50 protein-coding genes (1 of these 50 running past the window's edge) are annotated in these 56732 nt (G+C 70.1%); 18 read left to right on the forward strand and 32 right to left on the reverse strand.

The annotated features are described in order from the left end of the window. Window positions 1-1646: PAS domain-containing protein (locus tag ACIBX3_RS32740; protein ID WP_397123757.1), on the reverse strand; the 1646-nt coding region annotated here is incomplete at its 3' end. Between the two features lie 298 nt (window positions 1647-1944). On the opposite strand from ACIBX3_RS32740, the gene ACIBX3_RS32745 reads away from it, so the two are divergent. Both ACIBX3_RS32745 and ACIBX3_RS32750 read left to right on the forward strand, forming a co-directional pair. Further along, window positions 1945-2769 (forward strand): SAM-dependent methyltransferase, encoded by an 825-nt coding sequence (locus tag ACIBX3_RS32745; protein ID WP_397123759.1) that lies wholly within the window; start codon window positions 1945-1947, stop codon window positions 2767-2769. Window positions 2770-2804: 35 nt separating this feature from the next. After that, window positions 2805-2996 (forward strand): ferredoxin, encoded by a 192-nt coding sequence (locus ACIBX3_RS32750; RefSeq protein ID WP_397123761.1) that lies wholly within the window; start codon window positions 2805-2807, stop codon window positions 2994-2996. Window positions 2997-3113: 117 nt separating this feature from the next. On the opposite strand, the gene ACIBX3_RS32755 is transcribed toward ACIBX3_RS32750, so the two are convergent. The 3 genes from ACIBX3_RS32755 to ACIBX3_RS32765 all read right to left on the reverse strand — a co-directional run bounded on the left by ACIBX3_RS32755 (window position 3114) and on the right by ACIBX3_RS32765 (window position 5776). Further along, window positions 3114-3833 (reverse strand): carbonic anhydrase, encoded by a 720-nt coding sequence (locus ACIBX3_RS32755; protein WP_397123763.1) that lies wholly within the window; start codon window positions 3831-3833, stop codon window positions 3114-3116. Between the two features lie 171 nt (window positions 3834-4004). Continuing rightward, entirely contained in the window at window positions 4005-5378 is a 1374-nt protein-coding gene (locus ACIBX3_RS32760) for a sensor histidine kinase (protein WP_397123765.1), read from the reverse strand. Between the two features lie 110 nt (window positions 5379-5488). Continuing rightward, window positions 5489-5776: a helix-turn-helix domain-containing protein gene (locus ACIBX3_RS32765; protein WP_397123767.1), complete on the reverse strand. Its 288-nt coding sequence runs from the start codon at window positions 5774-5776 to the stop codon at window positions 5489-5491. Between the two features lie 118 nt (window positions 5777-5894). On the opposite strand from ACIBX3_RS32765, the gene ACIBX3_RS32770 reads away from it, so the two are divergent. Next, entirely contained in the window at window positions 5895-6110 is a 216-nt protein-coding gene (locus tag ACIBX3_RS32770; protein WP_397123769.1) for a hypothetical protein, read from the forward strand. A 31-nt stretch (window positions 6111-6141) separates the two neighbouring features. On the opposite strand, the gene ACIBX3_RS32775 is transcribed toward ACIBX3_RS32770, so the two are convergent. Next, a complete protein-coding gene (locus ACIBX3_RS32775; protein ID WP_397123771.1) occupies window positions 6142-6918 on the reverse strand; it encodes an SDR family oxidoreductase in 777 nt (258 codons plus the stop codon). Window positions 6919-7130: 212 nt separating this feature from the next. Here ACIBX3_RS32775 and ACIBX3_RS32780 point away from each other — a divergent pair, with 212 nt between their 5' ends. After that, a complete protein-coding gene (locus ACIBX3_RS32780; protein ID WP_397123773.1) occupies window positions 7131-7622 on the forward strand; it encodes a carboxymuconolactone decarboxylase family protein in 492 nt (163 codons plus the stop codon). Window positions 7623-7990: 368 nt separating this feature from the next. Continuing rightward, window positions 7991-8449 carry a LysR family transcriptional regulator substrate-binding protein gene (locus tag ACIBX3_RS32785; RefSeq protein WP_397123774.1) on the forward strand — a complete coding sequence of 153 codons (459 nt, stop codon included), beginning with the start codon at window positions 7991-7993 and terminating at the stop codon, window positions 8447-8449. Window positions 8450-8475: 26 nt separating this feature from the next. On the opposite strand, the gene ACIBX3_RS32790 is transcribed toward ACIBX3_RS32785, so the two are convergent. The 7 genes from ACIBX3_RS32790 to ACIBX3_RS32820 form a co-directional block, all read right to left on the reverse strand. Beyond that, the gene (locus ACIBX3_RS32790) at window positions 8476-9285 is read right to left on the reverse strand and encodes an alpha/beta fold hydrolase (RefSeq protein WP_397123776.1); all 810 of its coding nucleotides are present in this window, start codon (window positions 9283-9285) and stop codon (window positions 8476-8478) included. Window positions 9286-9313: 28 nt separating this feature from the next. Further along, window positions 9314-10942, reverse strand: a complete 1629-nt coding sequence (locus ACIBX3_RS32795) for a GMC family oxidoreductase (RefSeq protein ID WP_397123778.1) — start codon at window positions 10940-10942, stop codon at window positions 9314-9316. 22 nt (window positions 10943-10964) lie between these two features. Then, on the reverse strand, window positions 10965-11387 hold the full coding sequence (locus ACIBX3_RS32800) for a gluconate 2-dehydrogenase subunit 3 family protein (RefSeq protein WP_397123780.1): 423 nt from the start codon (window positions 11385-11387) through the stop codon (window positions 10965-10967). Between the two features lie 38 nt (window positions 11388-11425). Further along, window positions 11426-13057: a (2,3-dihydroxybenzoyl)adenylate synthase gene (locus tag ACIBX3_RS32805; RefSeq protein ID WP_397123782.1), complete on the reverse strand. Its 1632-nt coding sequence runs from the start codon at window positions 13055-13057 to the stop codon at window positions 11426-11428. Next, on the reverse strand, window positions 13050-15098 hold the full coding sequence (locus tag ACIBX3_RS32810) for an acetate--CoA ligase family protein (RefSeq protein WP_397123784.1): 2049 nt from the start codon (window positions 15096-15098) through the stop codon (window positions 13050-13052). Before ACIBX3_RS32810 ends, ACIBX3_RS32805 begins: the two co-directional genes overlap by 8 nt. Continuing rightward, window positions 15095-16648, reverse strand: a complete 1554-nt coding sequence (locus ACIBX3_RS32815) for an FAD-dependent monooxygenase (RefSeq protein WP_397123786.1) — start codon at window positions 16646-16648, stop codon at window positions 15095-15097. Before ACIBX3_RS32815 ends, ACIBX3_RS32810 begins: the two co-directional genes overlap by 4 nt. 97 nt (window positions 16649-16745) lie before the next feature. Further along, window positions 16746-17555 (reverse strand): PaaX family transcriptional regulator C-terminal domain-containing protein, encoded by an 810-nt coding sequence (locus ACIBX3_RS32820; protein ID WP_397123788.1) that lies wholly within the window; start codon window positions 17553-17555, stop codon window positions 16746-16748. A gap of 117 nt (window positions 17556-17672) precedes the next feature. On the opposite strand from ACIBX3_RS32820, the gene ACIBX3_RS32825 reads away from it, so the two are divergent. Together ACIBX3_RS32825 and ACIBX3_RS32830 are read left to right on the forward strand one after the other, a co-directional pair. Then, window positions 17673-18398, forward strand: a complete 726-nt coding sequence (locus ACIBX3_RS32825; protein ID WP_397123790.1) for an alpha/beta fold hydrolase — start codon at window positions 17673-17675, stop codon at window positions 18396-18398. A gap of 262 nt (window positions 18399-18660) precedes the next feature. Then, on the forward strand, window positions 18661-19419 hold the full coding sequence (locus tag ACIBX3_RS32830; RefSeq protein ID WP_397123792.1) for an SAM-dependent methyltransferase: 759 nt from the start codon (window positions 18661-18663) through the stop codon (window positions 19417-19419). Window positions 19420-19540: 121 nt separating this feature from the next. Here ACIBX3_RS32830 and ACIBX3_RS32835 read toward each other — a convergent pair whose 3' ends face one another. Continuing rightward, complete coding sequence (locus ACIBX3_RS32835; protein WP_397123794.1) at window positions 19541-20524, reverse strand: polysaccharide lyase family 1 protein; 984 nt, start codon at window positions 20522-20524, stop codon at window positions 19541-19543. Between the two features lie 408 nt (window positions 20525-20932). After that, entirely contained in the window at window positions 20933-22294 is a 1362-nt protein-coding gene (locus ACIBX3_RS32840; RefSeq protein ID WP_397123796.1) for an OFA family MFS transporter, read from the reverse strand. A gap of 239 nt (window positions 22295-22533) precedes the next feature. Between ACIBX3_RS32840 and ACIBX3_RS32845 the strand changes: the two genes are divergently transcribed. Then, window positions 22534-23937, forward strand: a complete 1404-nt coding sequence (locus ACIBX3_RS32845) for a S28 family serine protease (RefSeq protein WP_397123799.1) — start codon at window positions 22534-22536, stop codon at window positions 23935-23937. Window positions 23938-24014: 77 nt separating this feature from the next. Here ACIBX3_RS32845 and ACIBX3_RS32850 read toward each other — a convergent pair whose 3' ends face one another. The 8 genes from ACIBX3_RS32850 to ACIBX3_RS32885 all read right to left on the reverse strand — a co-directional run bounded on the left by ACIBX3_RS32850 (window position 24015) and on the right by ACIBX3_RS32885 (window position 33318). Continuing rightward, window positions 24015-26360 (reverse strand): discoidin domain-containing protein, encoded by a 2346-nt coding sequence (locus ACIBX3_RS32850; RefSeq protein WP_397123801.1) that lies wholly within the window; start codon window positions 26358-26360, stop codon window positions 24015-24017. Then, complete coding sequence (locus tag ACIBX3_RS32855) at window positions 26357-27364, reverse strand: hypothetical protein (protein WP_397123803.1); 1008 nt, start codon at window positions 27362-27364, stop codon at window positions 26357-26359. Before ACIBX3_RS32855 ends, ACIBX3_RS32850 begins: the two co-directional genes overlap by 4 nt. Then, complete coding sequence (locus ACIBX3_RS32860) at window positions 27361-28833, reverse strand: alpha-L-fucosidase (RefSeq protein WP_397123805.1); 1473 nt, start codon at window positions 28831-28833, stop codon at window positions 27361-27363. The genes ACIBX3_RS32855 and ACIBX3_RS32860 overlap by 4 nt, the downstream gene beginning before the upstream one ends. An 8-nt stretch (window positions 28834-28841) precedes the next feature. Continuing rightward, on the reverse strand, window positions 28842-29021 hold the full coding sequence (locus ACIBX3_RS32865; RefSeq protein WP_397123807.1) for a DUF6903 family protein: 180 nt from the start codon (window positions 29019-29021) through the stop codon (window positions 28842-28844). A gap of 17 nt (window positions 29022-29038) precedes the next feature. Continuing rightward, window positions 29039-29929: a carbohydrate ABC transporter permease gene (locus ACIBX3_RS32870; RefSeq protein WP_397123809.1), complete on the reverse strand. Its 891-nt coding sequence runs from the start codon at window positions 29927-29929 to the stop codon at window positions 29039-29041. Window positions 29930-29940: 11 nt separating this feature from the next. Continuing rightward, complete coding sequence (locus ACIBX3_RS32875; protein ID WP_397124264.1) at window positions 29941-30870, reverse strand: carbohydrate ABC transporter permease; 930 nt, start codon at window positions 30868-30870, stop codon at window positions 29941-29943. Window position 30871: 1 nt separating this feature from the next. Then, window positions 30872-32203: a carbohydrate ABC transporter substrate-binding protein gene (locus tag ACIBX3_RS32880; protein ID WP_397123811.1), complete on the reverse strand. Its 1332-nt coding sequence runs from the start codon at window positions 32201-32203 to the stop codon at window positions 30872-30874. 131 nt (window positions 32204-32334) lie between these two features. Continuing rightward, window positions 32335-33318: a LacI family DNA-binding transcriptional regulator gene (locus ACIBX3_RS32885; protein WP_397123813.1), complete on the reverse strand. Its 984-nt coding sequence runs from the start codon at window positions 33316-33318 to the stop codon at window positions 32335-32337. Window positions 33319-33446: 128 nt separating this feature from the next. On the opposite strand from ACIBX3_RS32885, the gene ACIBX3_RS32890 reads away from it, so the two are divergent. Next, window positions 33447-35312 (forward strand): glycoside hydrolase family 35 protein, encoded by a 1866-nt coding sequence (locus ACIBX3_RS32890; RefSeq protein ID WP_397123815.1) that lies wholly within the window; start codon window positions 33447-33449, stop codon window positions 35310-35312. 70 nt (window positions 35313-35382) lie between these two features. On the opposite strand, the gene ACIBX3_RS32895 is transcribed toward ACIBX3_RS32890, so the two are convergent. Both ACIBX3_RS32895 and ACIBX3_RS32900 read right to left on the reverse strand, forming a co-directional pair. Next, complete coding sequence (locus tag ACIBX3_RS32895; RefSeq protein ID WP_397123817.1) at window positions 35383-35685, reverse strand: beta-N-acetylglucosaminidase domain-containing protein; 303 nt, start codon at window positions 35683-35685, stop codon at window positions 35383-35385. Continuing rightward, window positions 35589-35807 (reverse strand): hypothetical protein, encoded by a 219-nt coding sequence (locus ACIBX3_RS32900; RefSeq protein ID WP_397123819.1) that lies wholly within the window; start codon window positions 35805-35807, stop codon window positions 35589-35591. Before ACIBX3_RS32900 ends, ACIBX3_RS32895 begins: the two co-directional genes overlap by 97 nt. A gap of 125 nt (window positions 35808-35932) precedes the next feature. Between ACIBX3_RS32900 and ACIBX3_RS32905 the strand changes: the two genes are divergently transcribed. After that, a complete protein-coding gene (locus tag ACIBX3_RS32905; protein WP_397123821.1) occupies window positions 35933-36334 on the forward strand; it encodes a hypothetical protein in 402 nt (133 codons plus the stop codon). A 168-nt stretch (window positions 36335-36502) separates the two neighbouring features. Here the strand turns inward: ACIBX3_RS32905 and ACIBX3_RS32910 are convergent, their stop codons facing one another. The 3 genes from ACIBX3_RS32910 to ACIBX3_RS32920 form a co-directional block, all read right to left on the reverse strand. Continuing rightward, on the reverse strand, window positions 36503-37489 hold the full coding sequence (locus ACIBX3_RS32910; RefSeq protein WP_397123823.1) for a glycoside hydrolase family 11 protein: 987 nt from the start codon (window positions 37487-37489) through the stop codon (window positions 36503-36505). 246 nt (window positions 37490-37735) lie between these two features. Further along, window positions 37736-38743 (reverse strand): aldo/keto reductase, encoded by a 1008-nt coding sequence (locus ACIBX3_RS32915; protein ID WP_397123825.1) that lies wholly within the window; start codon window positions 38741-38743, stop codon window positions 37736-37738. A 167-nt stretch (window positions 38744-38910) separates the two neighbouring features. Then, a complete protein-coding gene (locus ACIBX3_RS32920; protein ID WP_397123827.1) occupies window positions 38911-40263 on the reverse strand; it encodes an alpha-L-fucosidase in 1353 nt (450 codons plus the stop codon). Between the two features lie 276 nt (window positions 40264-40539). Here ACIBX3_RS32920 and ACIBX3_RS32925 point away from each other — a divergent pair, with 276 nt between their 5' ends. Next, window positions 40540-42186, forward strand: a complete 1647-nt coding sequence (locus tag ACIBX3_RS32925; RefSeq protein WP_397123829.1) for a RecQ family ATP-dependent DNA helicase — start codon at window positions 40540-40542, stop codon at window positions 42184-42186. 64 nt (window positions 42187-42250) lie between these two features. Here ACIBX3_RS32925 and ACIBX3_RS32930 read toward each other — a convergent pair whose 3' ends face one another. Next, on the reverse strand, window positions 42251-43204 hold the full coding sequence (locus tag ACIBX3_RS32930) for a helix-turn-helix domain-containing protein (RefSeq protein ID WP_397123831.1): 954 nt from the start codon (window positions 43202-43204) through the stop codon (window positions 42251-42253). A 154-nt stretch (window positions 43205-43358) separates the two neighbouring features. On the opposite strand from ACIBX3_RS32930, the gene ACIBX3_RS32935 reads away from it, so the two are divergent. From ACIBX3_RS32935 to ACIBX3_RS32955, 5 genes are read left to right on the forward strand one after another with little or no spacing between them, the layout of a single operon-like run. Further along, window positions 43359-44234: a branched-chain amino acid ABC transporter permease gene (locus tag ACIBX3_RS32935; RefSeq protein ID WP_397123833.1), complete on the forward strand. Its 876-nt coding sequence runs from the start codon at window positions 43359-43361 to the stop codon at window positions 44232-44234. Next, complete coding sequence (locus ACIBX3_RS32940) at window positions 44195-45403, forward strand: ABC transporter substrate-binding protein (RefSeq protein WP_397123835.1); 1209 nt, start codon at window positions 44195-44197, stop codon at window positions 45401-45403. Before ACIBX3_RS32935 ends, ACIBX3_RS32940 begins: the two co-directional genes overlap by 40 nt. Next, entirely contained in the window at window positions 45400-47175 is a 1776-nt protein-coding gene (locus ACIBX3_RS32945) for an ATP-binding cassette domain-containing protein (protein ID WP_397123837.1), read from the forward strand. Before ACIBX3_RS32940 ends, ACIBX3_RS32945 begins: the two co-directional genes overlap by 4 nt. Then, window positions 47175-47858, forward strand: a complete 684-nt coding sequence (locus ACIBX3_RS32950; protein WP_397123842.1) for an ATP-binding cassette domain-containing protein — start codon at window positions 47175-47177, stop codon at window positions 47856-47858. Before ACIBX3_RS32945 ends, ACIBX3_RS32950 begins: the two co-directional genes overlap by 1 nt. 18 nt (window positions 47859-47876) lie before the next feature. Next, entirely contained in the window at window positions 47877-49292 is a 1416-nt protein-coding gene (locus tag ACIBX3_RS32955) for an amidase (protein WP_397123844.1), read from the forward strand. A 93-nt stretch (window positions 49293-49385) separates the two neighbouring features. Here ACIBX3_RS32955 and ACIBX3_RS32960 read toward each other — a convergent pair whose 3' ends face one another. Then, window positions 49386-50774 carry an SPFH domain-containing protein gene (locus tag ACIBX3_RS32960; RefSeq protein ID WP_397123846.1) on the reverse strand — a complete coding sequence of 463 codons (1389 nt, stop codon included), beginning with the start codon at window positions 50772-50774 and terminating at the stop codon, window positions 49386-49388. Between the two features lie 484 nt (window positions 50775-51258). On the opposite strand from ACIBX3_RS32960, the gene ACIBX3_RS32965 reads away from it, so the two are divergent. Further along, window positions 51259-51936, forward strand: coding sequence for a YqjF family protein (locus tag ACIBX3_RS32965; RefSeq protein ID WP_397123848.1), 678 nt, complete (start codon window positions 51259-51261; stop codon window positions 51934-51936). On the opposite strand, the gene ACIBX3_RS32970 is transcribed toward ACIBX3_RS32965, so the two are convergent. Together ACIBX3_RS32970 and ctaD are read right to left on the reverse strand one after the other, a co-directional pair. After that, window positions 51824-52315, reverse strand: coding sequence for a DUF3040 domain-containing protein (locus tag ACIBX3_RS32970; protein WP_397123850.1), 492 nt, complete (start codon window positions 52313-52315; stop codon window positions 51824-51826). The genes ACIBX3_RS32965 and ACIBX3_RS32970 overlap by 113 nt on opposite strands. Window positions 52316-52382: 67 nt before the next feature. Then, a complete protein-coding gene (gene ctaD, locus ACIBX3_RS32975; RefSeq protein WP_397123852.1) occupies window positions 52383-54083 on the reverse strand; it encodes a cytochrome c oxidase subunit I in 1701 nt (566 codons plus the stop codon). A gap of 329 nt (window positions 54084-54412) precedes the next feature. Between ctaD and ACIBX3_RS32980 the strand changes: the two genes are divergently transcribed. Further along, the gene (locus ACIBX3_RS32980) at window positions 54413-56050 is read left to right on the forward strand and encodes a cytochrome bc complex cytochrome b subunit (protein WP_397123854.1); all 1638 of its coding nucleotides are present in this window, start codon (window positions 54413-54415) and stop codon (window positions 56048-56050) included. A gap of 82 nt (window positions 56051-56132) precedes the next feature. Here ACIBX3_RS32980 and ACIBX3_RS32985 read toward each other — a convergent pair whose 3' ends face one another. Further along, on the reverse strand, window positions 56133-56732 hold the 3' portion of the coding sequence (locus ACIBX3_RS32985) for a hypothetical protein (protein WP_397123856.1). Its footprint extends 354 nt past the window's final position; only the last 600 of its 954 coding nucleotides appear in the window; its start codon lies beyond the right edge, outside the window; its stop codon occupies window positions 56133-56135.

Here is a 56732-nt window from a genome sequence, read left to right on the forward strand (position 1 = left end):
TCCATGTCCTTGCCGGCGGGCAGGTAGCGGGCCGCGGCGGTGACCGCGGGCAGGCTGGGCAGCTCACGCGGGAGCAGCCCGCGTTGCAGTTCCTGGGCGCGGGTGTGCTCCCGGTCGTAGAGGCGCGCGCGTTCCATGGCCTGGGCGACCAGCCCGCTGAGCGCGGTGAGCAGGTTGCGCTCCTCCCCGGTGAACTGACGCGGCTCGGCGAAGGAGACGACGCAGCTGCCCACCGGGCGTCCCGAGGCGATCAGCGGCAGGAAGGCCCACGCCTTCTTGCCTCCCGCCTCCGGGAAGTCGGCTGTCCCGGGGTAGCGCTCGATGTACTCCTCGGCCGAGGTGATGAACAGCGGGCTACGATCGCGCAGGACCTGCGCGATCGGGAGCCGTCCGAGGGCCGGGATTCCGCGGCCCGGGATGAGGCTCACCCGGTCGACGAACTCCTTCGAGTACCCGGTGAATCCGACCGGCCGCAGATGGTCGCCCTCCAGGAAGGTGAGCATCAGCCCGGCGGCCCCGAACGCCGGCAGGATGTGAGCGGCGGACGCGTCCACGACGTCGCTGACGGTGACCGCCTCGGCCAGAGCCCTGGTCAACTGACTGATACGGGAGGTCCGCTCCCGCTCCACGGCGGCACGTGCGGCGGTGTGCGGACGCGGTTCGGGGACCGTCTCCAAGGCTTCGTGGGTCTTGGTGACGTCCCACAGGATGCCGGCCATGCGGGCCGGCTCACCGTTCTCATCGAGCACCAGCCGGCCGCGGGTCCGTACCCAGCGGCATGTCCCGTTCGGGCGGATCGCCCGATACTCGGTGCTGTACATCCGCCCCGTGCGGATCGCCTCATCGATGTCGGCCAGCACCCACGGCAGATCCTCAGGGTGGACGATGCCCGTCCAGGTCTCGATCCGTCCGTCGAAGGTTTCCGGATCGACGCCGAGTATGGAGAGCATCGCGTCGTTCCAGACGACATCGCCGGTCCGGATGTCCCAGTCCCACGTGCCGACCGCCTGCAGATCCTGCCGCAGATGCGAGCCGGTGGACTGTTCTTGCCAGCCCGTGAGCCCAGAATCGAGGGGCGGCGCGGAGGACCTGCTCAGGCGCTCGCCGGTCCATCGGCCCAGTGTGCCGAGAAAGGCCTGTTGCCCGGCCGAGGGCTCGTGTGCGGAGGCCGTCAGGACCGACAGCGCGCCGATCGGCCCGCCGGGGCCGAGCAGCGGGACGGCCACCATCGCCGTGTCGACCGGCCAGGACCAGGACGCGGGTACGGAGCCGTCCGGCCGCCCGGTCGCCGTCGCGTCCTGTCCGGATGCCTTCGCGACGGCGTTCGCCAAAGACGCCCGTACCAGCACACCGTCCCGGAACGCGCGCGCCGGGGCGAGCGGGCCGTTCCCGTCGATGCGCTCCCAGACCTGGGTGAAGACCGGGGGCAGCCCGCAGGTCGTGACCAGGCGCAGCCCGCCGCCGTGGCCGGGGCTGCCGAGATGCACTGTGCCGCCCAGCCCGGCAAGATCGGCCACCGCCTGCTGGATCGCGAACCGCAGGAGCTCGATCCCCCACAGATCGTCGCCGACCACCGCCAGCAGCCGTTTCCGCTCCTCGGAAACCTGGTCCGCCCGCATGGTCTGCGGTCCTCGCTGTTCGCCCATCCCACCCCCTGCCCTTTCACACGTCGCCAGGGGTCTTATGAGCCCTGGCGCTGGGACGCGTCTGCGATATTGATCCGGGAAGAATCTGCATATATGGGGTGTATGTACCGAGTATAACTACCCGCAGGTCTCCCATTTCATCGCTCTGATCACGCGATGAGCAGGGGTTTCACGGTTCGGGTCCGGCGTGGATCGGCGGTGGCGCCGCGTCGTTTCCGGCGGAAGCGGAATCGAATCTCGGCGTGGCTGGCAGTTATCGGGCATAATCAGGCAGCATCCGACCTATGGAGGGGTACGCGTGAGTGACGAGGCCAGGCGGCTCGCCGGCGTCGATGCCAGCACACCCAACCTTGCCCGGATGCACGACTACTTCATCGGCGGCAAGGACAATTTCGCCGTCGACCGGGAGGCGGCGGAGGCGGTGCTGGCCGTCGCACCGGAGGTCCGGGTCATGGCGCAGGAGCACCAGGCGTTCCACGTGCGCGTGATGCGTTTCCTCGCGGAGCAGGGCATCACGCAGTTCATCAACCTGGGCTCCGGGCTGCCCACCGAGCTCAACACGCACGAGCTGGCCCGGTCCCTCGTGCCCGACGCGCACGTGGTGTACGTCGACAACGACCCGGTGGTGCTCACCCACGGCAGGGCGATCCTCGCCAGGGGGCCGCGTACGGCCGTCGTCGAAGGCGACGTCATGCACCCGGCCGAGCTGCTCGCCGATCCCGATCTGCGGCGGATCATCGACCTCGATCGGCCGGTGGCGCTGCTGCTGTTCGGCATCCTCCAGTACATCCCGGACGACAACGACCCGTTCCGGCGGGTGGCCGAGCTCCGTGACGCGTTGCCGGTCGGCAGTCATGTCGTCATCTCGCACGTCGTCTTCGACTCCCGTCCGGAGGCTGCGCAGCCGATCGTCGACATCTACCGGAACATCCTGGGCACCCAGAAGGGCGGTGCCCGTAAGCGGGAGGACGTCCTGCCTTTCTTCGACGGGCTCGAACTGGTCGAGCCCGGCCTGGTGTACGTCCGCGAGTGGCGGCCCGACAGCCCGTTCCTGTCCGAGAGGCCGGACAAGGCCTGGGTGATGGTGGGCGTCGGCCGCAAGGACGAGCCGACGAGCGCCTGAGGCGAATCGCCGCACACGGAGCGGAGGACCCCGCGATGAAAGTACGCATCGATCCTGAACGCTGCCAGGGACACGGCCGCTGCTACGACCTCGCCCCCGACCTGTTCAGCGAGGACGACGAGGGCTACGGACAGGTCGCCGGCGACGGCATCGTTCCGCCGGACAAGGAGCGCGCGGCCCGACTGGCGGTGTCCAACTGCCCCGAACGCGCGATCGACCTGCTCTAGCCGACGGCGGTGCCGCGCGTTGACGAGGCCGCCGAGGAGACGCCGGCTCGCGGCCCCCGCCCGCCGGGAAATGATCATCCCGGCTGGGCTGGGTCGACCGCGTGGTACCAAGGCGGGTCAGGCGAGGCGGGTGACCTCGCCGGTGTCGATCGAGTAGTACGCGCCGATCACCTTGAGCTTGCCCTTGGCGATGCGGGGAGCGAACAGCTTGTCCTTCTTGAGCTGGTTCACCACGTCGACGGTGTTGATGCGGATCATCTTGTCGACGTCGCCGTCCGACCGCTTGTAGGCCGAACGCAGGGAGGAGGCGATCGTGCTCAGCTCGCCGGGCAGCTTCTTGTGATCGTGCAGCGATTCCGCGGCGGCCGTGACGGCCCCGCAGCGCTGGTGGCCGAGCACGACGACGAGTGGGGTGCCCAGCTCTGCCGGCCCGTACTCCGCGGCGCCCGTGACCAGCGGGTCGATGGTCTGGCCGGCGGTCCGGACCACGAACAGGTCACCAAGGCCGGCGTCGAAGACCAGCTCGGGCGCCACCCGCGAGTCGATGCACGAGAAGACGACCGCGAACGGGTCCTGCTTCTGCGCCACCGCCGCTCGCCGGGCGGCGTCCTGGTGGGGGTGGGTGACGGTGCCGTCGACCCAGCGGCGGTTGCCTTCGCGCAGGGTGGCCCACGCCTGGCCGGGGGTGGAGGGACGCTGGTCGGGAGCGGTCCCGCCCGACGGCTGGTCGGTCTGGGCGAAGACGGCGGTGCCCGCGGATGCCGTCCCGGCGAGGAGGCCTCCGACGACGAGGCCGGCGCGCAGGAGTCCTCGCCGGTCGACCATGTGATTTTGCATGGCCGGAGTATGCGCCGCTTACCTGCTGAAGCGCTAGAAAATGTAACGCTCATCACATGTAACGTCGCACACTGTCATGCCGGGCAAGATTCTCTGATGTCAGTCCGCGCGTGGTCTTCCGGGGTACGCGGCAGCGCGCCGCGGGTCTCTCCCGGAGCGGGCCGATCGCCCTCACGCCGCAGGGCCGTTCGGGCCCGGGATCCGGAGCACGAAACGGGCGCCGGTGTTGGAGTCCTCGATGGTCAGCGTGCCGTGGTGGGCCATCGCGATCTCGCGGGCGATCGGCAGGCCGAGTCCGGTGCCGCCGGCGTCGCGGTTGCGCGAGTCGTCCAGGCGGGTGAAGCGCTGGAAGACGATGTCGCGCTGATCGCGTGCTATGCCCGCGCCGTCGTCGAGGACCTCGAGCACGGCCTGTCCGTTCTGCCTCCGCACCGTCACGATGATCCGCGTCTCGGCGTGCCGCTCGGCGTTGTCCAGCAGGTTCGTCAGCAGACGGGCCAGCTGCAACCGGTCGCCCATGACCACCACGCCTCCTTGCAGGCTGGTGACGACGCGCTTGGTTCGTGGCCTGGCGGTCTCCGTGACGACCAGCTCGCCCAGGTTCACCGGCTCGCGAGGGCTCGGGGCGCCCGCGTCCAGCCTGGTCAGCGTGAGCAGGTCGGCGACGATGGCCTGGAGCCGGTCCAGGCTGGCCAGCACCTCGGAGCCCGTCTCCTGCCAGTCGGTGTCCTCGGGGTGGAGCATGGCGTCCTCCACCTGGGCGCGCATCGCGGTGATCGGGCTGCGCAGGTCGTGTGAGGCGTCGCCGGTGAACCTGCGCTGCTGCTCCATCGCGGCCTCCTGCTGCTCCAGCGCCGTCTCCAGGCGTTCCAGTGTCTGGTTGGCGGTCTCGGCCAGGGCTCTGATCTCGTCGTCGGTCTCCGGTACGGGGACGCGCATCCCGCCGCCGCCCACGGTGATCTCGGCCAGCCTCTTCGTGATGCTGCTGACAGGCGCGAGCGTCCTGTCCACGACGCGTGACACTCCGAACCAGGTCAGCGCGACCAGCGCCGCCGTCATGCAGATCTCGAATGTGATCACTTGCGGGCTGACGTACCACGGCACCGTCGGGTCGAAGGCGTAGATGATCCAGGTGCCGTCCGGCTGGTACGCGCGCAAGGAGGACACGATCTGGCACCGACCGGGGAACGCGGGCAGGTCGCAGAGCTCCGCGACGTCGTTGGCCTGGTTCGGGTGGGGGATGGCCGTCGTCTGGCGGGGCTTGCCGGCCAGGCTCGGCGTCCAGGAGACCGCACGCCCGGCCGGGTCGACCACCTGCATGCCGTCGAGCCCGCTCGGGTCCAGCACGCGGGGCAACCGGTTCCGCTTGACCATGAGAAGCACGCGCAGGGCCTTGCTGGACACCTCGAGCGCCCGGATGTCGGCGGCCTTGTCGCGGATGCCGTACAACACGAAGGTGCTGACGACGATGTTCAGCAGCAGCATGGCGATGCCGGCGAGCAGGGCCAGCCGCGTCCGCAGCGACCGGCGCAACCGTGTTTTCACCCCGTCTCCCTCCGGCGATCAGAAGATCACGGCTGTCGCGCTCGCCGCCAACTTAGGGAGATTCCTCGATAAATACGGTTACGCAGTATTGAAGGCGTCCAATCTTCGCTTCATTGCCGGTTCCCGGGGTCGGCGGTGCCGGAGACCGTCCACATGATGGCCGCCGGATGCGCTCCATGATCGGCGGCCGGCACGGCCCGCCCGGCCACGCACGCCAAAGCGATCTGCTCGACCATTCCGAAATTCGGTGGAATGGATTCGCCGGAGCAGTAACGATGAAGGGTCGACTTGCTCGCATCGACCTGCCGGCCGATCCATTCGAAACTGTGGCCGCTGCGCTCTTCAGCCGCCGTGGCAACCGGGGCCAGGTTTTCGGAATGCGACGTTCCGGCCACCATCTTCCCCAAGCTTTCCCCGCGCGTCCCCGCATGCTGCATCGGGCGGGTGAACGCGTCCCGGGATAATGCGTCCCCCCTGCTCAGGGCTGGGTTTTCTGCCCAGGTTTCCCGTATTGGGGTGGACGCGTCGCCGTGGGATCAATGGTTTTCCAGGCTTGCACACACCATCGAGGAAACCGGCCGTGAGGCCGCCGGCACGTGCGCGGTGGCCGCGATTCTGGTCGGTATCACAATGAATGCGGAGGTCGCGCACGCCGGCGACCGTAAATGCAATTCTGCCACGCAGGTGCTGCTGTGCGGTGGCGTGACGAGGGACGCGGCCTGGGTGCCGTGACGTGCCGGCGGCTACCGGGTCCCCGGTCCGGTCACGTGAACAACTGGCCGCCGTTGACGTCGATGGTGGCGCCGGTGACGGCCTTGGCGTGGTGGGAGGCGAGGTAGACGACGGCGCGGGCCACGTCCTCCTCGGTGGCGATACGGCGCAGCGCCATCGCCGAGACGTCGCGCGCGCGGATGTCCTCGAACGCCACGCCTTCCGCCGCGGCCCGGGTGCGCATCCACTCATCCAGCACCTCACTGGCGATCCAGCCGGGTGCGACGCAGTTCACCCGCACCCCGTACGGCCCGAGTTCGTCGGCGAGGCAGTGGGACAGCAGGTGCGCGGCGGCCTTGCCCGCGGCGTAGTCGCTGCGTCCCGCGTAGCCCTCGCGGGACGACATGGAGGTGATGTTGACGATCGAGCCGGAGCGCTGAGCCACCATGTGCGGCGCGATGAACCTGCAGGCCAGCAACGTGCCGTAGCCGCCGGTCTCGACGGCCTTGCGCCAGGTCTCCAGATCGCCGGCGGACATGTCGAGCACGTTCCTGCGGTGAGATCCGGGAAAGGCGGCGTTGACCAGCACGTCCACCCGGCCGAACCGCTCGATCACGCTGTCGGCGAGCCGCCGTACGTCGTCGATCCTCGTCACGTCGGCGGGTACGGCCAGCACGCCGGGCACCTCGGCGGCGGTCTTCTCCACGGTGGCCGCGGTGCGGGCGGCCACGACGACCCTGGCGCCCTCCTCGCTCAGGATCCCCGCCAGGGTCCGTCCCAGGCCGGGACCCGCCCCGGTGACGATCGCGACCTTGCCATCCAGCAGCACGCACCGACCTTACCAAGCGTTTGCTCGCTATTCATCGGTCGAACCGGGCTGGACGGCGCCGCGTATCCCATGCAGTACGGAGGGCGCGGGCTGATTCCGGCGGCGCGCTCTCTCGAGCGAAGCGGGGGGAGGGGAACATATCGTCGCCGTTTTCCCCGCCATGGTCGTCGCTGCGCCCGTCCTTTTTCAACGAGCGAGATGAGAATCACGACATGTCTGTAGCCACGATTGCCACGCGGATTGAGATCAAGAATGTGACCCCGGATGTCTCCAGCGCGATGAGCGCCCTCCACGAGGCCGCCTTGGCCGCGGCGCGGGCGGCGGACATCGAGCCGGAGCTGCTCCAGCTGATCAAGATCCGCGCGTCCCAGATCAACGGCTGCTCTCTCTCACTGGACCAGAACACCCAGGACGCGCGGGCGATGGGGGAAAGCGAGCAGCGCATCCGCGAAGTGCGGGCCTGGCGGAACAGCAAGTTGTTCACCTACAGGGAGCGGGCCGCGTTGTCGCTGACCGAGGCGATCACCCTGGTCTTCGCCGGCCAGGTTCCGAACGAGGTGTACGCCGAGGCGGAGCGCCTGTTCGAGGAGACTCAGCTCGCGGCGTTGATCTGGGCCGCGACGGTGATCAACGCGCACAACCGCATCGCGATCACCACCCGGCTGGAAGGCAGCGGCGCGCCGCCGAAGGCGGCCTTCCGCTGAGCCGGTTCCCTGCGGGCCGTCCCTGCACGCAGCACCCCCTGGTCGCCGTCCAGGTGCAGGCGGACCTGAGGCACGAGGACATCATCGACAGGCTCACCAGTTTCATCAGGGATCCTCAAGTTCCGTGGTGGTTGGTGGTGGCGGTGCTTCTTCGGCTCGCAACGGAGGGGAGGCGTCCAGGGGGCGGTGAGGCCGGCAGATGGCCGAGTGCATCGCTCACGTGTTCTATCCGACAGAACCAAAGGCTGGTAGCCTGACGGTCACTCAGAGTGAAAACCGGGGGTGGTGGATGCCGGTGGGGGTGCGGGCGTGCCGGTCGGCTGTCGATCCGGCGCCGCGCGCGGCAGTGAAGGACGGGAGCGGGCGGGGTGGATGCGGGCGGTCGCAGGCTGCCCGCGCAGGCGGGGATGGCGTTGCGCAGGCTGGGCTGGACGGCTACCGCGCCGGCGGGCGTCACGGTCAACGACCGGATCGCGCGGATGGCGCTCTGCCTGCTCGATTCGATGATGCAGGGGCGCCGGGTCCTGGACACCGTCTTCGAGGCGATCGGCGCCCCCGTGCGGCCGCGCATCGAGACCGACTCGATCTCCTCGCTGTTCGCGCACGTGCGTACCGGCCGGTGGGCCGGCATCGTGCCGCACGCCTGGTTGCACGTATTCGGCGTGCCCGCCGGCATGCGGGCCGTCCCGCTGGTCGAACCCGTCCGCACGCAACGTATCGGCCTGGTGGCCTGCCGCCGGGAACCGGAGCCGGTCATGACCCAGGCTCTGCTGGCGGTCGCCCGCGATGCCGGCATGGCCGCCACCCTGGAACGCCTCCCGTCGTGACCGCCTATTGGCGCGGCCGTATCCGATCACCTCGTCAGGAACGCTGTCACGGCTTCGGCGACCTCCGCCGCCTTGTGCTCCATGAGGGGGATCGTGCCGCCGTCGATGACGGCCGACGTCACGCTCGCCGCCGCGGTGAGGTGCTCCCGGAGCGGGGCCAGCGCCGGCAGTGCGAACGGGTCCGCGGCGGCGCCCAGCAGCAGCACGGCCGCCTTCACCAGGCCGATCCGGTCCTCCATGCGGTAGCGCGCGCACGCCCGGTGCCCTTCCGCGGGATCGACCCCCGGCGCGAGGGCGTCGTGGATGAACCGGTCGAGGAGGTCCGTGACCGGTTCGGGATAGTACGGCCGCCGGAGCCGCCACAGCGCGATCAGGTGGTCACCCTCGGGGGACGGCACGGCCTCGTCCACCCCGGGGCCGTTCGCGTGGGTCTCGCGGTACCGGGAGCCGGTCCACGGAGTCGACGACAGGACCAGCAGGCCGACCCGCTCCGGTGCGGTCGCCGCCAGCTCGATGGCCACCGCGCCGCCCGTGTGGTGGCCGAGAACGTCGGCGCGCCCGATGCCCAGGCCGTCCAGCAGCGCCAGGGCACCGGCCGCGAACAGCTCGATCGTGTGCGGCGCCGGGGGCTTGGCGCTGGCCCCGAAGCCGACCATGTCCATGGCGAGGACGCGCCGGTGCGGCGCCAGGAGGGGCATCAGCTCCCGGAACTCGTCCCAGGATCTGGGGGTCTGATGCAGGAGCAGCAGGGGACGGCCCGCGCCTTGCTCGGCGTAGTGAAGCTGGCCGAACCGCGAGTCGGCATACCCGAGGCGCAGCGGCGGCGTCGTGTCCAAAGGGTCTTCTCCTTCGCATTCGACGACGTCACCACTCGGCGCACAGCCGTTCGGCCGCACGGAACGCCAATGCCATGATCGTCAGCACGGGGTTGACGGCGCCGTTGGTGACGTGCACGGAGGCGTCCATGACATAGAGGTTGTCGTGGCCGTGGACCCGGCCCCATCGGTCGACGACCGACGTACGCTCGTCGTCGCCCATCCGGCACGTTCCCGACTGGTGCTGCCCCGCGTACAGGGCCAGGGCGGCCGGCTCCGTCCACGTCCGCCGCGCGCCCGAGGCGAGCAGCCACTCGCGGGCCCGGCCGGCGATGTAGGCCGCGGTACGCACGGTCTCCGGATGGGTCGTGCCGGACAGGCGGGCGACCGGGATGCCCCACCGGTCCCGCACGTGGCGGTCGAGCCGTGTCCTCGCGTGCGGGCTGGGGATCTCCTGGACCGGCCCGCCCACGCGCATGACGCGGCGGTAGTTGTCGCGTATGTACTGCTTGTTCTCCATGCCCCAGCGGGGCACGTCAGGAGGCAGATTGCGGGCCCAGAAGGCGATCGGCAGCACGGTGAACTCGTCGGCGAGCATCGCCCCGCCGACGATCCCGTCGTTGTGGTGCGCGAAGTCGAGCGTAGCCAGCGAGACGCCGGGGCCCAGCCCGTCGTACACGGGCTCGGGCATCTCGCCGACAGCCCACGCGTAGGCGTGGCCCTGGAGGTGCCGCCCCACCTGATCGTGGTCGTTGCCCAGCCCGTACGGCTCCCGCCGGGTCGGTGAGTTCTGCAGCAGCCGCGCGGTCTCGATCGCGCCGGCCGCGCAGATCACGACCTCGGCCTCGACGACGTGGCGCGCCCCTGACCGGTCCACCCAGCGGACGCCGGTGACCCGGCCGGCGGAGTCGCACTCGACGCGTTCGGCGACCGCCTCCGGCAGCAGCCGGACGCGGCCGGTGGTGAGCGCGCGGCTCAGCACCGTGTTGTGCGAGCCGTTCTTCGCCTCGGCCTGGCAGGCGAAGCCGACACAGTGCTGGCAGCGGGTGCACGCGGCACGCCCGGCGTACGGCACCGAGTTGATCAGCAGGGGCACCGGCAGCACGTCCCATCCGAGGGCGGTCGCGCCCGCGCGCAGGGCTCTGGCCTGCCGGCCCTCAGGAAGCGGCGGCATGGGGTACGGCTTGGCGCGCGTCCAATGACGGCTGCTCGCCTGGTGGTCGCCGCAGACCCCGATCTCCCATTCGGCGCGCTCGTAAAAAGGCGCGAGGTCGTCGTAGGCGATGGGCCAGTCGGCGAGGCTGCTCTCCGAGGGGACGCCGTACGTGCTCGCCATGGTGAAGTCGGCGGGTGGGAACCGCCACGCCTGGGCCCCGTAGAGCCGCGTGCCGCCGCCGACCAGCGTGGCGTTGCCGTGGAAGCCCGGTTCGTGCGCCCGCACCAGATGCTCGCGGCCCGCCGCGTCGACGAAGACCCGCGGGCCGTCCTCGTAGTCCGGCCCGGATCGGTGGGGGTAGCGGGCGATGCGGTGATTGCGCAGGTGGTCACGGCCGATCTGCTCGTACGTGAGGTCGCGGCCGCGTTCCAGCACGACCACCTGCTTGCCGGCCTCGGCGAGTACCGCGGCGGCGACCCCGCCCCCGGCGCCCGATCCGATCACGATCGCGTCCACCCGCATCAGCCGCGTACCTCTCGCCCGATCACCCGCGTACCTCGAACCCGATCATCCGCCAGGAGATGGCGTCGCGGTTGCCGCCGTTGTCCGGATCGCCGTAGAAGCCCTCCATGACGTGCCCCACCACCGTGCTCACGAAAACCGTCGCGTCGAGCGGCCACGGCGTGCGCGTGTCGCCGGCCTCCACGGCCCGCAGCAGCGCCTCACGCCGTTCGTACGGGAGCACGGGGAAGCCCTCGCCGTACCTCTCCCGCGCCTCGGCCTCCACGGCGTCGAGGCCCGCCGCATAGGAGGCGTGCAGGTCGAACCACCTCTCCAGGTAGTCCAGCACGCCGGCCTCGGTGCCGCTCGGGTACTCGTCGGCGGGGACGATCGTGTCGACGACCGCGCTCAGCGTCGCGGCCTGCTCAGGGGTCACTCCCCGAAACGGGGTGCCGGGCGCTCGCATGTGCTCTCCATGTACCGGTCTCGTCTTTCACGATGCGGTTACTGGACGATCTCCCGCAGCGCCTTCTTGTCGATCTTTCCGATCTTGGTCAGGGGCAGCTCGTCGAGGAGCACGAGGTGTTCGGGGAGCTTGTAGCGGGCGACCTCCATCGTCGCGAGGGCCTGCCGGATGCCCTCCAGGGTGAGCTGGTGCCCCGCTTCGGCCACGACGACGGCGCAGACCCGCTCCCCGAGGTCGGGGTCGGGCTTGGCGACGGCGGCGACGCGGGAGACGCCGGGGAGGCGGTAGATGAGGTTCTCGACCTCTTCGGCGGAGATCTTCTCCCCGCCGCGGTTGATAAGGTCCTTGTCGCGGCCTTCGACGACGAGGTTGCCGGAGGGATGGATCCGGACGACGTCGCCGGTGCGGTACCAGCCGTCGGAGGTGAAGGAACGCGCGTTGTGCTCCTCGGCCCGGTAGTAGCCGCACGGGGTGTAGGGGCCGCGGGTCAGCAGGGCGCCCATCTCCCCCGGGGCCACGGGCTCTCCGGCCGAGTCGACGATGAGGAGCTCGTCGTCGGGGCACATGGGACGCCCTTGCGTATAGATCTTGACGTCGTCGGGGTCGTCCAGGCGCGTGTAGTTCAGGAGCCCTTCCGCCATGCCGAACACCTGCTGGAGGGTGCAGCCGAGCACGGGTTCGACCCGGCGGGCGACCTCGGGGGCCAGGCGGGCGCCGCCGACCTGGAGCAGCCGCAGGGACGCGGGAGCCGGATGGCGGCCGGAGGCGACGGCGTCGATCCAGCGCTGGGCGACCGCCGGGACGGCGGCGGTGACGGTCACGCCTTCGGCGGCCATCAGCGGCAGCGCCTTGCCGGGTTCCGGGGTGTGGGCCAGGACGACCCTGCCGCCGTTCATGAAGACGCCCAGGATGCCGGGGCAGGCGAGCGGGAAGTTGTGCGCTGCCGGGAGCGCCACCAGGTAGACGGTGTCCCGCCCGAAGCCGCACACTTCGGCGCTGCGGCGGGCGTTGTACTCGTAGTCGTCGTGGGTGCGGGTGATGAGCTTGGGCAGCCCGGTCGTGCCGCCGGACAGGAGGAAGACGGCGACGTCGCCGCTGCCGGGCGCGAGCCGGTCGAGCCGGGCGCGGGCGGCGGCCGGGTCGTCGGCGGGCCGGGCGAGGGAGCGGAGGTCGGCGGCCTTCTCTCCGACGTCGGCGCCCGCGACCAGCAGCATGCGTACGCTCGGCGTGGCGTCGGCGATCTCCTGGCCGAGCGCCTGGTGGTCGAAGTCGCCGATGCGGTCGGGTACGGCGATGGACGTCACGTCGGCGTGCGCGGCGAGATAGCGCAGCTCGTGGCCGCGGTGGGCGGGCAGCGCCATGACCGGGGCGATGCCCGCGCGCAGGCAGGCCAGCGTGAGCGTGACGAACTCCCAGCCGTTGGGCAGCTGGACGAGCATCGCGTCGCCCGGGGCGAGTCCGGCCTCCAGGAGCCGGACGGCCAGCCCGTCGGCGCGTTCGGCCAGCTCGCGATAGGTCAGCCGGGTGCCGCCGTCGACGACGGCCACCGCGTCGCCGTACGTCTCGGCCCACTCGTGCACGTACGCCCCGAGCGGCCGGCCACGCCAGTACCCGGCCTCGCGGTAACGGTCGGCCGCCTCCTCGGGCCAGGGTACGAAGCCCTCACGCATCCTCGGATCCTCCTTCATTCCTCAGGTCACGCGGCACAAGCACGGCGTCGAGCGCGACGACGTCGCCGTCGGGCAGGATCCGCAGCGGGTTGATCTCACACTCTGCCACGGCCGGGTCGGTGCCCAGGGAAGAGAGTGCGAGCAGGACGCGGGCGAGCCGGGTCCGGTCCACCGGGGCCGCGCCCCGGGCGCCGAGAAACAGCTCGCGGGTGGCGAGGTCGTCGAGCATGGCCTCGGCCTCGCCGGCCGGCACCGGCGCCAGGCGCAGGGAGACGTCGCCGAGGATCTCGGCCGCCGTCCCGCCCGCGCCCAGGGCCAGGACCGGGCCGAAGACCGGGTCCCGGCGTACTCCGGCGATCAGTTCGGGGCCCGCCGGGGCCATCTGCTCGACCAGCAGCGCCGGGGCGGCGGGCATGCGGGCGAGCGCCGCGTCGAGGTCCTCGTGCGTGCGGATGCCGATCTGGACGCCGCCCACCTCGGTCTTGTGCAGCACGGCGGGATCGAGGATCTTCACCACGACGGGCCCGCCGAGCTCGTCGAGCGCGGCGTGCGCGGCGTCCCGGCCGGCGCAGACGCGGCGGACCGGGGTGCGGATGCCGAGGGCCGCCAGGACGTTCTTGGCGGTGTGCTCGTCGGCCGGCCCCGTCAGGGAGAGCGCCGGCGTGGCCGCAGGGGCGGCGTCCTCCTCCAGCCGGCTGCGGCCGGCCGCGTCCTCCGCCAGGGCGCGCACCATGGTCGCGCCGGCGGCCGGCGTGGTGGCGCACGGGATTCCCGCCTGACCGAGGTCCTGGCGGGCGCGGCGTACCTGGTCCGGCGGGCCGCCCACGACGGCGACCAACGGAGTGGCGGGCCGGGCGCCGGTCAGGGCGGCGGGAAGGTCCACGGCGGCGGGTTCCAGGAGCGCGTACACGGCGGTGACGTGGATGTCCGGGTCCGCGGACACCCGCTCGATCACGTGCGGGAGTGTGGGGGAGGGGCGGCCGGTGTCGACGGGGTTGCGCTGGTAGGTCAGGCCGGGCAGAAGCTCGCCGACCTCCTTGACCGTCTGCTCCGCCAGCGGCGGCACCTGGACGCCGGCCGTGCGCAGGGCGTCGGTGAGCAGCAGGCCGGGGCCGGCCTGGGCGGTGACCAGGCCGGCCCCGGGCCGGGGGTGGGCGGGCAGGCGTACGCGGCTGAGCGCGCAGACGGCGTCGGCGAGTTCCCGCTCGTCGTCGACGAGGACGGCGCCCGCCTGGCGGAGGGCCGCGCGGGTGACGCGCCAGGAGGTGGCCAGGGCGCCGGTGTGGGAGCGGGCGAAGTCGCCGACGTCGCTGCGGCCGACGACCAGGGCGACGACCGGAACCCGGTCCACCAGGCGGCGTACCGCGTCGGTCAGGCGGCGGCCGTCGGCGGCGGTCTCGACGTGCAGGGCGACCGCGCGGAGAGCCTCGTCCCCGGCCAGGTGGTCCAGGACGTCCGCCTGGCTGACGTCCATGCTGTTGCCGAGGCCGACGCCGAGACGGAGGCCGGCTCCGGCGTCGGCGAGCGCGAAGGCGAGGGCGTGGTTGACGCCGCCGCTGGCCGCGACCACGGCGACCGGGCCCGCGGCGAGGTCCGCGACGCCCGGGACGAAGCTCGCGGTCAGCGAGGCGTGCGGGACGAAGAAACCGGAGGTGTTGGGACCGAGGAGACGGAGGCCGGTGTCCCTCACGACCTCGCTCAGGGCCCGCTGGTGGGCGGCGCCTTCGGGGCCCGACTCGGCGAAGCCTCCCGCGCAGACCAGCGCCGCGCGTGCCCCCGCGGCGGCGGCCTCACGGAGCGCGCTCGCGGTCACGGCGGCGGGGATGCACGAGATCACCAGGTCGGGGGCGGTGCCGTGGGCGGCCACGGCCTCGGCGACGCTCGGATGGAACTGCTGCGGACGGCTCGGGTTGATCTTCATGACCGTGCCGGGGAAGCGCGCCAGGGAGGCGGTCATGGCCGTGCCCAGCTTGCCGGGGACGTCCGAAGCGCCCAGGACGGCGACGGAACGGGGCGCGAACAGCGGGTCGAGCGCGCTCATCTGACATCTCCCACGAGGTCGGCCCGGCCCGAAAGCAGCAGGGTGGTCGCGGCGTCGTCGTCGTAGGGGCCGACGATCGCGGCCGGCAGGTCATGGATGAGCCGGGCCTCCTCGGCGAGAAGAACCCGGGTCAGGGGCGTTCCGCCGCGTACGCCGACGAGCGGGGCGCCCGCCCGCGCGATATCGAGGACCTGGGCGAGGATCGGTGGCAGGTCCGCCTCGGCGTCAGGAGCGTCGATCCACAGGCCGGACGGAGAAGGCCGGCCGGTGAAGGGCGCCATCGGGATCTCGGCGCCGTCGTCCGCCATGAGGGCGGTGCCGGTCGCGGTGACCCCGCGGCCGGGCAGGAGGAAAGGGCCGGCGCTGAACGGTGTGCTCAGAGGGGCCGTGCCGTGCCGCTCGCGCCACCATTCGTCGACCCGTTCCGCGTACGGCCGGTCGCGCAGGGCGAGCTTGGCGCGCGGGATGGAACGGGTGAGGAAGTGGAAGGCGAACTGCACCGGGTCGTCGAAGGAACGGACGTACCGGCCGAAGTGCTCCCACCACGACAGGCTGGGCCGCGCGGAGTTCTGGATCTTCTCGACCTGGGGGCGGCGCCGCCGCTCGTAGAGCTCCAGGGCGCCGGGCACGTCGTGCGGGGACTCGCCGAGGGCCGCCGAGAGGGCGACGGCGTCCTCCATCGCCATCTTGGTGCCAGACCCCACCGAGAAGTGCGCCGTGTGCGCGGCGTCACCGAGCAGCACCCAGGTGCCGCGCCGCCACGACCGCGCCCTGCGGGTGGCGAAGTTGGCCCAGCGCGAGTTGTTGCCGACCAGGGCGTGGCCGTCGATCTGGCCGTGGAAGAGCCGCTCCAGGTATGCCTGGGTCTTCTCGTCGCTGACACCGGGCGGCGTGGCGGGATCGAACGCGTCCAGCCCGGCCGCGGCCCACGACTCGGCGTCGGTCTCCACGATGAAGGTGCTGAGCGAGTCGCTGATGGGGTACGCGTGCGCCGCGAACACCCCGTGCGGGCCGTCCTGGTGGACGAACGTGAGCCCCTCGAACATGTACGTGGTCCCGAACCAGATGAACTTCGCGCTCGCCACTTCGGCCGTGGGCCCGAAGTCGCCGGCGAACATCGTCCGGAACCGGCTGTTGGCGCCGTCGCAGACGACCACGAGGTCGAAGCCGTCCAGCTCGGCCGGGTCGCCGATCTCGTGCTGGAAGCGCATGGTCACACCCTCGGCACGGGCCCGGTCCTGCAGCAGGGTGAGCAGGTTCCTGCGGACGACCGCGGCCATGCCCATGCCGCCCACGCGCTCCCGCGCGCCGTGCACGCGTACCTCGATCTCGTCCCAGTGCCGGCCGTGCTTCTCCAGCGCCTCGCTGAGCACCGGGTCGGCGGCGTCGATCGCGCCGAGCGTGGCGTCGGAGAAGACCACCCCGAACCCGAACGTGTCGTCGGGGCGGTTGCGCTCGAAGACCACGACGTCCGCGTCGGGCCGGTCCCGCTTGAACAGCGTGGCGAAGAACAGGCCGCCCGGTCCGCCTCCGATGCAGGCAACTCTCATCGTGATTCCTTCACTCTCGCGCTGACCGCCCTCGGTACGGAGTCGCGACCGCGAACGTATGACATTTAAGTATCTGTCGTCTAGGAAATGACACGAATCAACTGGCGGTGGGATCCATGATCAGGCGATCCACGTACGCCTCGGCCTCGCTCCGCAGAAGCCCGTGGGCCTCCAGGAACACCTCGTGGGCCGTCCGCCCGCACCAGCCCTCGGGCAGCAGCTCGGGCGGCAGATCCGGATCGCGGAACGGGAACATGCGGTAGTCGTGGATCAGCCGCATTCGCTCGACCAGCGCCTCCCGTCCGCGCAGCTCGCCGGCCCGATAGACGGCGAGCCGGGGGCGGTAGTGGTCGAGCAGCTCGCGGTAATCCTTGTCCAGCGCGGTCAGATCCCAGGACCTGGCCGCCATCTCCCGGTCGGCCGCGGCCCCCTCGGAGCGGGCGCGCAGCACGTCGAGCCGGATCGCGGGATGGTCGGCGAAGTCGGCCCTGACCTGCGCGACGCGGTCGTGGGGACTGATCCACACCGAGGCCGACAGCAGGCCGAACCCGAGCCAGGCCAGCCGCTTGCGCAGTTGCTCGCGCAGGGTGCGCTCGGTCTCGGGCACCGAGTAGATGACCATGTGCCACTGGCCGTCCCAGGGCCCGGGCGCGCGGGCGAAGATCCGCGCCCTGCCGTCGTCGAGCAGCCGCCAGGCGGCGTCGGTGAGGACATAACAGGTCTCCCTGCCCTCGCGGCGGCCGTCCAGCCAGCCCTCCTTGCGCATCCGCGCGACCATCACCCGCACCGTCGCCTCGGGCACGTCGAAGCATCCCATGAGCGCCACCAGGCCGCGCAGCCGGACCTCGCCGCCGCGATAGCGCAGATAGTCCCCGAACACATCGAAGACCAGCGACCGTGGCTTCACCCGCGCCTCCCGACAAATTGTTTCAACTTCTTGACGATCGTCTCACATCTGGCCCATATTTCAATAAGCGTCCGCCACGCCAGGTGGCGGCGCAGCGCCACGTCGCAAGGAGACGCCATGGCAGAGACCTTCGTCCTCATCAGCGGTGCCTGTCACGGAGGCTGGACCTGGCGGTTCGTCGCCGAGCACCTGCGTGCCGCCGGCCACCGTGTCCTCACCCCCACTCTGCCCGGCCTGGCCGACGGCGACGACCCCGAGCGGCACAGCCTGGCGGACGTCAGCGACTTCATCGTCGACCTCGTCGAGAGCGCCGATCTGAGGGACGTCACCCTGGTCGCGCACAGCTGGGGAGGCTACCCGCTCACCGGTGCCGCCCCCCGGCTCGCTCCCCGGCTGCGCAAGCTCATCTACTGGGGCGCGTTCGTGCCGGCGGAGGACACCCCTTTGCTGGGGGAGGTGCCCCCGCATTACGCCGAGATGTTCACCCAGCTCGCGGCGGCGTCCGGGAACAACAGCGTCGTCTTCCCCTTCGAGGTGTTCTGCGGCGCGTTCATGCAGGACGCCGACGAGACCACGCAGCGCCTGATCCACGGCCTGCTGGTGCCCCAGCCGATGCGGTACTTCACCGAGACCGTCACCCCTGTGGATCCGGCGGCGCTCGGCGTGCCGGCCGCCTACGTGGTCGGATCCGAGGACTTCGCCCTGCCGCCCGGCGAATTCGGCTGGACGCCCCGCTTCCCGCAGCGCCTCGGAGCCGACACGCCCGTCATCGAGCACCCGGGTAGCCACGAGGCCCAGTTCACCCGCCCGGCCGAACTCGCCGCCGCACTGCTCAAGGCCTGATTCCGCGGCTTCCCCGGCCCCTTCCGGGGCTGGGGGCGCAGGTCCCGGCTTCGGCACCACGCTTGTGCTGCGCCGAACCGTGATCCACTGAATGATCACCATGTCGTCTCCATCACGTCTCGAAGACGTGCATCGTCTCCTTGAGCAGATGCTCGCAGGCGAGAATCAGAGTGGATCACAGATCTGAGGATCGGCCGACGAGACAGGCTCGGGGCACGATGGACGAGTGCCTGGACGGCAGTTCCCCCGGAAGGAGAACTCCATGATCGACACTAATGTCCCGCACTCTGCCCGAATCTGGAACTACTGGCTGGGTGGCAAGGACAACTACGAGGTCGACCGCATCGCGGGGGAGGAGTACAAGAACATCTTCCCCGAAGTCGTCGAGCTCGCCCGCGCGTCCAGGGCGTTCCTCGCCCGCACCATCACTTACCTGACCGCGGAAGCGGGCATCCGGCAATTCCTGGACGTCGGCACCGGCCTGCCCACGGTGGACAACACCCACGAGATCGCCCAGCGGATCGCCCCCGAGTCGCGCATCGTCTATGTCGACAACGACCCCCTTGTGCTGGTCCACGCCCGTGCCCTGCTGGTCGGCACGCCGGAGGGCGCCACCGACTACGTCGACGCGGACGTGCACGACACTGAGTCCATCTTGACGGCCGCCGCGAAGACGCTGGACTTCAGCAAGCCCGTGGCGCTCAACCTCAGCGGCATCATGGGCCACATCGCCGATCTGGACGAGGCGTTGTCGATCGTCGCACGGCTGATGGCACCCTTGGCGCCGGGCAGCTACCTGGCGCTCAACGACGGCACCAACGTCCACAACGCCGCCGGAACCGAGGCGCAGGAGCAGTACAACGAGAGCGGCGCCATGGCGTACATCCAGCGCGCCCCCGCGGAGATCGCCCGCTTCTTCGAAGGCCTCGAGCTGGTCGAGCCGGGAGTGGTGACGGTCAACCACTGGCACGCGAACGGCCGCGAGCTCGACGCCTACGGCGGGGTCGGCCGGAAGGTCTGAGCACCGTGCGGGGCCATGCCTCTCCCGGCGCATGCCGAAGACGCGGCCGTGGGCCGGGAGGGCATACGGTGATCGAGCGCGGGAGATCTTCGAGCCGAGTGCGGTGACCGCGCCAGGTCGTCTACGGGTTGATCTTGCCGGCCCCCGCCCCGGCGATGACGACGGACTTGACGCCGGCGGCCGAGTCCATCGAGTAGGAGTAGGGGATGGCGGCCACGCTGCCGCCCTGGTCGCCGGCGCCGGAGCCGACGAGGTGGTTGCCGCGGGCCACCAGGTTGCCGGGATCGGAGGAGCCCTCGCCGCGGTGGAACGGGTCGGGGACGTTCTCGAAGAAGTTGCCCTCGACCAGCACCCCGGCGTTCTCCGTGGAGGCCACGCCGTAGCCGGAGTTGGCGTTGTAGTAGTTGTTGTAGACGTGCACCGGGTTGCCGAACCTCACCCGGGGATTGCGCTGCGCTCCTTCGAGGCGGTTGTGGTGGTAGGTCACCCGCAGGTGGCCGGTGTCCTGGGCGGCATTGTTGTCGCTGTGGCCCAGCAGCATCGCCTTGTCGTGGTTGAAGATGTGGTTCCACGAAACGGTCACGTAGTCGCTGGCGCGCTTGATGTCGATGGCGCCGTCGTAGCCGTTGGACAGGGTGTTGTGGTCGATCCACACCCGGGTGGATTCCTCGATGCTGATCGCGTCATCGTTCCAGCCGCGGAACGTCAGGTTCTGGATGATCACATTGGACGCCCGCCGCACGTGCAGCCCGCAGCCGGCGATCGTCGCGCCGGGATTGCCGAGGATGGTCTTGTTGGACCCCACGCGCAGCATGTCCGAGCAGGAGATGGTGCCCGAGACCCGGATGACCGCCGGGTTCGTCCCGGCCGCCGCCGTGACCAGTGCCGAGGCGCTGGTCACCGTCGTCGCCGAGGCGCCGCCTCCGCCGGTCGTGCCACCTCCTTGCGTCGCCCAGCCGGTCGGCTGCCCCGCCACCAGGCGAGCGGCTCCCTGGACGGGTACGGCGTAGGCCATCGACGGCATCACCGCGGCCACGGTGACGGCCGCCACCGCGCTGCCGAGCGCCGTCCTCCAGCGCGCATGAACTCTCGTTGTTCCGGTCAAGGTCAGGCTCCTTCCAAGAGCCTCGGAGAGGCTGGGAATGCGCTTTCCAGGTAAGCGCTTTCCGGCGATGCGGCCGAGTCAAGCACAGCCTCAATCGCGTGTGAAGCCTTGGTGATCCGCTGCCTGCAAACGGGATGCACGGCCTCGTCGCCCTTTGCCGGAGTTCTCGCATCCGCCCAGGTCGGGCCGGGCGACAGCGTGCACAGAAAGACGCAGGACCAGAGCATTCACGCGGTGAAACTTTCACATGAATGGCTCGACGCTGACCCGGGTGAGAAAGACGCGGGGAAGCGGCGCGGTGTCAGCCGGCGAACAGCTGGGTGAGTTTCATGAACAGCCCGTACACGCCGTACGCGAACGGCACCGCGACCCACGCCCAGGCCAGCACCATCAGGCCGGTCCGACTTCTCATACCGTCTGTCCCCTCTCCCCGACGAGTCCCTTCTCCGGGCGCTCGTGGTACCTGTCGTGCACCGGCCGCACCAGCTCGTTGGCGAGGAAGCCCACCGCGAGCAGCCCGATCATGATGTAGAGCGACGTGGTGTACAACTCGGGGCCGGAGTGCCCGGCCGCCTTCTGCGCGTCGGCGATCGCGTTGACGATCAGCGGGCCGAGCACGCCTGCCGTGGACCAGGCCGTGAGCAGCCGGCCGTGGATGGCGCCGACCTGGTAGGTGCCGAAGAGGTCCTTCAGGTACGCCGGGATCGTCGCGAAACCGCCGCCGTAGAAGGACAGGACGCCCAGCGCGCACATGATGAACAACGGCTTCGACGAATCGCCGGCCAGCGCGATCGCCAGGTACAGCAGCGCGCCCACGCCCAGATAGACGCGGTACATGTTCTTGCGCCCGATCACGTCGGAGGTGGAGGACCAGACGAAGCGGCCGGTCATGTTCGCCAGCGACAGCAGCGCGACGAACCCGGCCGCCGAGCTCGCCGCGACCGCGGTCGGCGTACCCGCGAAGAAGTCGGTGATCATGGGCGCGGCCTTCTCCAGGATGCCGATCCCCGCGGTGACGTTGCAGCACAGCACCACCCACAGGCAGTAGAACTGCGGCGTGCGGATGGCGTTGCGGGCCGAGACGTCCGCCGTGGTGATCAGCGTCCGCCGTGCGACCGCGGGCGGCGTCCACCCCTTGGGCGACCAGCCCTCCGGCGGGACCCGCACCAGCAGCACGCCCATCGACATGAAGAACGCGTAGACCACGCCGTGCACGAGGAAGGTCGTGGCGATGCCGGTCGTGGTGGCGCCGAAGGAGTCGAGCATCTGCGCCGACCACGGCGAGGCGATGAGGGCTCCGCCGCCGAACCCCATGATCGCGATTCCGGTGGCCATGCCCGGCCGGTCGGGGAACCACTTGATCAGTGTGGAGACCGGCGAGATGTAGCCGATGCCGAGCCCGATCCCGCCCACGACCCCGTAGCCGAGGACGACGAGCCAGTACTGTCGCGTGGCCACGCCCAGCGCGGACAGCAGGAAGCCGGAGGAGAAGCAGGCCATCGACACGAACATGGCCCAGCGCGGCCCGTTGCGCTCGACGAGCGTGCCGCCGAAGGCCGCCGACAGGCCGAGCATGACGATGCCCAGCTGGAACGGCAGCGCGCTCTGCGTGCCGGAGAGCTGGAGTGAGGACTCGAGCGGGGGCTTGAACACACTCCACGCGTACGCCTGCCCGATGGCCAGGTGCACGGAGAGCGCCGCCGGGGGGACGAGCCAGCGGCTCCAGGTGGGATCGGCAATGGTACGGGAGCGACTGAGGAAACCTGCCACGCATCACCGGTACCACATACCGTATGCAGTATTTTGACTACGTTCGGTCTTTACGATGAGCGGTCCGATCTTGTCGACGAACGGTTCAAGGGCTCAGGTCCCATGGCCGGCTTCGTTCCGAGATCGCGATCTGCGGCTGGGCCCGGGCGTCCGAGCCGTCGAGCATCGTCGGCTGCACCCTGGGAGGAAGGGCCGGTATAGCGTGGGGCGACACAGCCCTCTGCAAGGAGACGCCAACCATGCGATCCCGGTTCCTGGCCGCGTTATCGGTTGCGACGGCCGTCATCCTCCAAGCTCTCCCCGCCGACGCCCGATCGGCCACCGAGGTCACCTCCGCCGCGGTGCAGGACGACCTGCTGGACAAGCTCACCGCCATTCCAGGACTCACGGTGGTGTCGGAGTCCCAGCCGGCCGGCTACCGGTTCTTCGTCCTCGCCTACACACAGCCGGCCGACCACAGGAACCCGCGCAAGGGGACCTTCCAGCAGCGGCTCACGCTGCTCCACCGTTCGGCCGAGGCGCCCGTCGTCCTCTACACGGGCGGGTACGGCCTGCCCGTGAACCCCACGGCTTCGCGTACCGAGCCGACCCGGCTGCTCGACGGCAACCAGGTCTCCGTCGAACACCGGTTCTTCCGCTCCTCGCGGCCGCAGCCGGCCGACTGGGACGACCTGACCATCTGGCAGGAAGCGACGGATGAGCACCGGATCGTCCAGGCGCTCAAGACGATCTACTCAGGGAAGTGGATCCAGACCGGCGCGAGCAAGGGGGGCATGACGTCCGTCTACCACCGGCGCTTCTACCCCGGTGACGTGGACGGTGTGGTGGCCTACGTCGCTCCCAACGACCGGCTGAACCCTCTCGATCATGAGTACGACAGGTTCTTCTCCGTGGTGGGCTCCGAGTCGTGCCGGACGGCACTGGAGAACGTGCAGCGCGAGGCGCTCAAACGGCGTGACCGGATGGTGAGACTCCTGGAGTCGGACGCCGAACGCAACGGTTACACCTTCAGCAGGACGCTGGGCAGCGCGGACCGGTCGTTCGAGCTGACGATCCTTGACACGGCCTGGGCATTCTGGCAGTACTTCACCGCGGCGGACTGCTCCGCCGTGCCGGCCCCGACCGCCACGGACGAGGAACTGTACGCCTGGATCGACAACGTCGTCTTCTTCGGGTTCTACACCGACCAGGGCTTGGAGTTCTACCTGCCCTACTACCACCAGGCGGCATCCCAGCTCGGCTGGCCCGACCTCGCTTTCAAGCACCTGCGCGGGCTGACCCGTTACCGCGGCCTCTATCAGCCCAACGCCGTGCTCCCCGTGGAACTCCGCTCCCGGCACGATGCGTGGCCGATGCTCGACGTGGACCATTGGGTGCGTACTCGATCGGAGAGGATGATGTTCGTCTACGGCGAGAACGACCCGTGGAGCGCCGAGCGGTTCACCCCGAGCAGAGCTGACTCCCACCTGTACGTCGCGCCCGGCGCCAACCACGGTGCCAGCATCTCGCTCCTGTCCGAGGCGGATCGGGCGGCGGCGACGGCCACGCTGCGACGCTGGGCGGAGGTGCCCCCGGCACGGCGGCTCCCGGAGGCCGCGGCCATCCCGGATGACGACATGCGCGCCGATCGCCGGACCCGCTGACGCCGGACCGGCGGCGAGAGGCGGGTGAACGCCGTGGCGTCCACCCGCCGGTGGCCGTCGCCCGCGCCCGGCCTGACCTACGCGTCGTCGTCGTAGACAGCGATCTCGGTCAGCGTCGGGGTGTACACCTCGGCCGGCAGTTTCCCGGTGAGCGCCACCCGCAGCCGGGAGGTCGTGACGGTGCCGAAGCCGGTAACGGACAGGTCGTGTCCGATGCCGTCGGCGCGGGCGGCGAAGGTCACCCAGGCGCCGGTCCCGGCGTCCCATCGTTGCAGTTCGAACGTCTGGACCCGCGGGTTGGTGCCCGAGTCGGTGTACTCGTCCAGGTACACCTCGTCGAAAGTGGTGTCCGCGCCGAAGCCGATGTCGAGCGTGATCGGGTAGGTCGCGTCGTCGGCCGCCGCCCAGCGGGTCGCCGGGTCGCCGTCGGTCAGCTTCTCCGCGCCGAGCGTGCCGCCCGCGCCGGGGTGGGTCGAGCTGGCGGTGACCGGTTTGCCGAGGGCGAGGTTGACCCGGTCGCCGCCCTCCTCCTCGATGGGGTCGTCGTCCACCGGGTCGGCGACCTTCTCGCCGATGGGGCTTTCCGCCATGCCGATGTCCGGCGCGTCGCCGTGGTAGATGTGGGTGCCGAGGAAGTCCTCGGTGCCCAGATGGGGGTTGTACCGGCCGGCGTCGATGAGCGGCGAGTCGTCGCGCAGCTTGAAGTGCGCCGCGGCCGTCCGGATCTGTTTCACGCCCGCCCCGGTGACGTACTCGGCCGGGTCGCCGGCGAACTTCGGATCGACCCGCAGCCCGCGCCGGTCGGCCGGTTCCTGGCTGGAGTGGGTGCCGCTCGCCTCGTAGTAGTCGTTGTTCGAGAACACCGCCTGGCGCAGGGCGCCGGTCCGGCGGTACCACGGCGTCGACTCCGCCGTGGAGGTGTTGTGGAAGATGTTGTTCATGAAGTAGACGCGGCTCAGGAACGTCTCGTCGTGGAAGTAGTCGAGGTTCCCGCCGTCGTACACGAAGGTGTTGTTCACGAAGTACGTCGGCGAGTAGTTCGTGGACAACATGTTCTTCACGAGTACGCCGTTGTCGTTGACGCTCAGGTTGTAGCGGGCGACCGAGTTGGAGCTGTTGCCCATGTACGACATCCAGCCGGCCGGGTTGTCGTGTGAGTAGTTGAACTGGTAGGTGACGTTGAAGTTCGTGTACTCCAGGTCCCACGGAGTGCCGTCGAACTCGTTGTACGGGCCGCCGTAAACCTCGTTGTACTGCATGACCGAGTCGGCGCCCGCCCACAGATAGAGCGCGACGGACACCGAGCCGTATCGCTCGAGGAATCCGTTGACCTCGTTGTACTCGACCGTCATGTTCTTGGTGTTGGCGAGCTGGATCGCGCCCTGGCCGACGCTTTCGGCGTAATTGTGGCCGATGTAGACGTCACGGCTGTACAGGTCACGGGTACGCACCCAGAGCTGTTCCCAGCCCTCGTGGAACTTCCCGCTCTCGTCGTACTGGCCGGAGTCCGCTCCGTCGGCGGCGAACCAGTTGAACGCGAACTGCACGGCGTGCAGCTCGACCTTCATGAACGTGTTGTCCTCGATCCGGACGTCCTTGAAGTAGTAGCCGCCGGTGCCGTACTGCTTGTAGTCGCGGCTGCCGAAGACCTGGAAGTTCACGCCGCCGTAGTGGATCTTCTGCCAGTTGCTCGGGCCGTCGAGGTCGTGGACGTACACGTCGGAGATGCGGAAGTGGTCCATGATGCTGTCCGCGCCGGCCGGGAGCAGGTCGGCGTTGATGGAGATCATGATGCCGTCGCGGACGTAGGTCCCCGTGGTGATGTCGGTGGCGAAGTCGTCGTCGTTGGACAGCTCGACGTTGTTGATCTCGAAGTACTGCTGGTTGCGCAGCACGATGGCCCCGGTCCGGCCGACCGTGTCCGGGTTCTTCGTGCCGTCCGCGCGGAAGGGGCTCGGCACCTTGCCGTTCGTCGCGATGTACGGCCGGCGGGCGCGCGGGTCGCCGTACGCCGAGATGGTGATCGGCTTGCCCGCGCTGCCCGATCCCTTCGGCCACAGCTGCTGGTCGTTCCACTGCTCGCCGGCCTTGAGCAGGATGCGGTCGCCGGGCCTGAACGTTCTCGCGTTGGCCTTGGCCAGGGTGCGCCAGGCGGTCTGCGGTGAGGTACCGGGCGCGTTGTCGCGGCCGGTCGTGGCGTCGATGAAGTAGTCCCTGCCGCCCGCCGGGTTGGGCGTGTTGCCCGGCAGGTCGTCCTTGGCGGCGGCGGGGGAGCGGTCCGGGGCTGCGGCGGCGGGCGCGGCGGGCGCGAGCGATCCCGCGAGCAGCGCGGCGAGCAGGGCGGCAAGGCCCCTGCGCAGCGCCCGCGCCGGTGTTCGCCGGCGTGGCGGTGCGACGGGGGGTGCGGTACCGACCGGTTTCACTGTTGCACATCCTCTGTGTTGATGGCGTCCACCGCCGCCGTGTCGACCTGGATGTCGCTGTTGTCCACTCGGCGCTGGAGGAACTGGTTGAACTTCTCCTCGATGAGCGACTGCCGGATGCGCCGGGAGTACTCGGCGAACGCCGCGTCCTCGTCGACGGTCTTGCCGTTGAGTTCGTAGTAGGTGATCTGGCCGGTGCCCGGGACCGGGGCGGAGATCTGGCCCGCCGCGAGCGTGCCGAGCACCGCCATGAGGTCCCGGTCGTGGACGGCCGAGCCGCCGCCGCGGTGCGTGGCGGTCGTGAGCTTGGCGTCGGGGACGCGGTCCGCGACCTCCGCCAGCCGGTCCGCCGCGGCCACCCGCCGCTGGAGGCGGGCCGCGTAGTCCGCGGAAGCGCCGTCGGGCACCGGCACCACGAGCTTCGCGTACGTGTACGTGGTCGCGTTGGCGCTCCAGGCGTCCCGGTCGGCGTCGAACGCCCGCCGGACGTCGGCGTCGGTGACCAGGAGCGGGTCGCCCGCCTTCTTGCCGAGCCGCTGCTTCAGTGCCGTCGTGAGCTCGGCGAGCCGGTGCGAGTAGTACTCCTCGGGGGAGAACTCCGCCAGGCCGTAGACGACCTCGCCCCTGGCGATGGCGTTGGCGCGCCGCTCGTTCTCACCGGCCAGCTCGGCGAGGAAGCCGGCGTGGTCGGCGGAGTCGATCAGCCCCTCCTCCTTCGCGAGGACGAGCGTGGTCTTGTCCCGCCAGATCTCGTCGAGCGCACGGGCCGCGAGCCGCTGGAGCGCGGTCTGGCCGGTCCGGGCGATCGGGCCCTGGAGCTGGTTCTGGTTGCGTAACTCGTTCTGGACGCGGGGCTCGAGCCGGCGCATGTGGAAGAGCAGCTCGTCGCGGGTCACGGCGTGCCCGTCGATGGAGGCGACCTCGTCGGTGCGGTGGGTGAGCGCCACGCCGGCGACCACCAGAGCGGCCAGGGCGGTCACCACACCGGCGAACAGAACCTTCATGACGCCGCCTCGATCGCGGCCACGCGGGCGATGACGGGTGTGTCCCGGGCTTGGGGCACCTCGACCAGCACGGCGTCGACCTCGGCCGGCGGGAACGTCAGGATGCGCTGGTAGCCCACCGCGTTCGCCTCGGCGAGCGTCGTCCACCTGCCCTCCCGGCGGCCCCGGACGACGACGTGCTCGATGCGCTGCCCCTGCGTGATGTCCTCGCCCACGACGACCGCCTCGACCGGGCGGGGCCGCGCGAACGCGAGCCGCACGCCGGGCAGGGGGTCGGCGTCGTCCGGCCGCCACGGCGTACGCCCCGCGCCGGGCCACGCGGTCGCGACGTCGCCCGGGGTCCCGGACGACACCGTCGCGGCCGCCTCGACGCGCCGCGCCCGGAAGTCCTCGACGCGCCGCCCGAGCTGCTCCAGCACGGCCACGTCGGCGTCCCGCAGCCGCCCGTCACGGGCCGGGGGGACGTTGAGCAGGAAACAGGAGTTGCCGCCGACGGCGCGCAGGTAGATGCCGAACAGCTCGTCCGCGGAGCGGACCGCGGCGTCCTCGGCCGGGTGGTGGAACCATCCGGGACGGATCGAGGTGTTCACCTCGGCCGGGTACCAGACCAGGTCGTCTGCTCTTGCCGGCCCGGGAGCTCCGCTGCCTTCGTGGTGCCTCGCCAGGGCGGCGCGGCTGCCGAGGTCGCGGTCGTCGCTGCGGACGAGCCGGGCGAAGGCGCCGTCGTCCGCCTGCTGCGAGCGGTCCGCGATCCGCTCGGCGTCCCGCAGGGCCCGCGGGACCACGCTCCACTCGTCGGGGCGGGTGTCCCCGGCCTCGTTGCCGCACCAGCGCACATCGGGTCCGCACACGCTGATGACCGCCTCCGGCCGCAGCTCGCGGACCACGGCGTAGTACCGCTCCCAGTCGTACACCTGGCGCTTGCCGTTGGGGCCCTCGCCGTTCGCGCCGTCCAGCCACACCGAGAACACCGGCCCGTACCGGGTGAGCAGCTCGGTGAGCTGGGCGACGTAGAAGTCGTCGTACGCGGTCCCGCTCCCGTAGGACGCCTCGGTGCGGTCCCAGGGCGACAGGTAGATCCCGAACCGCAGGCCGTGCCGCCGGGCCGCGCCGGCGACCTCCGCGACCACGTCGCCCCGGCCCCCGCGCCAGGGCGACGAGGCGACCGTGTACGAGGTGACGTCACTCGGCCACAGGCAGAAGCCGTCGTGGTGCTTGCAGGTGAGGATCACGCCGGTCATCCCCGCGGCCTTGAGCGCCCTGATCCACTGGTCGGCGTCGAGTGCCGCCGGGTCGAAGGCGGCCGGGTCGTCGTGCCCCTCGCCCCACTCCCGGTCCGTCATCGTGTTCATGCCGAAGTGGATGAACCCGTAGAACTCCATCGCCTGCCACGCGAGCTGGCGCTCGCTCGGCCGGACCGCGGCCAGCGCCCGGCCGTCCGGCCCGGGCCGGTTCACCGGCCCGTTCATCGGCGCGGTCACCGGAACCGCCGGTTGTACGAGGCGAGCACGGCCAGCAGCCCCGCCAGCGCGATGAGCATGATCGCGAGGCTGCCCCACCCGGCCGTTGTGCGCGCGGTGACGACGACGGCGACGCAGCCGGCCGCGACGAGCGTGCGAGCGGTGACGAGCAGCACGCTGCGCGTCGATTCCTTCATGACCACTCCTTCCCTGGTCAGCCCTTCACGCCACCGGACGCCATGCCTTCGATGAGCCGGCGCTGGATGAGCGCGTAGAGGATGAGGACGGGGACGATCACGATGACCATGCCGGCGTAGAGCCGCCCGTAGTCGGCCGCCGCCTTCTGCGCGGTCATCAGGTTGAGCAGGCCCACCTGCAGCGTCTTGCCCTCACCGGGGAGCAGGGTGAGCGCGATGATGAAGTCGTTCCAGTAGGCCAGGAAGTTGAACAGGATCACGGTCGTGAGCGCCGGTCGCGCCATCGGCAGCATGACCCTGACCATGACCTGGACGCGGGACGCCCCGTCCAGGGCCGCGGCCTCCTCGAAGTCGGCGGGTATCGACCGGAAGTACGCGGCGAGCAGGTAGATGGTGAACGGGATCGACGTGGCCGCGTAGACGAGCGAGAGGACCGCGGGGTTGTCGATGAAGAAGCCGCCGGGGAGCGCGTCCACGAGCGCGCGGTCCCAGCCGACGAGCATGAGGAAGATCGGCACGACGATGTAGTTGACGTTGACGAACAACCCGGCCAGCAGCGCGACCTCCACGACGCCGCGGCCGCGGAACTCGTACCGGGCGATGACGTAGGCCGCCGGCACGGAGACCGCCACGACGAAGACCAGCCCGAGCAGCGTGACGAGCAGCGAGGTGAAGAAATACTGTCCCATGCGTGCGGTGACGAACGCGTCGACGTAGTTCTGGAGGCGCAGGCCCTCCGGCAGCGCCCAGGGGCTGCCGTAGAACTCGCTCTTCTGCTTCAGCGAGGCGAGCAGCACCCAGGCGACCGGCACCGCGATGGCGAGTGCGATCGCGGTGACGAGGACGTAGGTCAGCGCCCGGCCGGTCCTCGGCCGGGCGCCGCGTGCGCGGGGGTTGATCGTGGTCATGGTGGCCGTTCTCAGAACTGGAGGGGCTGGCGCCGCGTCGCGCGGCTCACCAGGAGCGACACGAGGAACGAGAACGCGAAGATGACGACGCCGATGGCCATGCCGTAGCCGTACGACGAGTTCGTGTACGCCTGCCGGTACATGTAACTCAGCAGAACCTCGGAGGAGCCGTCGGGCCCGCCGCCGGTCATCGCGCGGACGAGGACGAAGCTGAGATTGACCGCGCTCATGACGAAGAACGTCAGCGTCGTGCGGAGGTTCTGCCAGATGAGCGGCAGCGTGATCGCGAAGAACTGCCGGCCGGCGGACGCGCCGTCGAGCGCGGAGGCCTCGTAGAGCTCCTCCGGGATGCTCGCCATGCCGGACATGTAGAGAACCATGTAGTAGCCGAGCGACTGCCAGACCATCGCGAACGCGACGGACCAGAGCACGAGATCCTGGTCGCCGAGCCAGACCTGCTGCAGGGCATCGAGCGACAGCAGCCGCAGGGTGCCGTTGAGCAGGCCGTTCTCCTGGTCGAAGACGGCGGAGAAGATCGCCGCGATCACGACCACGGACAGCACGCTCGGGACGTAGAGGATGAACCGGTAGAGGACCCGCCCTCGCAGCCGTTGCCGGGTCATGATCGCGGCCAGGAACAGGCCCATGCCCATCGTCACGACGGTCACGACGACCAGGAGCGCGACCGTGTTCTGGAACGCGCGGACGAACTGCTCGTCCTCGAGGAGCCGGGCGAAGTTGTCGAGCCCGACGAAACGCATGTCCGGGGAGAAGCCGCTCCAGGTGTAGAACGACATCCGGAACACGTTCATGGTGGGGACGACCATGAACACCGCGAAGAGCACGAGCGCGGGCAGGAGGCAGGCGAGCACGAAGACGCCGTTGCCGCGCCGGCGCGTCCCCGTGCTCGACAGCGTGCTCGACGGGCCGCCGCCGGGCATGTCAGCCACCCGCCTGGCGCAGTTTCTCGCTGGCGTCGTTGAGCGCGGCCTGCCACTGGTCCTCGGTCTTGTCGCCGCTGATGATGCTGTTGGCGGTGTCGAAGAGCGTGGCCTTGATGTCGACGCCCTCGACGGGCGCGGTGCCCGCGAACCCGCCGACGAGCGCGGCGACCGACGGGTCGTCGTAGACCTTGTAGAACTCGGCGTTCTCCGCGGACAGACTGCTCGCGATGCCCTTGATCGGCTGGATCGCGTTCGACTTGGCGAAGATCTTCGCCGCCTCGTCGGAGTACAGGTAGGCGACGAACTCCTTCGCCGCGTCCTTGTTCTTGGCGGCGCTCGGGATCCAGACCGACTCGACCGACGTCGTGATGTAGCGCTTGCCGCCCGCGGTGACCGCCGGCAGCGGCGTCAGGCCCCACTGGAAGCCGTCGGCGCGCGGGGCGTCCGCCATCTCGCCGACGACCCAGGTGCCGTTCGGCATGAAGAGGGCCTTGTTGTCGAGGATCGACTGCTGGTTCTTGGTGAAGTCCTGCTCGTTGGCGTACCCGACCGTGGTCGGCGCGGCGTACTTCAGCAGCCGGGTGGTGATGTCGAGCACCTGCCGGGCCTGCGGTGTCTGCCAGACGCCCTGCTTGTACGTCATGACGTCGGTGTAGAACTGCTCCCCGCCGACGTCGGCGAGGAGGGCGAAGAAGAACGAGTCGAGGTATCCGGCGGTCGGGTAGGTGAACAGCGAGATCTTCTGTTCCTTGGCCTTGTCGCCGAGCGCGAACATCTCGTCCCAGGTGGCCGGGACCTTCCACCCCTTCTGGGCGAACAGGCCCTTGTTGTAGAAGAGCCCGGTCGGCGCGTAGTACATCGGCATCGTGTACGTCTGGTCCGTGCCGTAGGGGTTGGTGTTGAGGTTTCCGACGATGCCCTCGATGAGCTTGTCCCCGACGGTCTTGTCCTCGCCGGGGACCTTCGCCTTCAGCACGGGCGTGAGGTCCTCGAGGGCCTTGTCCTTGATGAGCGTCTCGGTGAGCGCGGCCTTGCGGCCCTGGCCGAGCACCACGACGTCCGGGAACCGCCCGGCCTTCATGTTCGGGGTGATCTCGTCCTCGATGCTCTTCGAGATCTGCAACTGCACGTCGACGTCGGGATGCGAGGCCTTGTACGCCTGGATGACCTGGGTGTACATGTCCCGGCCGTAACCGCCTTCGAGAGCGGCGACGTTCAGCGTCGTCTTGGTCGTCGTGCCGGAGTCCGAGCCGTCCCCGTCGGCAGAGCAGCCGGTGAGCAGTCCGAGCACCGAGATCGCGGCGCTGGCGAGGACAAGTGATCTCCTCATGGCTTTGGGATCCTTCCCGTGGACATCTGCCCACCTGGGCGAGGCGAAGGAACGAGTCCGGGTCCGGACGTTGTTACAGTGGCATCGATAACATGAAGGGCGCAAGAGGCACTTTGCGAACGGCGGGCGGCTCAGGCCGAACGCGGCGGCGCCGTGGAGTCGCGCACCGACAGTGACGCGGTGGCGAGAGACTCGGCGGCGCCGGCGTCGGCCCCGCGCAGCAGCAGGGCGACGGCCGCCGCGCCGGAGCGGTAGAAGTCCTGCCGCACGGTGGTCAGCGGGGGGCTGCAGTAGGCCGCCAGGGCGATGTCGTCGACGCTCACGATGGACACGTCGCCGGGCACCGACCGGCCGCGCTCGCGCAGGGCGCGGATCACCCCGAAGGCCATCTCGTCGCTGGCGGCGAAGACGGCGGTCACGTCCGGGATCATCGCCAGGACCTGCCCCTGCCGGTACCCCGAGTCGGGCGACCAGTCCCCCTCCAGCGGGGGCGGCGCCTGGATCCCGGCCGCGGCCAGGCACTCCTGCCAGCCCTCCCGCCGCCGGCGCGCCTCGATCCACTCGTCCGGTCCCGAGACGTGCCACACCTGGCGATGCCCGAGGTCGAGCAGGTGCTGCGTGGCGATGCGGCCCGCCTCCTTCTGGTCGATCCCGAGCACCCGGGCGCTCGCGGTGCGGGAGCCGTCGAGCGTGACGGTGGGGATGTCCCGGGTGATGTCCTCCATCTTCTGCGTCACGGAGATGAGCGGCACGGCGATGACGATGCCGTCCACGCCCTGGTCCGCGAGCTTGGACAGGGACCGCTCCATCAGGCCGGTGTCGAGCCTGGCGATGGTCGCGATGCTCACCGCGTATCCCGCCTCGCCCGCGGCCGCCTCGACGCCGGCGGTCACCGCCGAGCGCGAGTAGTAGCCGCCGGACTGCAGCAGCACGAGCCCGATGGTGCGGCTGCGCCCGGAGGAGAGCACCCGGGCGGCGTTGTTGAAGCGGTAGCCGAGCCGCTCGACGGCGGCGAGCACGCGCTTCCTGGTCTCCGGGTTGACGTTCGGCGAGTCGCGGAGCGCGCGCGAGACGGTCTGCGCCGACACCCCGGCGGCCTTGGCCACGTCAGCCATGCTCGGCTGCCTCACAGGCCGCTCAGTGGCTTTGGTCATGGCGTTCCTCTCTGGCCGGCAGGCCGCCCGTCGTCAGCTGGATCCTACCGCCTTTGTTACACATGGCATCGATAACATAGGCTGCCACCGTGATCGAGCTGCCCGCGCCGGACACCTCTCCGGCCCCGACGACGACCACGACCACCACCGATGCGCCGACCTGCGCCGTCACGGGCGCGCTGACCTGGCGCGGGCGCCGCCTGTACCGGCACGGCGTCCCCCACCGCGTCCTGTCCGGGGCGCTGCACTACTTCCGCGTCCACCCCGATCTCTGGCGGGACCGGATCCGACGGCTCGCCGACCTCGGGCTCAACACGGTCGACACCTACGTCGCGTGGAACTTCCACCAGCCCCGCGAGGACCAGGCGCCGCGCTTCGACGGCTGGCGGGACGTCGAGCGGTTCATCCGCACGGTGGGGGAGGAGGGACTCGACGTCGTCGTCCGGCCCGGCCCGTACATCTGCGCGGAGTGGTCGAACGGCGGCCTGCCGAGCTGGCTCACCGGCCGCGACGTCACGATCCGCAGCTCAGATCCCGCCTTCACCTCCGCGGTCGGCCGCTGGTTCGACGAGCTGGTCCCGCGCATCGCCGCGCTCCAGGCCGCCGAGGGCGGACCGGTCGTGGCGGTGCAGGTGGAGAACGAGTTCGGCAGCTTCGGCGACGACCATGACTACCTGCGCTGGAACCGCGAGGCCCTGACCGCGCGCGGCATCCGGGAGCTGTTGTTCACCGCTGACGGGCCCACCGAGCTGATGCTGGACGGAGGCACCCTGCCGGGGACTCTGACGGCCGTCACCCTGGGCTCCGATCCCGACGCCGCCCGCAAGCTCCTCGCGGCGCGGCGGCCGGACGAGCCGTTCGTCGTCGCCGAGTTCTGGAACGGCTGGTTCGACCACTGGGGCGAGCGGCACCACGTGCGCGGCGCGGACAGCGTCGTACGCGCGCTCGACGGGATCATCGCCGACGGCGGCAGCGTGAGCATCTACATGGCCCACGGCGGGACCAACTTCGGGCTCTGGGCGGGCGCCAACGAGGACAAGGGCCGGTTGCAGCCCACCGTGACCAGCTACGACTCCGACGCGCCCGTCGCCGAGGACGGCACGCTCACCGCCAAGTTCTTCGCCATGCGGGAGGCGCTCGGCGCACGCGGACCCGTGCGGATGCCCGTGCGGACGCCGACGCTGCCGCCGGCGCGCCTCCCGCTCGTCCACCGCTCCGACCTGCTCGCCGGTCTCCGCGCCGGTATCAGCACTGGGCCGGCGCCCACCTCGACCGGCCCGCGCCCGGCCTCGTTCGAGCAGCTCGGGCTCGACGCGGGAATGGTCCTGCACACCGCGCACCCGCGCATCCCGGCGGGTGAGCACCGGCTCGTCCTCACCGACGTACGCGACCGGGCCCTGGTGTTCGGCGACGGCGATGTCCTCGGCGTCGCCGGTGCAGATCATCCGGAACTCCCGGTACGCGGAACCGGCGACGTCGTACGCCTGGAGGTCCTGGCCGAGAACCTCGGCCGGGTGAACTACGGGCCGGGCATCGGCCGGCACAAGGGCCTGCTCGGTCCCGTCCTCGTCGACCGGCGGATCGTGCAGGGCTGGGACAGCACGCCGATCGCGCTGCAGGAATGGTCCGCGGCGGAGCTGTCCCGCGCGGCCGCAGCCGGCCCCGCGATCACGAACGCCGGGTTCGCCGTCGCGACGGTGCAGGTCGGCACACCCGCGGACACCTTCCTCGCCCTGCCGGGATCGGGCCGCGGGCTCGTCTGGGTCAACGGGTTCCTGCTCGGCCGCTACTGGGACATCGGGCCGCAGGTCACGTTGTACTGCCCGGCGCCGCTGCTGCGCGCGGGCGAGAACATCGTGACGGTCCTCGAGCTGGAAGGGCTCGGGACGGTCCTGGAGTTGCGGGACCGCCCCGAGCTGGGACCTCCGGAGGAGTACGTCGAGGAGTTCGGCTAAGCCGTGACGTCCTGCTGTTGGAGCCGGGCGCCGGCCTCGGCCAGGAAGACGTCGAGCACCCCGAGCATGGTCACCATCGCCCCGCCCCACAGCTGCCGAACGTCGGAGCCAGGTGCTCCAGGTCGCCGAAGATCAGCAGGGCTTCGGTGGCCGCCTTGTCGCCGCCGACGAGATGGGCCATCGCGCGCGGCCAGCTCTTCCTGGCGTCGTACGCCTTGTCGTTCCAGGTGAAGTCCGCGGTGCCGAAGACCGCGACCTTGCTCGCGTACGGCTGGTTCATCGGGTTGGCCACGATGCCGGACAGGTGTGCGGACAGGCCGCTCTCACGCTTGTCGTAGGGCGCCAGCAGCAGCCGGCCGCTGGTGGGCACCATCTGCAGCGGCCGGGCGCCTTCGTGGGTGGCGATGAAGGTCCGCTGCAGGTGGTTGAGCAGATCGACACGCCCGGGGAGAGCGCGAAGGTGAAGCGGACGTGGTTCGCGGTCGCCCGTGCCACCAGCTCGCCCAGCTCGGCGAGCTTGTCCGCCGGGTAGGGGTCGCGCCAGGCCTGCGGCGTCCTCGCCGCCGAGAGCGATCTGGCGCGGCCTGCCGCCCGAGACCCGCAACGCGTATCCCTCGGCCTTGCCGGGCAGGACCGTCGCCGAGCCCCTGCGCGATGTCCGGCCGTGCCGCGGGGCCGAGGCGCACCGTGAGCAGGCCGGGCGCGGCCGCGGGGATCCTGTCAGGGGCGACGATGTCCACCTGGCGGGCGCCGTGCGTCTTGAGGTCGCGGTGAGCGTGCCGAGCACGTACGTGTCGCGAGTCAGCGCGGTGGTCGGGGGATGCGGCAACTGGGTGAGGATGGAGTCGTCGAAGGACACGATGGAGACGTCGCCGGGGACGCGTACGGCGGGCACGACACTGACCGGCGTGCCCGTCAACGGCGACGGTTATCTCCTCACCCTGCGAGCGGGAACGGGCACGACCACCGGGATACGCGGGACGTTCGCCGACACCGAGAAACACGTGCCGCCGAAACGGTGACCATGTCCGGCGCCACCAGCAAGGTGGTCGCCATCCTGGAGGACTACGCCGGTAACAAGGCCACGACAGTGCTCAGAGGCAACTGATCGCGAAGGCGCGGCTGAACCGCGGGCGCCTGCGGTTCGGCCGCGCCGACGCGGCGCAAACGGTGTTCCGGGGGTCCGGAGGTCAGCTCGCGCTGCAGGAGACCGTCGGCCAGGTCCAGTTGCCGTTGTGCCGGACCGTCACACCCCAGTTGTCGCCGTTGCCGTTGGGCCTGGCGGTCAGCACCTGGGCGCTGGGGTAACTGGCGCTGATGTTCCATGTGGAGATGATGCTCGCCGGGGACGGCACATTCATGGTCACGGTCCAGTTGCTCGAGCTGCTGACCGAGACATTGAGGTTGTACCGGTCACTCCACTGCTGGCCCGCGGACAGTGACGCGGTGCAGCCGCCGCCGGGGTTGCCGCCGCCGGGGGAGCCGCCCACCGTTATATTGGAGTTCCCGCTGCTTTGATATCCCTCGGTTGCGAGGATCATGTAGTCGTGGCTGCCCAGATTCATTCCATTACGGGCCCACGCGTCAAAGTGGTTGCCAGACGTTATGGTTCCGCCGGTTCTCTTCGACTGCCGGACGCTCCAGTACTGATTGAAGGTTCTCGTGCCTTCGATGGAAGGGGCGTTGTATCGCGTCGTCTGGTAGATGTCGTAGGTGCCGCCATCGCTGGTGACCGTGCCCTTGTACGTTCCCGTGGGCCGATAAGTGCCCCAGCTGTCGACGACGTAATATTCCACGAGCGGGTTTCTCGTCCACCCGTAGAGGGTCAGATATGCGTTGCCGGACGGATTGAAGCTGCCTGAATAGCTCACGGTTCTGCGTCCGCCGGGGTTCCAGCCCTTACCGGCGACGAAATTCCCGGTGTTGCGCCATGAGGTGCTGTAATTGCCGCCGGATCCCAGTTCCATGGAGACCGACCCGGGACTGTCGGTCCAGAACGAATAGTAGTAGCCGTTGTTGGTGCCCGTTTGATTGGAGGTTATGGGGGCCGCGTCGGCGATGCCGGGCGGCATCGCCACGGCCACGACCAGCGCTACGGCCAAGACGCAGGCACGGCCGATGAGCAGCCTGACGCGGCCGCGTCTGCGTCTCTTCGGGTGAGCGGGGGAGCCGTTCATGTGCGTGCTTCCTCCTCGTGAAGGCTGCGAGGGTGGGCAGTGTCGTACGAGCCGGTGTACGAAACTATCGGCGCAGTGGCGAAAGTATCGGACGACTCTGCCGCGTTGTCAACGAGTCACGAGAGATCGCAGAGATCTTGAGGAGGCATTTGACCTGGCCGCTTGGCCTACTTGGCCGATCCGGTTCAGAATGGGTCGATGAAAGTTTCGTAGTTCTTCCGAAATATGCTGCGCGAGTGTGTCTTGTCAGGCACCGGCCGTGTCGAGGCGGGTGAGCTGCTCGCCGGTGAGCTTGACGTCGAGTGCCGGCAGGGCCGCCTCGTACTGCTGGAGCGTGCGCGGCCCGATCAGCGGCACGATCGTCGGCGAGGTCTGGTGCATCAGCCACGCGAGGACCAGCGCGTTCGGGGTTACGCCGATCTCGGCGGCCACCTCGGCGGCCGTGGCGAGACGGGCTTCGGCGTCCGGGCCCTGGTACGGGTCCATCGCCCGGTGTCCCTTGCGCTTGCCCGGGTCGTCGTAGATGCCCTTGAGGATCGGGGAGTACGCCACGAGGGTAAGGTCGTCGTGCGCCTGCAGGTAGTCCAGCTGCTCGTCGTCCACGATGGAAGCGTGCCGGAGCCCGGCGCGGCGCCGCAGGTACGAGTGCTGCTGCTGGAGCGCGACCGGCGCCGGCCAGCCGTGCTCGGCGCACAGCCGGCGGATCCGCTCCAGCCGCCACGTCCGCACGTTGGACCAGCCGATGTAGCGGGCCTTGCCGGCCTGGACGATGCCGGCGAGCGCCTCCAGCGTCTCCTCCAGGGGCGTGGTCCGGTCGTCGACGTGCACGTAATACAGGTCGACATGGTCGGTGCCGAGCCGGCGCAGGCTGCCGTCGATCGCCTCCCGCAAGGTCGTCGCCCCGGCCCCGACGAACGTCCTGTAGGCGACATCCCAGTCCGGCCGGCCGCCGGCCCAGACCGCGTCCAGGTCGCGCACGACGGCGCTGCCCTTGGTGGCCAGGAACACCTCCTCGCGCCGACCGGTCCGGGCCAGCCAGCGGCCGATCAGCTCCTCACTCTCGCCGCCGTAACTGCCCTGGCGCTCCCACCAGCAGTAGCAGTCGGCGGTGTCCAGGAAGTTGCCGCCGGCCTCGACGTACCGGTCCAGGATCGTGAACGCCTCGGCCTCCGGCGTGACGGTACCCATGATCATGCACCCCAAGGCGAGCTGGCTGATCTGTTCACCGGTACGTCCAAGCTGCACGGTCTTCACGTGACTCGTTCCCTTCCTCGGTTCAGCGCGCAGTGCTCGGTGACATGTGGCCTCCGCATCGGGTACGGCTCCGTCCGCCCCATGCCATCGACGCTAGAAGCTCGAGCGCACTCCAGGTCAAGGACGCTCCACCCGCGCATGGCCCGCCGATCCGGCGGCCGGGGGGCTCATCCCGGTGATGCCAGCGTGAAGCGGATCGCGGCGGGCAGTGGTGCGCCGAGCCCGGGGGAGGCCACCCGCACGCCGTCCGGGACGGCCGCGGCGCTGACCGGGCCGCCGTCCAGGAGGGCCGCGGTGGCCGGGTCGAGCAGCCCCGGCCGGATCTTGAGCACCGCCTCACCGCCCGGCGCGCCGGCGACGAACGCGTAGGCGTGCCGGTCGTCGCGGGTCCAGCGGACCCAGGGCGGGCCCTCTTCCGTGAGGGTCTCGCCGCCGGGGACGGCGTCGCCCGGCTCCAGCGGCCTGGTGGCGTGGACGGCGGTGGCGTGGTGTGCCATCCAGGACGCGATGCCCTCCAGGACGGCGCGCTGCTCTTCCGGCAGGGTCCCGTCGGCCTTCGGGCCGACGTTGAGCAGCAGGTTGCCGCCGCGCGAGACCACGTCCACCAGCAGTCGCACCGCGCCCGCCGGATCGAGCAGGTGCTCGGGACCCTCGTTGCGGTTGTAGCCGAAGGACAGGCCGACGCCCCGGCAGTTCTCCCAGACGGCGGCCGCCTCCTTCTCGCGGCCCGCCTGGTACTCGCTGGTCAGGTAGTCGGCGTGGGCGCCGTCCCAGCGGTCGTTGACCACGCCCTCGGAAACGGCGGCATAGTAGTGGGTGAACAGGCCCGGCAGGTCGGCCATGCCCAGGTCGGGCCAGCCGATGTCGTTCCACAGCACGTCCGGCCGGTAGCGGTCGATCAGATCGCGCACCTGACGCAGGGCGTAGGCGGCGTAGGCGGCCTCGTGGGGGCGGCCGTAGTCGTCGATCAGGTCCTCGTGGCGGATGACGGCGCGGCGGCCGGCGTACCAGTCCAGACCGCCGGAGTAGTACACGCCGAAGCGCAGCCCCCGGGCGCGCACGGCGCCCGCCAGGTCGGCGACCAGGTCACGGCGCGGGCCGCGGTGGACGGTGTTGCGGGTGCCGGTGCCGGGCGCGTCCCACAGCGCGATGCCGTCGTGGTGCTTGGTGGTCGGCACGACGTAGCGGGCGCCGGCGCGGGCGAACAGGTCCGCCCAGTCGCCCGGGTCGAAGGACTCGGCCCGCCAAAGGTCGAGGAAGTCGTCGTACGGGCGGCCCCCGTGCACCGCGCGATGGTGCTCCCAGGCGGGGCTGCCCTCGATCTGGCTGGTGTTCCAGTACCACTCGGCGTACGGGTTGTGCGCGAACCACACCTCCGGGTCGGTGGCGCCCAGCTCGCCGGTAGGCTCCGCCCAGGCGGGCACCGAGTACGCGCCCCAGTGGATGAACACGCCGAACTTGGCGTCGGTGAACCACGCCGGGACCGGCCGGCTGGTCAAGGAGTGCGGGTCGTCGGTCATGGCGCACCTCGATGAGACATCGGACTACTTGCTGGACACAACCCTAGGATCAGCCCACACAACGGCGCCATAGTCTTCTATACATCCGATCTCAGAGCTCGGCGCGGGTGGCAGGCCCTGCCAGTCGCCGGCGAGTCTCAGCCGAGATCGGTGTGCCGCGGCGTCACCGTGCTGCCGGTACGAACGATCCGCCGCACACTGTCTGCCCGCGCGGCCGGGCGCATGCTGCCCCGTGAGCGCGGGTAATGACCGCCCACCGAGTGAAGGATGGGTGGCATGGGATTGTGGATGAGGTTGAAGGGCCGGTTCGGGCGCCGGGGACGGCGGCTGCGGGCCACGGCCCGGCAGCGCTTCGGCTGGCAGAAGCTGCGGCCGGGCCAGCAGGAGGCGATGGAGCACTTACTGAAGGGCCGTGACGTGCTGCTCGTCATGCCGACCGGTGGCGGCAAGTCGGCCGTCTACCAGGTTCCCGCGCTGCTGCTCCACGGACCCGCGATCGTCGTCTCGCCGCTCATCGCGCTCCAGCGTGACCAGGTGACCAGCCTGCTCAAGGCCGACGCGGGCGGCGCCGTGGCGGTGAACTCGACCACCTCTGTGGAGGCCGGGCTGGAGAAGGTGACGGCCGGGGAGGCGGCGTTCGTGTTCCTGTCCCCGGAACAGCTCGTCAAGCGCGACGTCGTCGAACGGCTCGCGCAGGCCGGGCCGTCACTGATCGCGATCGACGAGGCCCACTGCGTCTCCTCGTGGGGGCACGACTTCCGCCCCGACTACCTGCGGCTGGGGAAGGTCATCGAGCGCCTGGGGCATCCGCCTGTGGTGGCGATGACCGCCACCGCCGCGCCGAACGTCCGCGAGGAGATCGTCCGCTCACTCGGACTGACCGACCCGGTGGAGATCGTCAGGGGGTTCGACCGGCCGAACATCTCGCTGGAGGTCCGGCGGTTCGTCCGCGCGGAGGACAAGAGCCGGGCGCTGGTCGAGTACGCCGCCTCCCGCGACGGTCTGGGCCTGGTGTACGTCGCCACCCGCAGGGAGACCGAGGAGTACGCGGCGGCGCTGGCCGGCAGGGGACGCCGGGCCGAGCCGTACCACGGGGGCATGCGGACCGCCGAACGCACCCGCGTGCACGAGCTGTTCACCGCGGGCGACGTGGACACCGTCGTCGCGACGTCGGCGTTCGGGATGGGCATCGACCGGCCGGACGTGCGCTACGTGCTGCACGCCGAGCCGCCGGAGTCGCCCGACGCCTACTACCAGGAGATCGGCAGGGCGGGCCGGGACGGCGCGCCGGCCTCGGCCGTGCTGTTCTACCGGCAGGAGGATCTGGGCCTGCGCCGGTTCTTCACGGGCGGCCGAGCCGACGGCGAGGCGCTGTTGCGTGTGGCGACGCTGGCTCGCGAGCACGGCGGCACGGTGCCCGCGGGCGAGCTGGCCGCGCTGCTCAAGGTGCGCCCGTCACACCTCACCAGGCTCGTCAATCTGCTGGAACGGGCGGGCGCGCTCACCGTGACCGACACCGGCGACCTGCGCTACACCTCCGGCAGGCTGACGCCGGAGCAGGCCGCCGCGCGGGCGGCCGAGCTGGACGAGGCGCGGCACCGCGTCGACGACTCGCGGATCGACATGATGCGCGGCTACGCGGAGACCGGGAACTGCCGCCGCCGGTTCCTGCTCGCCTACTTCGGCGAGCCGTACCCCGGGACGTGCGGCGCGTGCGACATCTGCGAGAACGGCGAGGCGCCCGAGCCCGCGCCCGCGTCCGGTCATGGGGCGTTCCCTGTGCGGGCGAAGGTGACGCACAAGATGTGGGGGCCGGGGACGGTCATGAGCCGCGAGCCGGACCGGATCACCGTCCTGTTCGACTCGGTCGGCTACAAGACCCTGTCGCTGGCCGCGGTGGAGGACGTCCTCCGCCCAGCGTAGATCCGGGATCAGTCCACCGCACCGATGCGACCCGGTACCGGCACCGGGTTCGCCGCGGACCGGGTCACACGCGGGCGCCGGTCCGGCTGATCGCCTCCCGCCGGAACTCGCGCGGCGAGATCCCGTACTCCGACCGGAACAGCTTGCTGAAATGGCTGGGGTCCTTGAGCCCCCAGCGTCCGGCGATGGCCTGGACGGGCACGTGGGCGAGCGCGGGGTCGCCCAGGTCCTGCCGGATGTGCTCCAGCCGCCGCCGGCGGACGTGCTCCCCGATGCTCTGGCCCTGCTGCTCGAACAGCTTGTGCAGGTAGCGAGGCGAGACGTGGTGGGCGGCGGCGATCGTGCCGGGGAGCAGTTCGTCGCCGAGATGGCGGTCGATGTGGTCCAGGATCCGCTCCAGCAGGGCGGCGCCGTCACCGGGCGGGTCCGGCCGGGACGACTCGCGCAGCACCGTCCTGAGCATGGCGGTGACGTGCTGGCCCAGCTCGCGTCCGGTCAGCGGGCCCAGCCCCGGCGCCTGATCGGCCATCTCCATCAGCATGGCCGTCAGGATCCGCGCGCTGGGCAGCCGGAGGATCTCGCGGTTGGCGGTGACGCCGCCGACGGTGCCGAAGAGCCGGTCCACCGCGGCCGCCGGGATTCTCATCAGGAAATAGCGGTAGGGACCGTCGAGCTCCAGCCGGAACGGCCGCCTGCCGGAGTAGAGCATGAAGTCGCCGGGCGACAGCGAGGCGCGGCGGCCGTCCTGTTCCAGCCAGCCGTTGCCGCATCGGAGCAGGCTGATCAGATGCTCCCCGTCCGGCACGGACGACGACGGAAGGGAGTGGACCCGGACCGGATCATCGCCGGTGATCTCGCACGCGCCCAGCATGCCGAAGCGGTACGGCCTCATCTCCGCCTGATAGGGGCGCCCCTGGTCCCGTACGAGCACCGCGTCGGAAGTGCGCACGCCAAGCTCTGCGGCGGTGTCGAGATAGCCGTAGACAAGGGTGCCGTCCTGTCTCCGCTCGATGGGCATGGCCACTCCTCTACCGGGCCGTTCGCGCGTGATTCAGTGTCGGGCCAAGCGCTGGAAGACCACAAGTGTGCGCCCTCGTACCAGTTCGCCCACCACATCGCGGCCATCATCTGAACATCCCATCCGGTCGACGCGGTGAAAGGCGGACCAGATCGTGGACGTTCTGCTCGCCATCTTGAGCCAGTTCGGGTTGTACGGCCTGCTCACCCTCGGTGTCGCGATCGTCTTCGCCGCGCTGCGGGTGGTCAACCTCGCCCAGGGAGACCTGGCGATGACCGGCGCGTACGTGGCCGCCACCGCCACCACCGTGGCGTTCGGCTGGCGTGTGCTGCTGGCCTGCGTGCTGTGCGTGGTGCCGCTCATGATCATCGAGCGGACCCTGTTGCGGCGCCCGCTCGCGGACGGACTGGCCACGATGCTGGTCACCTGGGGTGTGGGAATGGCGCTGCGGCAGGTCGCCGAGCTGCTCTTCACCTCTACGTCGCGGACCGCCGCGGCACCCGTGGAGAGCACGGTCGAGCTGCTGGGCACCCCTTATCCGGCGTACCGGCTGATATCCGGCCTGGTGGCCGTCGCGGTCATCGGAGCGGTCCTGTTCGCCGCCTACCGGACGGGCTGGGGGCTCACACTGCGCGCCGTCGCGGACAACCCGACGATGGCGGCGCTGCTCGGCACCGATCCGCGCCGCATGCGGACCGCGGCCTTCGTCTCCGGCGGGATGCTGGCCGTGCTCGCGGGGGCTCTGTACAGCCCGCTCCTGGCGGTGAATCCGTCGATGGGCTTCGGCCTGCTCGTGCCCATGTTCTTCGCCCTTCTGTTCAGCCGCCCGGGCGCCCTCGGGGCGGCGGTCACGGCGGCGCTCCTCGTGGCCGCCCTGGCGGTCCTGCTGCGCACCTGGCTCACCGACACCCTCGCCGACGCGCTCTTCTACATCGTCATCATCGGGACTGCGGCGCTCCGGTCGCGTTCCCACGTACGGAGGTTGCTCTCATGGTCCCGTCGCATCCTTTCTCCCGCACGGTCGTCCTGACCACCGTCGCGGCGGCCCTGCTGACCTTGACGGCGTGCAGCGGCTCGGCCGTCTCCAGCGCCGCGGGCGACTCCGGGGCGCCGCTGAAGATCGGAGTGGTGGTCCCGCTCACCGGCCCGGTCGGCGAGACGGGGAAGGCGCTGCAGCACGGTCTCGAGCTGGGCGTGCAGAAGGTCAACGACAGCGGCGGGGTGGGCGGCAAGAAGGTCGAGTACGTCGTCGTCGACGACGCCGGCGACCCGGCGACCTCCACCCAGCTCGCCCGCAAGCTCATCCAGCAGGATCGTGTGTCGATGCTGTTCGGCACCATCACCGGCGACACCGCCGAGGCCGTGAGCAAGGTGGCCGAGGACGCCAAGGTGCCGTTCGGCACGGCCATCCTGGGCGACACCGAGCGCTGCTCCCCCTACTCGTGGGGGTTCGGCGAAAGCACCCGCCAGATCCTGCTCCCCAGCGTCCCGGAGCTGATCGGCGAATACGGCAAGCGCGTGGCCATCGCCGGGTCGGACTACAACTACCCGCACTTCTACGCCGGCATCGTCAAGGAGATCGCCAAGTCGGCCGGCGGCACGATCGTCGCCGAGGAGTACAGCCCGCTCGGCCAGACCGACTGGCAGTCGGTCATCACCCGGTTGAAGGACGCCCGGCCCGACGTGCTGCTGTCCATGGTGGTCGGCGCGGACGCGGTGGCCTTCAGCCAGCAGGCCAAGCAGTTCGGGCTGCTGACGTCCAAGCTGGGCTACGACGGCGCGCCCCTGGACACCGACTACTATCCGGCGCTCGCCGATCTGGTGAACGGGCGCACCCACGTCGTGCGCTGGACGGACCAGCTCGACAACGCCGAGAGCAAGAAGTTCGTCGCCGACTACCGGGCGAAGTACGCGTTCACGCCGCCCATCCCGGAGGTCGCGGGCAACGCCTACTTCGGCATCCAGTTCTTCCTCGCCGCCGCGGGCAAGGCCGGCCGCAACGACCCGCAGGCGATCAACACCGAGATCGGCAAGATGAGCTTCGACTCCCCGCTGGGCAAGGGCACGCACTTCGAGCCGGCCAACCACCTGCTGCAGGCTGACATGCTGGAGACCACCATCGAGCCCGGCGGCGCCTACAAGGTGACGCGCAACCTCGGCCCGATCGCCGACGACGTGGCCAAGCAGGGTTGCTCATGAGCGAGCGAACCCAGGGCAACGGCGGCGTCGTGAGCGAGCGGCCCGTGCCCGGCGCCACGGCGGTGTCCACGGGGACCCCCCGCACGGGACGGCCACGCGGGCCGGCCGTGGCGGCCACCGCACTGGTGCTCCTCGCCCTGGCGGCGGTGCCTTTCGGGCTCAGCCCCTTCGCCGTCGCCACCCTGACCCTCGGCCTGTGTTACGGCCTGTTCACCTACGGCCTGGACCTGGCCTGGGGACGGGCCGGACTGCTCAGCGTCGGCCACGCGGCCTTCTTCGGCTGCGGCGCCTACGCGGTGGCGCTGAGCGAAGCGCACAGCGTTCCCCTGGCGCTCACGCTGGCCGGGGCCCTGATCGCGGCCACCGCGATCGCGCTGATCGTGGTCCGGATCGGCCTGGCGTCCGGCATCCCCGACGCGCCGCTGATCCTGCTGACGCTCGGCGTCAGCCTGCTCCTGCAGAAGGCGGCGACCACGCTCACGCCGCTCACCAACGGGACCAACGGCCTGACGGTGTCCACCTCGGACGTGGTCACGACCTACTACCGGACGCTGATCGCCGTGGTCGTGGTGGTGGGGGTGTGCACCTGGCTGATCGTCCGCAGCCGGTTCGGCGCGCGGCTGACGGCGGCGGCCCGCAACCCGGAACGCGCCGCGCAGTCGGGCATCGACACCGTCCGCGTCCGGTCGGCCGCCTTCGCCGCGAGCGCGGCCGTGTCGACGATCGCCGGAGCGCTCTACGCCCCCGTCGCCGGGCTGATTTCCCCGACCGTGTTCGGCCTGGGGCTGTCGACCAGCGTCCTGGTCTGGCTCGCCGTGGGCGGCCGGGAATCCACGCTGGGCGCCGTGTTCGGCGCGGTGGCGCTCACCACCGGCCAGCAGATCCTGGGCCCCACCTGGCAGGGCTGGTACATCCTGGGACTCGCCATCCTGTTCGTCCTGATCGTTCAGGTCGCGCCGGACGGCGTGGCGGGGCTGGCCCGCACCTGGCTGCCGGGCGGCTCGCCCACCGTGAAGCTGCCCCCGGCCGCCGCCAAGGGCGGAGAGCCCGGGACGCCGCCCGCATCCGGCCCCCACGCCGCCCTCAGCCTGCAGGGGATCGCCAAATCCTTCGGCCCCGTCCGGGTGCTCGACGGCGTGGACCTCACCGTGCCGCCGGGCCGGTGCGTCTGCCTGATCGGGCCCAACGGCGCGGGCAAGAGCACGCTGCTGGCCATCGTCGCCGGCCAGCTCACGGCCGACGCCGGCACGCTGCGCATCTTCGGCCAGGACGCCTCCGCCGTACCGGTGCACCGCCGGGTGCGCATGGGTGTCGGCCGCATGTTCCAGATCCCCAGCGTCGTCACCGAGCTGTCTCCCGCGGACAACATCCGGCTGGCCCGCATGGAGGCGCCGGTCCGGGCCGGCCTGCCGGAGGACTACCAGGACCTGGTCACCGACGACGCGACCGCGGCGGGCACCCTGCCGCTGGCCGACCGGCGGCGACTGGAACTGGCCATGGTGCTCGCCGGAGCCCCGCGACTGGTCCTGCTGGACGAGCCGGCGGCGGGAATGGGACGCCAGGACGCCCGGCGGCTGACCAGGGAGCTGAAACAGGTCGCCGAACGGACCGGCTGCGCCATGCTCGTCGTCGAGCACGACATGGACATCGTCAGAGAGCTCGCCGACGACGTCGTGGTCCTGCACGGCGGCCGGATCATCGCACACGGGCCCATGGACGAGATCGTGGCCGACGCCGCCGTGCGCGAGGCCTACCTGGGGGCGGCGAGCTGATGCTGACACTGACCGGCATGTCCGGCGGATACGGGCAGGCGAACGTCGTCCGCGGCGTGACCGCACAGGTCGCGGCGGGCGAGGTGGTCGCGCTGCTGGGACGCAACGGGACGGGCAAGACGACCCTTCTCCGCACGATGTTCGGCCTGGCCGACAGGCAGGGCGGTGAGGTCGTCTTCGACGGCCACGCCGTGCCGCCGGGCCGTCCCGACCTGCTCGCCAGGTGGGGCGCCGCCCTCATGCCCGAGGACCGCGGCGTGTTCCCGTCGCTGACCGTCGCGGAGAACCTCCGGCTGGCCACACGGAAGGGATTCGTCCCCGCCGTCGACCCGCGCGACCTCTTCCCCCTGCTGACCGAGCGGGCCTGCCAGCCGGCGGGGACCCTGTCCGGCGGGCAGAAACAGCAGCTCGGCGTGGCCCGCGCGATCCTCGCCGGCCGGCGCATGGTCGTGATCGACGAGCTGACCCAGGGCCTGCAGCCCTCGCTCGTGACCGAGGTGCTGGCCGGGCTGGCCGCCGTCGCCGCGGCCGGCGTGGCCGTGATCGTCGTCGACCAGCACGCCGGGATGATGCTCGGCTGGTGCCATCGAGTCGTCGTCATGGAGGCGGGCCGCGTCGTGCTCGACGCCCCGGCCGGACCCGAGACCCGCCGGCAGCTCGACGAGCTGCTCATGGTTCGCTGATCCCCGTTTGGAGCTGAAATGGACCCCTTCGCCGCCGCCGTCGACCTCGCCACGGCCGTACGCAAGCGAGAGCTGAGCCCTGTTGAGATCGCCGACACCTACTTGACCCGGATCGACCGCTACGACCCCGGCCTCACCGCCTTCGTCTGGCGCAACGACGACGAGGTGCGCGCCGCCGCCAAGCGGGCCGAACAGGCCGTGGCCGACGGTGCGGACCTGCCGCCCTTCCACGGAGTGCCGATTCCGATCAAGGAGCTGACCGAGGCGGAAGGGCAGCCGGCCACCTACGGCTCCCTGGGCGTGCACGACCGGCCCAGGCCGCAGAGCGAACCTGTCGTGCAACGTTTCGCTGACGCCGGATTCGTGCTCATGGGCCGTACGAACTCCCCCGAGATGGGCCTGCTGTCCACCACCGAGAACAGCCGGTTCGGCAGCACCCGCAACCCCTGGGACCCGTCCCGCAGCCCCGGCGGGTCCAGCGGGGGAGCGGCGGCCGCGGTGGCCGCCGGGCTGTGCCCCGTGGCGCACGCCAACGACGGCGGCGGCTCGATCCGCATGCCGTCCTCCAGCTGCGGGCTGGTGGGGCTCAAGCCCAGCAGGGGGCGGGTTCCCCAGCAGGTGGCGGCCTGGGAACACGCCACCGTCGAGGGGGCCATCACCCGCTACACGCGCGACGCCGCCGCGCTGCTCGACGTCATGTCCGTACCGGACCGGCTGGCCATGTACCGCGCGCCCGCACCGGAGCGCCCCTTCGCCGAGGAGGCTGGGCGGGACAGCGGGCGGCTGCGCATCGGCCTGCTCACCGATGCGCCCACCGGCATGCCGGTGGACCCCGTCTGCGTCCAGGCGGCCGAGCGGGCGGCGCGGCTCCTGGAATCCCTCGGGCACGACGTCTTCCCCGTCTCTCCCCGGTTCTTCAGCGAGGAGGCCATCACCGGGTACGCGCTGACGATTCTGGACGCCGCCCTGTGGGGCGTGCCCTACGATCAGCCGGAACTCGCCGCACCGCACCTGCGCCGCCGGATGGAGCGCGCGACGACCAGGCACTCCGGCGAATACGTACGGGCTGCGATCCGCCTGCAGGTGGAATCCCGCGCCGTCGTCGCCCAATGGGGCACCGACTTCGACGTCCTGCTCACCCCCACCATGGCCTGCCCTCCGCCACCCGTCGACGCCGTGCTGCAGGAGGCCAACGACAACCCCGACGGGCTGCGGCTCACCGAAACCCAGATGATCTCCTTCACCGCGGTCTGCAACATCACCGGTCTGCCGGCGATCAGCCTTCCCCTGCACATGTCCCCGACCGGCCTGCCGATCGGCGCCCAGCTGGTGGGCGGCCCATGGGACGAGGCCGTGCTGATCCGACTGGCCTCCGCCCTGGAGACCGTGGACCCGTGGCCCCTGCGCCGCCCCTCCGCCTTCACCGCGAACTGAGCGCCGGCGATCACCACGGGCGGCGGGCGTCGAGCTCGGCCACGCCGTCGAGCTCGACGGCGTGGCCGCCTCAAGCGATGACGCGGACCGCGGTCAGGAACCCGGCCCGTCACCGTCGATCGCCGAACGCAGCACTCCGACCACCACGGCGAGCTCGGACAGCAACCCCGACACGGTGGTCCGGTCGCTGCCGTTGATCGACACCACGCGCAGTTCCTCCGGCTTGGGGAGCTTCGACATGATCTCGGGCAGCAAACCGATCAGCTTGGCCTGCAGACTGGCCGGCGTCTGCTGATTGTCGATATCGGCCCGCATCCGCACGCGCTCCACGTCGAGCAGCGCCCGCTCGTGGCCGGCCAGTGCCTGGGAGCGTGCCAGTTCCAGCTCGCCGCCGAGCTCCAGGCGCTTGAGCTCCTGCTCCCGCTCGATCCTGAGCCTGCCGGTCTCGGCCTCCTCGGCGTGCCGTTCGCGCTCCATCCGCAGCGCGTGCCGGGTCGTCTCGGTCTCCAGCTCCGCCACCGCCCTGGAGTCATCGTGCTTGCGCTGGGTGCGCCGCAGCCGCTCAGCGACCTCCGTGTCGAACTGCAACGCCTCGTTGCGGGCCCGCAACTCGGCGAGTTCCCGCTCGTACTCCAGACGCTGAGTCTCCTTGAGCCGCTCGGCCGCCATCTCGCGCTGGGCGACCGCCTCCTGGGACTGCAGCTCCGCCAGCCGGGCGATCTGCCCCTGCTCGGCCCGGTACGGCTTCTGTAAATTCTCCCAGAGCCGCGACGAGCTGACGACGGCCTCCTTGATCTGGACGGTGACGATACGCAGGCCGAGCCCTTGGTCGCTGTCGTCCTCGCCTTCGGCCACCGCGCGCAGCCGGGCGGTCAGCTCCTCGATGATGGGCTGCTTGTCGCTGAGCACGTCGCGGACGCCCATGGTCGCGACCTTGTCCTTGATGGCCGCCTCCGCCTGCTCCCGTAGCTGCAGGTTGACCAGCCGCATCGGGTCGTCTGGGTCGCTGAAGTCCAGTTTGCGGTAGGCGGTGGGGAAGGTTTGGACCCCCCACTGCACATAGCCCTGCACCAACACCCCTTGCAGTTCTCGGCAGATGCAGTAGGCGTTGATCAGGATGGTTTGGGTGGCGCCTGGCACTACCAGGAATGAGTCGGTGGATGGGTTGAAGCGGAACGATACGCCCAGGCCGATGTGCAGGGGCTTTTCCCGGCCGCGCCGTGTGTGCACCACGAAGGCGTTGGGTGGGACGAGCACGTTCTTCCAGCGCCAGAAGCCGGTGATCCGTACGTCCACCGGCCCCGGAGTCGCCTTCTCGGGTGCCGCCCCGCCGAGGGCCCGCTCGCGCTTGGCCAGCGGACCCGCCACGTGCGCCGGCCCTGCCGGGGCGGCGCCGCGGCGCGCCCTGAGATCGTCCTCGAGCACCGCCTGCTGTGCGACGACCTGTTCCAGATAGGTGTTGCCCTTGTCAGCGGTGCTCATCGACCCCTCCGCCACCTCACGATTGGCGATGAGTCTCGCCTACGCCGCCGGACCACCGCAACCTCAATGCGCTCCAGACCATCCGGCACACCGGCCTCCGGCTCGGCGGGCTCGTTCAGGCCCCGTCGTCGGTTACCGCAGGACCCTGGCCGACCACCGTGTGCCCCGGCCGCCGACATCAACCTCACCACGGTGCACGTGCCGCACGAAGACTGGGCCGCACCGCCGTACGCCTGGCGCTCCAGCGAGGGCGGGACAGGTCGGGCCTGGCCGAGCACGTGCTGCTCGGCACCCACATCATCGTCCGGGGCTCGGTCCGCCCGCTCAGAGACGCGGCACTGTAGAACTCCGGCTTCGGCGGGTGGTGAAAGCTTGGACCGGGGAGTCTCGGGTAGAGCGTGCAGGTGGCTTGCCCGCTTGAGCGATCAGCACACTGGGTGCACGCATGAAGGCTCCGCCGTCTCCGCGCGTCGGGTGGCCGGTGATGTATCACCGCTGGTCGCAGATGACGTTCCTGCACTGGCGGTATCCGGTCGAGGTGGTGCGGGCGCTGGTGCCGGGCTCGTTGACGGTCGAAACGTTCGACGGGACGGCGTGGGTGGGGCTGACGCCGTTCCGCATGGAGGATGCGCGGATGCCGGGCATGCCCGCGCTGCCGTGGTTGTCGAGCTTTCCGGAGACGAATTGCCGCACCTATGTGCGTGACGGCCGCGGGCGCTCCGGCATCTGGTTCCTGTCGCTGGATGCCGGGCGGCTGGCGGCCGCGGTCGGCGGGCGGGCCGGCTACTGGCTGCCGTATTTCTGGTCGGACATGTCGGTACGCGCGGAGGGCGGCCGCAGGCGGTACCGGTGCCGTAGACGGTGGCCGGGACCGGAGGGGGCGCGGTGCGATGTGGACGTGGCCGTGGGTGAGGCGCTGACGGAGGACGAACGCGACGAGCAGGCGCACTTCCTGACCGCTCGTTACCGCCTGTTCACCATGGTGACAGGGCGGCTGGCCGCGGCCGAGACCGAGCATCCCGCCTGGCCGCTGCAGCATGCCCAGCTGATCAGCCTGGACCAGGACCTGCTTCAGGCCGCCGGCCTTCCGGCTCCTGACAGTGCCCCGATCGTGCACGCCTCGCCTGGTGTGGCGGTGCGGGTGGGGATGTGGAGCTGGTGACGCGATCGAGCCAGATGCCCATGCGGTGTGCCGCCACATGCCACTTGTCCATGCCCTGCTCCATGCCCTGCGGACGACCGGGAACGTCACGGTGACTGCTGGTGGTGGTGGCCGGTGGGCGTACAGGGAGTTCTGACGGAGTGGAGGTGCGGCTGCCCGCCGCGAGCGTGACGCACACCAGCACCACGGCCAGAACGATCACCAGGAGGAGGATGCAGATGATCTCTCGTCCGCTGACATGGCAGGCGTAGCGTTGCGGGCCGTCCCGGAGCGGGGCGGCGTTGAGCGCGTCGATGCGGCGGGCGAAGGCGGGATCTCGCCGGCGGAGATTCTGCTCGATTTCGGCGAGTAGCCGGTGCTCCTGATCGGACAGGCTCATGTTCGCTACCGCGACTGTGCCCAGGCCGGTTCATGGCGTGGCGTGGGGACGTGGTCGAGAGGACTGGTCACGGCTTCTCCTCCTGCGCTGTCTCCTCGTTGCCGAGCCGGGGGTGATGGGATGTGTGCGGGTGGTGCAGGTCGAAGGCGGGCCGTTCGGAGCGGATGGGCGGGATGCCGGTGAAGTTGTGCCGCGGCGGCGGGCAGGAGGTGGCCCATTCCAGCGAGTTGCCGAACCCCCACGGGTCGTCCAGGGTGACGCGCGGCGCGTGGCGGGCGGTGTGCCAGACGTTGTACAGGAACGGCAGCGTCGAGGCGCCCAGGATGAACGCGCCGATAGAGGAGACCAGGTGCAGGTCGGTGAAGCCGTCGCCCGCGCTGTAGTCGGCGTAGCGGCGCGGCATGCCCGCCGCGCCGAGCCAGTGTTGCACCAGGAACGTCGTGTGAAAGCCGATGAACAACGTCCAGAAGTGCCACTTGCCGAGGGTGTCGTTCAGCATCTTGCCGGTCATCTTCGGCCACCAGAAGTAGAAGCCGGCGAACATCGCGAACACCACGGTGCCGAAGACCACGTAGTGGAAGTGGGCGACGACGAAGTAGGTGTCGGTGACGTGGAAGTCGAGCGGCGGCGAGCCGAGGATGACGCCGGTCAGGCCGCCGAGCAGGAATGTGATGAGGAAGCCGACCGAGAACAACATCGGCGACTCGAAGCTCAGATGGCCCCGCCACATGGTGCCGATCCAGTTGAAGAACTTCACCCCGGTCGGCACCGCGATGAGGAAGGTCATGAAAGAGAAGAACGGCAGCAGGACCTGCCCGGTCGGGAACATGTGGTGTGCCCACACCGCCATCGACAGCCCGGAGATGGAGATGGTCGCGCCGACCAGGCCGATGTAGCCGAAGATCGGCTTGCGGCTGAACACCGGGATGACCTCGGTGATGATGCCGAAGAACGGCAGCGCGATGATGTAGACCTCGGGGTGGCCGAAGAACCAGAACAGGTGCTGCCACAGCATGGCCCCGCCGTTGGCGGGGTCGTAGACCTGGGTGCCGAGCTTGCGGTCCGCTTCGAGCACGAGCAGCGCGGCGGCCAGCACGGGGAAGGCCATGAGCACGAGCATGCTGGTCAGGAGAACGTTCCAGGTGAAGATCGGCATGCGGAACATGGTCAGCCCGGGAGCGCGCATGCAGACGATGGTGGTGAAGAAGTTGACCGCGCCGAGAATGGTGCCCAGCCCGGCCAGCGCCAGTCCCATGATCCACAAATCGCCGCCGATGCTCGGGCTGAAGGTGCCTTCCGACAGCGGCGTGTAGGCGAACCAGCCGAAGTCGGCCGCGCCGCCGGGCGTGAAGAACCCGCTGACGACGATCAGCCCGCCGAACAGGAACAACCAGAAGCTCACCGCGTTCAGCCGGGGGAAGGCGACGTCCGGCGCGCCGATCTGCAAGGGCATGACGACGTTGGCGAACCCGGCGAACAGCGGGGTGGCGAACAGCAGCATCATGATCGTGCCGTGCATGGTGAACAGCTGGTTGTACTGCTCGTTGCCGATGAGCTGCAGGTCCGGCTGGGCCAGCTCGGCACGGATGGCGAGCGCCATGAGACCGGCCAGCGCGAAGAAGACGAACGACGCGATCAGATACATGTATCCGATCACCTTGTGATCGGTCGTCGACAGCCAGGCCGCGAGCACCTCTCCCTTGCGGCGGGCGCGGAGCGGGGCCATGGGGGAAGTCAGCGGCTCGCCGCCGGGCTTGAAAGTGGTCATATCGCTCTCCGTCGTCTTCAGCGAAAACAGCAGCGCAGCTACCCCGGCGCATCCCCATAAATCGCCGCATTACCGGCAAAGGGGAAATCTGTTGCGACTGCATGGTGATCGTCATTCGGAGAGACGGAGAGAGCCCGGCCGAAGCCATTCTCATGGCAATTCCATTACCGGCCTTCTTTCGGCATCACGTGCATACCGGTTGCCGTCGTGGGCACCTCTAAGCCAGAGACCGATATCTCATTCCTTGCCCGCGCCGCCTGGCCGCCTCCTGGGAGCGGCCGATGACCGCGAGACCAGAATCTGGTTGTGCGGCTTAGGGGAGGTCACATATGGCCACACCGCCGAAATTCATTACAGGACCCAGTGGATATCTTGACGCCCGTTTGGGGGCGGCGAACTTCCTCAAGCGCAACCTACGCAAAATTTTCCCGGACCATTGGTCGTTCCTGCTGGGCGAGATCGCGCTTTACTCGTTCATCATCCTGCTCTTGACCGGAACGTTCCTGACCTTCTGGTTCAAGCCCAGCATGCAGCATGTGCTCTACGACGGCTCCTACGCACCGCTCAAGGGCGTGGGGATGTCCGAGGCGTACGCCTCGACGCTGGAGATCAGCTTCGAGGTGCGCGGCGGGCTGCTGCTCCGGCAGATTCACCACTGGGGCGCCCTGCTGTTCGCCGCCAGTTTGATGATCCACATGCTCCGCGTGTTCTTCACCGGCGCCTACCGCAAGCCACGTGAGCTGAACTGGCTGATCGGCATCGGGCTGTTCACGCTCGCCCTCTTCGAGGGGCTCACCGGCTACTCCCTGCCCGACGACCTGCTGTCGGGTGCGGGGCTGCGGATCACCCAGGGCGTGCTGCTGTCGCTCCCGCTGGTCGGCACGTACCTGTCGTTCTTCCTCTTCGGCGGGGAGTATCCCGGCGAGGTGGTGATCCCGCGCTTCTACACGTTGCACATCCTGCTGATCCCGGGCATCCTGCTCGCGCTCATCACCGCCCACCTGGTGCTGATGTGGGTACAGAAGCACACGCAGATGCCGGGCAAGGGCCGTACCGAGAAGAACGTGGTGGGCGCGCCGCTCCTGCCCGCCTTCATGGGGAAGTCGGGAGCGTACCTGCTGTTCACCGCCGCCGTCCTGACGGGTCTGTCGACCTTCACGCAGATCAATCCGATCTGGTTGTTCGGTCCCTACACACCGGCGGACATCTCTGCCGGATCCCAGCCGGACTGGTACATGGGCTTCCTGGAAGGCTCCCTGCGCCTCATGCCCTCCTGGGAGATCAACCTCTTCGGCACGGCCCACGCGGGCACGCTGCCGCTGAGCGTGCTGATCCCGGCGCTGCTGCCACTCGGGCTGGTCATCACCGGCCTGGTGCTCTATCCGTTCCTGGAACGATGGATCACCGGTGACCGGCGCGAGCACCACATCGCCGACCGGCCGCGCAACAACCCGCACCGCACCTCGATCGGCATCTCGGCCATCACGTTCTACGGTGTGCTGTGGCTGCTGGGCGCCAACGACGTGATCGCGGCCAACTTCCACATCAGCCTCAACTGGACCACGTACGGCGGCCGGGTGCTGGTCTTCGCGGGCCCGGCGCTGGCCTATCTGATCACCTACCGGATATGCCTGGGGCTGCAGCGAGCGGATGCCAGTACCATCGGCCACGGGGTGGAGTCGGGCGTCATCAAGCGCCTGCCGCACGGAGAGTTCATCGAGGTCCACGCGCCGCTCGCGGGGGACGTCGAGGCCCACGTGCGCGGCAAGTCACCCGTTCCCATGCTTCCGGCGGCCCGTCATGACGGCGGGGGCGTCCCGCCCAAGGAGGCCCGCGGTCTGCTCGGCCGTCTCAGGATCAGGATGAGCCGTGCCTATGGCGGCGAGAAGATCCCTCTCGACACCGGCCACGACCACGAAGAGCGACCAGCCATAACAGATCAGTACGAAAAGGCGCCACGAGACTGACCGTGGTCCGTCGGCCGTCGTGATCGTGACGCCCCCTCCGGGTCACGATCACGGCGAAGGCCTCCCCGCCGGGCCCCGTGGCTCAGGCGGTGTTCCGGAGGCGGGCACGCCGCCGGAAGACGGTGACCAGGCCGGAGCCGAGGTTGCTGATGAACTTGCTCTTCGGAACGGCGAACCGCTGGACCGTGTGCGGCGCGTACCTGGCCTCCTCACCCACCTCGAGCCAGCCCGTGTGCTGATCCACACTGATTCCGATCCCCCGGGCGTTGAAGGAGTGACCGAGGAGGCAGGCGCGCCGCCCGCCCGGGGGTAGCGGCCGTTCGGTTGTCAGGGTGATCCCCGCCCTGTCACCGGAGGCGATGCTCGCCTGGACGACTTCGGGATGGCCGTCGGATCCCCGGTAGCCGAGGAGCACGTGCTGTTGCGCCGTCACGCGGCGGGCGGCCTGCACCGCGTCCAGGCGGGGAGCGGATCCCGCACCGGGCGGCCGGTGCGGCCCGGGCGGCATCGCGAGCGAGGCTCCGATGACGCGAGATGATTCGCCCGCGACGATCGGCGATCCCGGTTCCCCGACGGTGATCCGCTTCACGTCGAGCCACACGACGACCCGCTCGTGGTAGTAGGAATGCATGATGCGGTCCCAGAGCCATCCTCTGACGATGCCGAGCCGGTCCTCCATCGC

Source organism: Nonomuraea sp. NPDC049480 (assembly GCF_044465905.1).
Classification (GTDB): domain Bacteria; phylum Actinomycetota; class Actinomycetes; order Streptosporangiales; family Streptosporangiaceae; genus Nonomuraea.

Excerpts from the sequence above, each read along its gene's own strand:
- ACIBX3_RS32750 (WP_397123761.1), top strand. The coding sequence starts at position 2,805 with ATGAAAGTACGCATCGATCCTGAACGCTGCCAGGGACACGGCCGCTGC.
- ACIBX3_RS32755 (WP_397123763.1), bottom strand. The coding sequence starts at position 3,833 with ATGCAAAATCACATGGTCGACCGGCGAGGACTCCTGCGCGCCGGCCTC.
- ACIBX3_RS32765 (WP_397123767.1), bottom strand. The coding sequence starts at position 5,776 with ATGGTGGCCGGAACGTCGCATTCCGAAAACCTGGCCCCGGTTGCCACG.
- ACIBX3_RS32780 (WP_397123773.1), top strand. The coding sequence starts at position 7,131 with ATGTCTGTAGCCACGATTGCCACGCGGATTGAGATCAAGAATGTGACC.
- ACIBX3_RS32795 (WP_397123778.1), bottom strand. The coding sequence starts at position 10,942 with ATGCGGGTGGACGCGATCGTGATCGGATCGGGCGCCGGGGGCGGGGTC.
- ACIBX3_RS32800 (WP_397123780.1), bottom strand. The coding sequence starts at position 11,387 with ATGCGAGCGCCCGGCACCCCGTTTCGGGGAGTGACCCCTGAGCAGGCC.
- ACIBX3_RS32805 (WP_397123782.1), bottom strand. The coding sequence starts at position 13,057 with ATGCGTGAGGGCTTCGTACCCTGGCCCGAGGAGGCGGCCGACCGTTAC.
- ACIBX3_RS32810 (WP_397123784.1), bottom strand. The coding sequence starts at position 15,098 with ATGAGCGCGCTCGACCCGCTGTTCGCGCCCCGTTCCGTCGCCGTCCTG.
- ACIBX3_RS32815 (WP_397123786.1), bottom strand. The coding sequence starts at position 16,648 with ATGAGAGTTGCCTGCATCGGAGGCGGACCGGGCGGCCTGTTCTTCGCC.
- ACIBX3_RS32825 (WP_397123790.1), top strand. The coding sequence starts at position 17,673 with ATGGCAGAGACCTTCGTCCTCATCAGCGGTGCCTGTCACGGAGGCTGG.
- ACIBX3_RS32830 (WP_397123792.1), top strand. The coding sequence starts at position 18,661 with ATGATCGACACTAATGTCCCGCACTCTGCCCGAATCTGGAACTACTGG.
- ACIBX3_RS32845 (WP_397123799.1), top strand. The coding sequence starts at position 22,534 with ATGCGATCCCGGTTCCTGGCCGCGTTATCGGTTGCGACGGCCGTCATC.
- ACIBX3_RS32855 (WP_397123803.1), bottom strand. The coding sequence starts at position 27,364 with ATGAAGGTTCTGTTCGCCGGTGTGGTGACCGCCCTGGCCGCTCTGGTG.
- ACIBX3_RS32860 (WP_397123805.1), bottom strand. The coding sequence starts at position 28,833 with ATGAACGGGCCGGTGAACCGGCCCGGGCCGGACGGCCGGGCGCTGGCC.
- ACIBX3_RS32865 (WP_397123807.1), bottom strand. The coding sequence starts at position 29,021 with ATGAAGGAATCGACGCGCAGCGTGCTGCTCGTCACCGCTCGCACGCTC.
- ACIBX3_RS32870 (WP_397123809.1), bottom strand. The coding sequence starts at position 29,929 with ATGACCACGATCAACCCCCGCGCACGCGGCGCCCGGCCGAGGACCGGC.
- ACIBX3_RS32875 (WP_397124264.1), bottom strand. The coding sequence starts at position 30,870 with ATGCCCGGCGGCGGCCCGTCGAGCACGCTGTCGAGCACGGGGACGCGC.
- ACIBX3_RS32880 (WP_397123811.1), bottom strand. The coding sequence starts at position 32,203 with ATGAGGAGATCACTTGTCCTCGCCAGCGCCGCGATCTCGGTGCTCGGA.
- ACIBX3_RS32885 (WP_397123813.1), bottom strand. The coding sequence starts at position 33,318 with ATGGCTGACGTGGCCAAGGCCGCCGGGGTGTCGGCGCAGACCGTCTCG.
- ACIBX3_RS32895 (WP_397123817.1), bottom strand. The coding sequence starts at position 35,685 with ATGGTGCCCACCAGCGGCCGGCTGCTGCTGGCGCCCTACGACAAGCGT.
- ACIBX3_RS32910 (WP_397123823.1), bottom strand. The coding sequence starts at position 37,489 with ATGAACGGCTCCCCCGCTCACCCGAAGAGACGCAGACGCGGCCGCGTC.
- ACIBX3_RS32920 (WP_397123827.1), bottom strand. The coding sequence starts at position 40,263 with ATGACCGACGACCCGCACTCCTTGACCAGCCGGCCGGTCCCGGCGTGG.
- ACIBX3_RS32925 (WP_397123829.1), top strand. The coding sequence starts at position 40,540 with ATGGGATTGTGGATGAGGTTGAAGGGCCGGTTCGGGCGCCGGGGACGG.
- ACIBX3_RS32930 (WP_397123831.1), bottom strand. The coding sequence starts at position 43,204 with ATGCCCATCGAGCGGAGACAGGACGGCACCCTTGTCTACGGCTATCTC.
- ACIBX3_RS32940 (WP_397123835.1), top strand. The coding sequence starts at position 44,195 with ATGGTCCCGTCGCATCCTTTCTCCCGCACGGTCGTCCTGACCACCGTC.
- ACIBX3_RS32945 (WP_397123837.1), top strand. The coding sequence starts at position 45,400 with ATGAGCGAGCGAACCCAGGGCAACGGCGGCGTCGTGAGCGAGCGGCCC.
- ACIBX3_RS32950 (WP_397123842.1), top strand. The coding sequence starts at position 47,175 with ATGCTGACACTGACCGGCATGTCCGGCGGATACGGGCAGGCGAACGTC.
- ACIBX3_RS32955 (WP_397123844.1), top strand. The coding sequence starts at position 47,877 with ATGGACCCCTTCGCCGCCGCCGTCGACCTCGCCACGGCCGTACGCAAG.
- ACIBX3_RS32960 (WP_397123846.1), bottom strand. The coding sequence starts at position 50,774 with ATGAGCACCGCTGACAAGGGCAACACCTATCTGGAACAGGTCGTCGCA.
- ACIBX3_RS32965 (WP_397123848.1), top strand. The coding sequence starts at position 51,259 with ATGTATCACCGCTGGTCGCAGATGACGTTCCTGCACTGGCGGTATCCG.
- ACIBX3_RS32970 (WP_397123850.1), bottom strand. The coding sequence starts at position 52,315 with ATGAGCCTGTCCGATCAGGAGCACCGGCTACTCGCCGAAATCGAGCAG.
- ctaD (WP_397123852.1), bottom strand. The coding sequence starts at position 54,083 with ATGACCACTTTCAAGCCCGGCGGCGAGCCGCTGACTTCCCCCATGGCC.
- ACIBX3_RS32980 (WP_397123854.1), top strand. The coding sequence starts at position 54,413 with ATGGCCACACCGCCGAAATTCATTACAGGACCCAGTGGATATCTTGAC.